Source organism: Corynebacterium sp. HMSC034B08, from assembly GCF_001835805.1.
Taxonomy (GTDB): domain Bacteria; phylum Actinomycetota; class Actinomycetes; order Mycobacteriales; family Mycobacteriaceae; genus Corynebacterium; species Corynebacterium coyleae.
Genome location: NZ_KV825969.1, coordinates 1 through 55,345 on the forward strand (window position 1 = coordinate 1; position 55,345 = coordinate 55,345).

Consider the following 55,345-nt stretch of genomic DNA (forward strand, 5'->3'; position numbering starts at 1 on the left):
GAGTAGGTTACCGCCGACCCAACAACTTCACACATGAGGCACCCGCTTCCACCACCGGTGGAGGCGGGTGCGTTCGTTTGTTCGCAGACCTCACCCGGTCGACGCGGTAACACAGCATGCCCCCGGGTGGTTGTTGTGGGTAGCGCACGATATGGCGCCCGGCCCAGTATCAGACCCTGATCCAGCGGACCTCCTCACCCTGGACGTCGTGGAGGACAGCTCCAGCTTTGACGGCTTTACCGTGATCGCGACGGCGGCAATCCCGCGTTAACGGGGATGGGATGTCGACGACACAGTGGCTGTGGCAGGGCCCTCGGGCGAGGCAGTTGAGGCCACCCTCGGCGGGCTATTGCAGAGTTCCAGCATCCTGCAGTCGTTCGTAGTGTCGGACGAGGCGGCTGCGGCCACAGGCTTTCGGGGCTAGGGCCGTGTCTTCATGATCGGGGTGAACAACGACGGCACAGTTGACTAAGCGCAGCTGCGGGCGAACCTCGAAGATGCGGTCCGCCTGGATATTGTCGTCCAATTCCGCTCGACCGAGGACATGACCAGGGAAGTTGCTGCCCTGATCGCTCAGATGCCGTTTATCCTCTACGCGCTGCTCTCCTTGGCAGTGGTCATCGCCGTCCCACACAGTCAGTGGAACCTGCTGGCGGTGGCCGCCCCTGCATTTTCCAGGGCCCACCATCAGCAAGCGTTACACCACACTAAGGGACGCAACCCGGATCTGTGCCCATTGTTCCAAAGAAATCACCCATCCAATCTTTTTCGGATGGGCTACTTTTCGAGGAGCGTTTTGGGCTACTTTTCAAAGAGCGCTGATAGGCAGGAACATCGTCGGAGGAAATTGAAGCGGCACTGAAGGGTGGCAGCATACCCACTTCACTTCCAACAATCCGAGAAGAAGAGACCCCCACGCCAAGTGACGCCACGACCGATAGTTACCCGGATCCCATTCAGGTAACACAGGGAACCGAGGTTCCGGAATAAGATCGAACGAAACGAATGTCGTGGACACCCCTAAAGGAACTTAGAGAGAAACATGATCTATGTGGTTTTTGGTGCAGTGGTCGCGCTATTCATCTCCTTATGCATCATGGCAATCGGGTACCTAGTCCACCTTTCAGCTAAGCGGAAGGTGCTTTCTCCATACCGTTTCTTAGTCGTAATGGTTTTACTAGCACCCGTTTTTCTGATTTACGACATACGTAGCGATGAGATGTGTAGCGGCCTTTTCAATTATGCGGTCAGCGGTTACTTAATTACCGCAGTCATCATTAGTTCTCTGTGGCGCAGTATTGCGGATGGCCTCAGCGAAGCGCGAGAGTAGGAGCGGTCGCTAGGAGAGGGTGTTTATCCAGAGTTTCCCGCGAGGTATTTATACAAGGTGGTCCGTCCGATCCTCAGTCGGCGGGGCACTTCAAAGTCCACCCCGGATGCTGTCATCGCCGAGTCGATACTGAATCGGCTTGTCGTTGGCGCTGAGATCATCACACTCGAAGGACCAAACATGCGCCTCGAAGCCAATACGCAGTAGCGGCTCATAGTCAACGCCCGGGTGTTACCCGATACTCACCCGAGCGTTACTGGATACTCACCACAGTGTTACTAAATCCATGGTCCCAACACAATGTGGAGCGGAGAAGCGCGCCACCAAATTACCGACCGCCCATTGGTTGGTGTCGACCAACTTGTCCGCAATGCAGAGCAACAATGGCTGCTACTAGGTCATCGGCAACGGAATCGTTGGTCTGTACCCACTAGTCCGCAATGCGGAGTCAGTAACCGAACGGGCTTCACTATGCCGCTGCATAGTTGGTGCTTACCCATTAGTCCGCAATGCGGAGTGAGAAAGTCCGCAACTTGGTTGACGACAGCAGATTCGTTGGGGTTCACCCACTAGTCCGCAATGTAGAGTCAAGACTCGAACCTGCCGTAGACCCCAGCCTCGCAGTTGGCGAACCGCCATCAATGCAAAATGACGCCTGATCGGCTGCAGGTTCTTACACTCCGCCCAGGTCGGCGAAAGGTGTGATGTGCGGTTTTACTCTCCCGGTTCGTTTAGAGACCTAGCCGCAGCGGTTGAGGAGCCACAAACGGTGAAGTTGCTTGCTGGTGTGGTGGTCGTCGTAGAGAAATTGCACGAAATCAGCGATGTGGGGCCGGGGCCGTATGGTCGGCAAAGGAATGAATTGCCGCAGGGAGGATCACGTGAGCGTCGCAGCAGCACGAGCAGTCAACTTGAGAAAGTCCTACGGGCAGGGCGACACGGAAGTTGTTGCGCTCGATGGGGCGGACGTTGAGTTCCGACAGGGGGAGTTCACCGCGATCATGGGCCCGTCTGGATCAGGCAAGTCGACGCTGATGCACGTGATGGCTGGGCTAGATTCGGCGACGTTGGGCGAGGTGTTTGTCGGCGGGACGGAGTTGTCGCAGTTAAACGATAAGGAACTGACGGCGCTGCGGCGTGACCGGTTGGGCTTCATTTTTCAGTCGTTTAACTTGGTGCCCACGCTGACAGCGGCCGAGAACATTCAACTGCCAACAAATATTGCTGGTCGATCGGTGGACCGGGAGTGGTTTGATGAGATCACCGAACGCCTTGGTTTATCGAAGCGACTGAGCCATAGGCCTGCGGAGTTGTCGGGTGGTCAGCAGCAGCGTGTGGCGTGTGCCCGTGCGTTGGTGTCGCGGCCGGAGATCATTTTTGGTGACGAGCCGACGGGCAACCTGGACTCTAACTCGTCGCGTGAGGTGCTGAGCATTTTGCGGACGGCGGTGGATCAGTATGACCAGACGGTGGTGATTGTGACGCATGACGCGAGGGCGGCGTCGTATGCGGATCGTGTGGTGTTTTTGCGGGACGGCAACATCGTTAATGAACTGCGCAACCCGGATATGGATGCCATTTTGGGTGTCATGGCGACGATGGAGGACTAGGGGCCAGTGAACTCCACGATGAATAAGGTGTCGCTGCGTAACCTTGCGGCGCACAAACTGCGGCTCGCGCTGACGGTGTTGGCAGTGGTGCTTGGTACGTCGTTCCTGTCTGGTGCGCTGATGTTCACCAACATGTTGTCGTCGACGTTCGACTCTGCCGTAGACACTGTGCTTGACGATGTCGATGCGGTGGTGCGCCCAGCCGAGGGCGAAGGCGCCTTGGATAAGGAGACTGTTGATGGCATTAAGGCGAGCTCGAGCGTTGACCGTGTGAATCTGATGGCGGATGAGCCGGTGGTGCTCGCAACTGATGATGAGGTTGCGGTGCAGACGCGTCTTGGTTCGTCGCGTTTGGGGGTGTTTTACGAGCCGCAGGACACGGTTGGCCGAACGGTCGAGGTGGTCGAAGGTCACGCACCGAAAGAGATCGGCGATGCGGTGATCAACGCCAATGGTGCTGAAGAATACGGCCTGCATGTTGGGCAGGAGATCATCGTGGTGGACCGCGATGGTCGGAATACGGTGCGCATTACTGGGCTTATCGACGACCCCCTGGTGCAGGCGACCTCGCTACGCCTCGGGGTAACGCCAGAGACTTTCTTGGACTTCTACTCCTATAACGACCGATATCCCGCGGTGACGGTAGGGGCTAAGGACGGCGTGGAAGATACCGAGGTTGTTGAGAATCTTCGCGGCGCGTTTCCGGACTTGAAAATTGAGACGGGGGCGAAGGTAGCGGAGGAGACGTCTGCGCAGATTCGGGATGCGTTGAGTTTTGTCACGTACTTCTTGGTGGCGTTCGGGTTGGTTGGTCTTTTGGTGGGCACGTTCTTGATTGCGAATACGTTCTCCATGATCGTTGCGCAGCGTACGAAGGAGTTTGCGCTGCTGCGGGCTCTGGGGGCGTCGCGCGGGCAGATCACGCGGTCTGTGGCGCTGGAAGCGGCTTTGGTCGGGTTGTTGGGCTCGGTGCTTGGCGTGGTGGCTGGTGCCGGGCTGGTGTTGGTGATTCGTGCGGGGATGAACACGTTCGGCATGCCCCTTCCGCAATCGGGGATTGGGTTGTCGGTTGATGCGGTGGTGGTGCCACTGGTCGTCGGCACGGTGGTGACGGTGCTTTCGGCGCTGGCGCCGGCGCGGAAGGCAGGCAAGGTCCGGCCGGTGGAGGCGATGCGGGCGAGCGAGGCTGCGACGCCGCAGCCATTGATGTGGCGCACCATAGCTGGCGCAGTATTAGTCGTTGTGGCGGTTGTTGCGGCGGGTTACGCAATGACGTGGGATGACGGTGCGACGCGCCACCGGGCGATCCTGGTTGGTGTGGCTGCGTTGAGCGTGATTAGTGGTCTGTTCCTTGCGGGACCTGCGTTGAGTCTGCCGGTTGCGCCTCCGTTGGGGCGTGTCATCGGGGCACCGTTCGGGGAGGTGGGCAGGCTCGCGTCGACGAATACGCGGCGTAATCCGCGCCGGACCGCAACAACTGCGTTCGCGCTGATGCTGGGGATTGCGCTGGTGACCATGATTGGCATGCTTGGCGCGTCGATGAAGCAGTCGGTGGATGACGTGGCCGCAAGCGAGGTCAATGCGGACTATGTGCTGATGGGCCCGGAGATGGGTTCTTTCCCGGTCCCGGGGGATCTGCCGGACAGGCTCGCTGAGGTGGACGGTGTGGGCAATATCGCGTCGTACACTCAGGCGCCGATCACGGTCGACGGAGAGTTTGGCCACCAGTTCGGGCCGGTCGGGATGACGGATGTGCTGCGCGGTGACCCGTCGGATCTTATCGACCTCAACGTGGTCGACGGCGACGTATCGCTGACTGGTGACTCGCTGATCGCACCGGAGCACATCGCCCAAGAGCGCGGCTGGAAGGTCGGTGATACAGTCCAAGTGGCCGCACCGAGTGCTCCGGGAAAGACCGTCGACGTGACGGTTGCCGGCCTGTTTAGTGGGTCGAATGTGTTGCAGATGTTTGTGGTGTCGGATTCGGCGGCGGCGAAGGTGTCGTCGATAAGCAATACGCGCCTGCTGATGGTGGGCGTTGACAGCGACGGCTCCACCGATCTGGAGACGCTGCGCGCGCGGCTGGAAGATGAGGTGCGCGGCGACATTGTGGTGCAGGTGCGCTCCGCGGAGGAGATGAGTGGCGAGGTCACTGCATTGATCGATCAGATGCTGTTCATCCTGTATGCGCTGTTGTCGCTGGCGGTGGTGGTGGCGGTGCTTGGCATTGTGAATACGCTGACGCTGTCGGTCATTGAGCGCAGGCAGGAGATTGGTATGTTGCGTGCGGTGGGCTCGCAACGCAGGCAGATCCGCACGATGATCCTGCTGGAGTCGGTGCAGATGACGGTTTACGGCGCGGCGCTCGGTGTGCTGCTGGGGCTTGGGCTTGGCTGGGCGTTCCTGACGGTGCTTGAGAGCCAAGGCTTGACGACGATTGCCGTACCCACCGGGCTCATCGCCACCGTCCTGGCTGCCTCGGTAGTAGTGGGGCTGCTCGCCGCAGTGTGGCCGGGCCAGCGCGCTGCGAAGACACCGCCACTGGATGCGATTGCGGAGTAGGGCTTAGCGGGTGGCGAACGACGCCACCTGCGCACCGATTCCGGCCGCGAGCACCGCGAACGCCGCGGTGCTTATCCCGTACTCGGCGGCGAGGCGGAACTTGCCGTCTTTAATCAACGCCCCGAGTTGGCGGGCCAACAGTGACAGTGTTGAAAGTGCGCCGGCAAACCCAACACCAACGGCGGTTTGCCACATGGAAGGCAGGAAGATTGCCACGCCGATGATGCCGGAGGCGGCGATGTTGGCAATGAAGGTTGCCATCAACAGGTTGTGCACGACGGCCATGATCGCCCAACGCACAAACCCGCCGAGCATGCCGCCGAAAAAGACGCCGAGTATGGCGCCGAGCATCCACGTTGCATCAGACATGGTGCTTCACCCGTGACGCATCTCCGGCCATCCACGCCAATGTGGCAGAGACAAGCCCGAGCGTGATGATGAACGCCGCCCACAGCACCGACGAGTGGGATGAGGCCAATGCCACTGCGGAAAGGGTGCTGAACCCGCCGAGGAAACCCACGCCCCAAAACGGCCCCGGCGCGAAGTAGCCCATGGCGTAGCAGGCGGTGAGGTTCACTGCGAAGGTGACGGCTAGGGCGAGCGCTTCCGGGGTGGCGGGGTTGACCCAAATGAGCAAAATGAAGCGTGCAAGCGCCCCGCAGCCAGCACCGAGGGCAACGATGAGGCCGGTTTTCAGGGATGTTATCTGCACGTCTGTCCAGTGTAACCGTTAAGCGCCAAAGGCTCGAAGGCCCCAGCGCAGACCGAACCAGGCAGCCAGGATGCCGATCACGGCGGTAGACAGGCCGTAGCGCAGGGCCTCGCCGTGCTTTTTCGCCTTGATGAGCTCGCCGAGTTCTTTGGCAAAGGTGGACCAGGTAGACAGCGCGCCAGCGAACCCGACGCCGAGGGCCAACTGCCAGGCCACTGGGGTGGTGGCGGCGAAGCCTGCGACGGTGGAACCGACGACGTTGGCGGCGAAGGTGGCGGCGTGGGCGTTGTGGATGATGCGGGTCAGTGCGTAGCGGGCGGCGCCGCCGAACAGTGCGCCGGCGAAGACGGCGGCGAGGGTGAGGGCGAGGCTAAGCGCGGCGATGTTAAGCATTGCGGCGGCTCCTGAGTGCGTCGCCGGCGAACCACGCGCCGATGGCGGTGGCGTAGCTCAGCGCAATGATGCCGAGGGCCTCGATGGCCTGCGATTGCATCGCGGCTACAGAGACGGCGGAGTAGGTGGTTAAGCCACCGAGGAAGCCCGTGCCCCACAGCGGGCCGGGCTTGAACAGGCCCATGGCGAAGCAGCCAGCGATGTTCACCGCGAAGGTCAGGGCCAGGGCAGCGGTGGAGCCGGGGGCGGCGCCGAGGATGACGAGGTGTCTGACCACTGCCCCCAACGCCGCGCCGAGGGCGACGGTGATGGTGGTGGAGAGGGTGTCGTCGATACGCATGGGCGCGAGCCTAGTGCCAATCCATCTTCTGGCGTTCAACGAACGCCGCGACCTCCTCCGGCGACTTCTTCAGGTGCGGATCCCACGCGAGGTACTCGCGGGTCTCGCGCACCACAATGCCGGACAGCAGGAGCAGGCCGATCAGGTTCGGGATGGCCATGAGCCCGTTGGATAGGTCAGAGAAGGTCCACGCCAACTCCAAGGAAGCAACCGCGCCGACGAAGGACAGCGCGGTGAAGAACATGCGGTAGGGGATCGACGCCCACTCGCCGAAGAGTGCCACGATGGCGCGCTCGCCGTAGTAGGACCAGCCCAGGATGGTGGAAAACGCGAAGAAGATCAGCGCCACGGAAACGATCAGGCTGCCCCACTCGCCGGGAAGTGCCTGGCCGAAGGCGGAGGCGGTCATGATGGCGGCTTCCTCGCGGCCCATGTCCCAGGTGCCGGCGGTGACGATGACGAGGCCGGTGATGGTGACGACGATGATGGTGTCGATAAACGTCTGCGTCATGGAAACGAGAGCCTGGCGCGCCGGGTGCTGCGTCTTGGCTGCCGCGGCGGCGATGGCGGCGGAACCCATGCCGGATTCGTTGGAGAAAATACCGCGGGCGACACCGAACTGGATGGCCAGCATGATGCCGGAGCCGACGAAGCCGCCGGTGGCAGCGGTGCCGGTGAATGCGTCGGTGAAGATGGTGGCAATCGCGGCCGGTACGCGGTCCGCCATAAGCACCAGTGCGGTGATGCCGCTGCCGACGTAAATGACAATCATCAGCGGTACGAACGCTGCGGTGATCTTGCCGATGCCCTCAATGCCGCCCAGGACGGCAGCGCCAACGGCGAAGAAGATGATCACGCCGGCCACGTTGGCGCTGATGCCAAACGCGTCGTGCATGCCGGCGGCGATGGAGTTGCCCTGCGCGAGGTTGCCAATGCCGAAGGACGCGAAGATGGTGAACAGGGTAAACGCGGTGGCGAGGAATTTGCCGAAGCCGCCGCCGACACCAGTCTTCAGGTACTCGTGCGGGCCGCCCTGCTGCTTGCCCTTCTTGTCGGTGGTGCGGAAGCGCACACCCAGGTAGGCCTCGGAGTACTTCGACGCCATGCCGACGATGCCGGTGAGCCAGATCCAAAACAGTGCACCAGGGCCACCGATGGAGATCGCGGTGGCCACACCGACGATGTTGCCGGTACCCACCGTCGCCGCCAGCGCGGTGGTCAGTGCCTGGTAGTTGGAGATGTCGCCCGCGCCCTCTTCAGCCTTATCGACGAACGCATGACGCGTCGCCCGACCCAGCGTGCGGAACTGGATACCGCGCAGCCGGACAGTGAGGAACAAACCAGTGCCCAGCAGCAGCGGAATGAGGACGAAAGGCCCCCAAACGATGGACGAGATAGTGCTCAAAATGTCGTTGAGGGTGGAAGCCATGCGGAAGAGTAAAGCATACGCATAGCCGAATAATATAAAACTGGCAGAGTTTAGATTCACGGACGATGATGGAGCTGTCCATACACCCCCTCAGCCCGCAACAAAAGGAGCCCCCATGGCACACGAGCGCGCCGGCCAACCCGCCCGCGACGAGGACCTCATCGACATTGCCGAGCTGGTCACCGCCTACTACACCCGCGATATCGACCCCGACAATGTGGACCAGCAAGTGGTGTTCGGCACCTCGGGTCACCGCGGGTCGTCGTTAGATAATGCATTCAACGAAGCGCATATCTTGGCGACGACGCAGGCGATCGTCGATTACCGCCGCGGCGAAGGCATCACCGGTCCGGTCTACATCGGCCGTGACCCCCACGCCCTGTCGGAGCCGGCGATGGTTTCCGCGCTCGAGGTGCTCATTGCCAACGAGGTACCAGTGCGTGTCGACGCCGCCGGGCGCTACACCCCAACCCCAGCCGTCTCTCACGCGATTTTGACCCACCCCGGCGGAAGCGCCGACGGCATCGTGGTTACCCCATCGCACAACCCACCGCGCGACGGCGGCTTTAAATACAACCCGCCAAGCGGCGGACCCGCACCGGCGGAAGCTACGGACTGGATTGCGCGCCGGGCCAACGAATACATTGCCGCAGGCCTGAGGGGCGTGAAGCGGGTATCGGTCAGTGGCGTGCTGGACGAGCGTGCGGAGAAGTTCGGCTACCTCGATCACTACGTCTCCGACCTAGACAGCGTGGTGGATATGGACGCCATCAAGGCATCTGGCCTGCACGTCGGCGCAGACCCGATGGGTGGGGCGAGCGTGGACTACTGGGGAGCGATCGGGGAGCGCTACGGGCTGAACCTCGTGGTGGTCAACCCACGCGTGGACGCCACCTGGCGGTTCATGACCCTGGACACCGACGGCAAGATCCGCATGGACTGCTCCAGTGCAGACTCCATGGCATCGCTCGTGCATAACCGCGACAAGTACGACCTGGCCACCGGCAACGACGCCGACGCGGACCGCCACGGCATTGTCACCCCGGACGCCGGGCTGATGAACCCGAATCACTACCTCGCCGTGGCCATCGAGTACCTGTTTAGTCACCGCGACGGCTGGGCGAAGGACACGGCGGTGGGCAAGACCTTGGTGTCCTCGTCGATGATCGACCGCGTTGTCGCATCGCTCGGGCGTGACCTCGTCGAGGTCCCGGTTGGATTCAAGTGGTTCGTGCCAGGACTCGTCAGCGGCACCATCGGCTTCGGTGGCGAAGAATCCGCCGGTGCGTCCTTCCTGCGCAAAAACGGCAAGGTCTGGTCCACCGACAAGGACGGCCTGATCATGGACCTGCTCGCCGCCGAAATCACTGCGGTAACAGGCAAAACTCCGTCGCAGCGCTACGCCGAGCTCGAAACGCAGTACGGCTCGCCTGCATATGCGCGTATCGACGCCCCCGCAAACCGCGAAGAAAAAGCCACCCTGAAGGCCCTTTCGCGCGACCAAGTGCAGGCGAGTGAACTGGCGGGTGAGGTTATCTCTGCAAAGCTAACGGAGGCCCCAGGAAACGGCGCGGCCATCGGCGGACTGAAGGTGACCACCGAAAACGCCTGGTTTGCCGCGCGCCCCTCCGGCACCGAAGACAAGTACAAGATCTACGCCGAATCGTTCCTCGGCGCGGAGCACGTGGCGCAGGTGCAGGAAGAAGCCAAAGCGCTCGTGTCACAGGTCTTGGGCAAATAGGGGAGTAGAATCAGCCGAGTGAGCACAACGACAGCCGCGCCTGCAGCGCGCGACACAAAAACACTGGTCCTGGACGTGTTGTCCGCGTTAGCGCGGTTCTACATGGCCTACATTTGGATCTCTGCTGGGTGGGCAAAAATTGGTGTCCACCTGGATACCGCCAAAACCATCGAGGCCTACGAAATCTTCACCCCAGCCTGGTCCGACTTGCTGGCCCATATCATCGGGCCGCTCGAGCTCGCAGGTGGTTTGTTGCTGCTGCTGGGCATCAACCTGCGCTGGTCGGGCAAGGTGTCCATCTACGTGCTCGTGCTGTTCATCATCGGCATGCTGTCCGCTTGGCAGCGGGGACTCGTTATCGACTGTGGCTGTTTCGACCCGTCCGCAGCCGGCGAAGGGGAGACGAATCTGCTCGCTACGGTGTTCCGCGATGTCATCTACATCGCCATCACAGGCTTCATGATGTGGCGCCCGTTTAAGAAGTTTGCAATTTACCCCTAAACTTGACCGTTGTACGCAGTACCCGTCCACCGCGCCGTGATCGCGGCGCCAACAACAGGAGACACGTGTGACCACACGCAAAGTGCAAAACCCGAACCAGAGCGGTAGCAAGGCCTTCATCTGGGCCGTCGTCGCTGTTATCGCGATTGCCCTGCTCGTCATCGGCATCATTGTCTACAACGGCAAGGCAAACCGCAGCGCTGCAAAGCAGGCGGAGATGATCGACGTCACCGGTATCAACGTCGAGTGGAACCAAGAAGAAGACATCATCCACATCACCGGCGAAAACAAGGATGCCAACAAGGCTGAACTTTTCGAAGACTTCTCCTGCTCCCACTGTGCAGACCTGCACGTTGCTACCGATGAGCAGATGCTGGAGAAGGTCCGCGCGGGTGAAATCAACGTGGACCTGCGCCCGATGACCGCACTCGATGGCGGCATGACGGGCCACTCCACCAAGGCACTGGCTGCCGAGCTGGCGCTGCTTGCCCACGGCGATTTCTCTTCCGCGTTCACCTTGCGCAACTTCCTGTTTGAGAACCAGCAGTCGGCGTACAACAAGTACGACGAGAACGGCTTCGCAGATCTGGCCGCAGACTACGGTGCAAGCGATGAGGCTGTGAAGGATATTCGCGACGGCAAGTTCATCGACACCGCGAAGCGTCTTGGCGACGACAACCGCAAGTACCAGGAAGACAAGACCGGTGAGGCATGGACCCCGCGCGTGCTTGTCGATGGCGAGGATGTGGAAAAGCTCGTCGATATTGAGGAACTCCGAGAGATCACGGGCAACCCGAACCTCGACGAGAAGGAGGACTCTCCGCGTGACTTCTGGCCGGAGGTCCTGGCCAGCCGCTAAACACAAAGACCAATATCGGCTTTTAGCCCCAAGCGGCCTGCATTTGCCCAGGTCGCATCCTGAAGCGGTGGCTAAAAGCCGATATCGCCTTTTGTGGGGGCTGGCGATTTGGCCGGGGGCGGGCTGGCCCGGTATATTGACCAAAGTTCCAAGGGGCTATGGCGCAGTTGGTAGCGCACCACACTGGCAGTGTGGGGGTCACGGGTTCGAATCCCGTTAGCTCCACTCCACAACTACATACCGTTTACACGCGGGGCTATGGCGCAGTTGGTAGCGCACCACACTGGCAGTGTGGGGGTCACGGGTTCGAATCCCGTTAGCTCCACCACGAAGGCTGTCCGACCGTTTGGTCGGGCAGCCTTTCTCGTATCGTGGGCCCATGGATACTTCAATCGGTCAGCTTGGGGTGGTGACCTCAGCAGGTGCCGTTTCGAGGGTGCTGTTGCCCGGGGGTGCAGGGCAGTCGCGTATCGACGACACCGTCACCGCTGCCCTCGCCACCCAACAGATCGCCGAGTATTTCGCCGGGGAGCGCAGGGCGTTCGACGTGCCACTGAACCTGGATGGCGTGACCGAGTTCCGGGCTGAGGTGCTGCGGGCGCTCATGGAGGTCCCGTACGGTGAGACGACGACGTATGGGGAGTTGGCTCGGGCGGTGGGCCGCCCCAAAGCAGTGCGCGCAGTGGGAAGCGCCTGTGCGACGAATCCGCTTCCGATCCTGATCCCGTGCCACCGCGTGCTGCGCAGCGATGGCGCGCTTGGGGGCTACCGTGGCGGGACAGAAGCAAAACGTTTCCTACTGGCATTGGAGAGCATTGATGTCTGACACGTTTGTGAAGCACGGCAGCGCGCCAGGAGCGGCGGCAGCCGAGGCCGCGTACCTGCGCTGGCTGCGTGAGGGCTCGGCTGCCGTCGTGGAGGTGTTGGACCTTGACGAGGAGGCGAACACGCTGACCATCGAGCGGGTCGACAGTGCCCGCCCCACCAAAGACGCAGCGAGACAGGCGGGACGCGAGTTGGCGGCCATCCACGCGATGGGTGCGGATGCGTTTGGTGCGCCGGCAGACGGCTGGGAGGGGCCGAACTTCATTGGCACCCGCGAGCAGGCCTGTCGGCCAGAGAAACGGTGGGCGGTGTTCTATACCGAGCAGCGCGTCCTGCCGTTCGCGGAAAATGCGGTGCGTGCGGGCAACCTGAACCGGGAAGGACTGGAGACGGTGCGGCGCGTCTGCGACGCACTGGTGCGGGAAGACGGGGAGGCTCCCTTGGCGCGCATTCATGGCGACCTGTGGACGGGCAACCTGCTGTTTTCGCCGGAAGGCCCGCGTTTTATCGACCCGGCCGCGCACGGCGGGCACCCGTTGACCGACTTCGCGATGCTGGAGCTGTTCGGAGCGCCGTACCTCGACGCGATCGTCGGCGGCTACATCGACGCCGGAGGCGAGCTCGGACAGGATTGGCAGCGGCGCATCGCGATCCACCAGATGCACCCGCTTGCGGTGCACGCCTGGACACACGGTCCGTCGTACGGATCGGCGCTGGTGCGGGCGGCAGAAGAGTCCTTGCGGGTTGTTGGGTAGCGCACTATCCTGCAATGTAAGACATGTAATACATCGGGAGGTGTCGCATGAACATCGAGGAACGCCTACAGGCGCTGTTAACGAGACAAGCCGACGGCACCACGGTGTCGATGCGCCAACTAAATCAGAAGACGCGTGCTGTGATCGACCGTGTTTCGAAGGAGGGGGTCACGTTGACCGTGACCGACAGGGGAGTGCCAATCGCGGAAATTCGTCCGGTGAGCCAGAAAACCGGACTAGATCGACTCGAGGAGCTTGGGCTGCTTGCGCAGAAGGGAAAAGTCTTCGAAGAAGGGTGGAGGCCCGCAGCGTCTGCAGTATCGCTTGAAGAGTGGTTGGAAGAAGAGCGCGGGGAAGATCGCTTAGAACGGGTGATGGCGGATCTGCAGGCTCTCGACTTGGCGCGTACCGAAAAGGGCGAAGGGTGATGACTGGGGTGGAGCCGCTTGTATATGTCGATGCATCTGTACTGATTGCCTCCTCTGGCAGGGAGGCGCATAGCGAGTGGGCTTTGTCTGTGCTCTGGGGAAAGGCTTTGGTGAGCTCGGCCATCGTGCGTGTGGAGTTAGCTCGTTTTGCGCATCGAATGGGCTACGGCGCCGAAGATTTGAGCGAATTGGAATCTAGAGTCTCGTTCCTCAGTATCGATGATCGCGTCATTGAGGCGGCAGTTGCAGTGAGTGGAGAAGCGAAAGCCTTGGACGCCCTGCATGTTGGGACTTGGGCAAGGATGCAATCACTAGGGCTGAACTGCCCATTCATTACGGCGGACCGGAAACAAGCAGCAGCTGCACTATCGGTAGGGGCGACGGTGGTTCACCCCTATGGTGGAGATCTGCTCTAGCTGCGCCACCAGGTGTCGGCAGGGCCCGGCGGCATGTGGCGCTTGTGCTGGCCGATGCGCCACAGGTGCTCGAGGCGCTTCTGGGCGTCGGCGGGGATGGTCTTGCCTTCGAGGTAGTCGTCGATGTGTGCGTAGGTGATGCCAAGCGCTTCCTCGTCGGGAAGGGCTGGGCGGTCCTCCTCCAGATCGGCGGTGGGCACCTTCTCCCACAGGCGCGGATCGGCGTCGAGGTGCTTGAGCATTGTCGCACCCTGGCGCTTGTTCAAGCCTGCCAGTGGGATGAGGTCGGCCGCGCCATCGCCGTGCTTGGTGAAAAACCCGGTGACGTTCTCCGCTGCGTGATCGGAGCCGATGACCAGCAGGCCACGCTCACCAGCGATGGCGTACTGGGCGATCATGCGCATACGTGCCTTGACGTTGCCTTTGTTGAAGTCGCCGAGTCCCTCCACACCGAGCGCGCCTGCGACGGCTCCGGACAGCGCGGTGGTGGCCGGCTCAATGTCCACGGTTACCGTCTCGTCCGGAGCAATGAACCGCAGCGCCAGTTGCGCGTCGTCCTCGTCGGCCTGCACGCCGTGGGGGAGACGGACAGCGACAAACTCGGCAGCCGAGCCAGCCTCGCGTCGCTTCACTACCGCGAGCTGGGCCAACTTGCCGGCGAGGGTGGAGTCCTGCCCGCCGGAAATGCCAAGCACGTAGCCTTTTGCGCCGGTGCGGTCGAGGTAATCGGCCAAGAATTGCACGCGGCGGTCGATCTCTGCGGCAGGGTCGATAACGGGGGACACGCCGAGTGCGGCGATGATCTCGGATTGCATAGCGCTCATCGTATATGGGAGGGGGATACGTGAGGGTTTTGATTCAGCGCGGGTGATGTGTAACATTTATCCCCGTGTTGCGACTCGGCAGTTCGCCGTGCGTCGCTAATTGCAGGTAATCCGAGCAGAAAGGAGCGCCCGATGAAGGTCCGCAAGTCGCTTCGGTCGCTGAAGAACAAGCCGGGCGCCCAGGTTGTGCGCCGCAACGGCAAGGTTTACGTGATCAACAAGAAGGATCCGCGCTTCAAGGCCCGTCAGGGTTAATTGTCGCGAGCAGGCGCCCCGTCACCGTGTGGTGGCGGGGTTTTTGCGTTCCCAAAAACAGGCGAAGTTCTAGGGCGGGATGAATCTATTTCGAGGAAATTACACCCGTGAAACAACAAAACTGTGTGTTGCGGATGAGCGTGCGGACTACATGTAGGTAATTCTGGGCACCTATCCTGGGAATATCACCCATGTAACTACTACATGTAGTAGCAGTTGCCCTTCTCAGCCCCAAGGTATAGTGTCTCTTGGTGTTGCCCCGCGGAGACGGGGACAGAAGAAAATCTCCCCAAAGAACCCGCAGAGAAGGGACCACAAGCGATGTCGATCACCGTTTACAGCAAGCCGGCGTGCATGCAGTGCAAGGCAACCGAGAAGGCGCTGAAGAAGGCCGGCCTTGAGTACACCACCGTCGACATTTCTGTGGACGAAGAGGCCCGCGATTACGTGATGGCCCTCGGCTATGTTCAGGCTCCGGTGGTTGAGGCTAACGGTGAGCACTGGTCCGGCTTCCGCCCGGAGCGCATCAAGGGTCTGCTCGCAGCGGCTTAAGCGTCGCGCGCATACCGACGCCATGAGGCGCACAACTGGCAGTAGCCTTCTGAAATCTGCACAAGAAAGGTAGTGGCCATGCTGGTCGTCTACTTCTCCTCCGCCACTGAGAACACGAAGCGGTTTGTGGAGAAGCTCGGCCTTCCTGCGAAGCGGATCCCCCTGCGCAGAACCGATCCGGAACTCGTCGTCGACGAGCCATACATCCTCATCTGTCCCACTTACGGAGGTGGGGTGAGCGTGAGTGGTGGTAATTCCAGGCCGGTGCCGGCGCAAGTGATCCGCTTCATGAACAATGAGGGCAATCGCACCTTGATGCGGGGTGTGATCGCCGCCGGAAACTCTAACTTTGGTGCGGATTACTGCCTTGCTGGGCCGGTGATCGCTGACAAGTGTAAGGTTCCGTACTTATACAGGTTTGAGCTCATGGGCTCGGCCGAAGATGTCGCGCATGTGCGCAACCAACTGATTGAAAACGCTGAACGATTGGGTTTGCGTGGGGGACCGGAGGTCGTCGATACGCAAGCGCATGTGCAGCAGGCTCCGGATGAGTCGGAGCGATTGGCAAGACTGCGCGAAAAATACGCCGGTAAATACAAAAGAACTACAAACTGAAAGGCCTCGAAGTGTCTACTCTGCCCCTCGGTAAGAATGTCCCGGAGCCGGCCAACGAAAAGGACCAGCTGGATTACCACGCGCTGAACGCGCTGCTGAATCTTTATGACGAGAACGGTCAGATTCAGTTTGATAAAGACCGTGAGGCTGCGAACCAGTTCTTCCTGCAGCACGTGAACCAGAACACGGTCTACTTCCACGATCTGGAAGAGAAGATCGATTACCTGGTCACCAACAAGTACTACGAGCCGGACACGATTGAGAAGTACGCGTGGGAGTTTATTAAGGACACGTTCAAGCGCGCCTACTCTTACAAGTTCCGCTTCAAGTCGTTCCTCGGTGCGTACAAGTACTACACGTCGTACACGCTGAAGACGTTCGATGGTCGTCGTTACCTGGAGCGTTTCGAGGATCGCGTGGCTATGACGGCGCTGTTCCTCGCCGATGGCAACCAGGATCTTGCATTCGCGCTTGTCGACGAAATCATGACCGGCCGTTTCCAGCCCGCCACCCCAACCTTCCTCAACGCAGGTAAGGCACAGCGCGGCGAACTCGTGTCCTGCTTCCTGCTGCGTATCGAGGACAACATGGAGTCCATCGGCCGCGCCATCAACTCCTCGCTGCAGCTGTCCAAGCGTGGCGGCGGTGTGGCGCTGCTGCTGTCGAACATTCGCGAGTCCGGTGCGCCGATTAAACACATTGAGAACCAGTCTTCCGGCGTCATCCCTGTGATGAAGCTTCTGGAGGACGCATTCTCCTACGCCAACCAGCTCGGTGCCCGCCAGGGTGCAGGTGCTGTGTATCTGAACGCGCACCACCCGGACATCATGCGGTTCTTGGACACCAAGCGTGAGAACGCCGACGAGAAGATCCGCATTAAGACGCTGTCGTTGGGCGTTGTCATTCCGGACATCACCTTCGAGCTGGCTAAGCGTAACGACGATATGTACCTGTTCTCCCCGTACGACGTCGAACGTGTCTACGGCGTGCCGTTCGCAGACATTTCTGTGACGGAGAAGTACGAAGAGATGGTCGAGGACCCACGCATCCGCAAGTCCAAGATCAACGCCCGTAACTTTTTCCAGACCCTGGCAGAGATCCAGTTCGAGTCCGGCTACCCGTACATCATGTACGAAGACACCGCGAACCGTGCGAACCCGGTGAAGACCGGCCGCATCAACATGTCCAACCTGTGCTCGGAGATCCTGCAGGTTAACTCTCCGTCGGTGCTGAACGAGGACCTGACTTACGCGGAAGTCGGCCACGACATCTCCTGCAACCTGGGCTCGCTGAATATCGCAATGGCGATGGATTCCGAGGACTTCGGCCGCACGGTCGAAACGGCAATCCGTGCGCTGACAGCCGTGGCAGACAAGACGTCGATCGAGTCCGTGCCGCCGGTGCGCGACGGCAACGAAGCTTCCCACGCTATTGGTCTGGGGCAGATGAACCTGCACGGATACCTCGGCCGCGAGCACATTGAGTACGGCTCCGAGGAAGGCCTGGACTTCACCAACGCCTACTTTGCCGCGGTGATGTACGAGTGCATCCGCGCATCCCACAAGATTGCAGTGGAGAAGGGCAGCGCATTCAAGGACTTTGACAAGTCCGAGTACGCAACCGGGGAGTTCTTCGACCGCTACGATCCGGCTGATTTCGCACCGAAGACTGACAGGGTCAGGGCACTGTTTGAAAAGTCCAACATTGCTGTGCCGACGGCGGAGCAGTGGGCGCAGCTCAAGGCCGACGTGGCGCGTGACGGCATCTACAACCGTTACCTGCAGGCTGTGCCGCCGACCGGTTCGATTTCCTACATCAACAACTCGACCTCGTCGATCCACCCGATCGCATCCAAGATCGAGATCCGTAAGGAAGGCAAGATCGGCCGCGTCTACTACCCGGCGCCGCACATGAACAACGAGAACATCGAATACTTCAAGGACGCGTACGAGATCGGCTACGAAAAGATCATCGACACGTATGCAGTTGCCACGAAGTATGTGGATCAGGGCCTGTCGCTCACCCTGTTCTTCAAGGACACGGGGACCACTCGCGACATCAACCGCGCACAGATCTACGCATGGCGCAAGGGCATTAAGACCCTGTACTACATCCGCCTGCGTCAGATGGCGTTGGAAGGCACCGAGGTCGACGGTTGCGTCTCCTGCATGCTCTAAGCACGTAGGGAGGGGCTCGGGGGTTGGGGTTCCCGCCTGTAGGAGGCGGGAACCCCGGGGGTTAAATTTCCATGAACTCGTTCACGCCGCGCAGGAGTCGTCGAGAAGCATCTTCTGCGCGGTCGGGCTCGTGGTTCGCGATGGCTTCCGCGAGCTCGATGTGAATCTTCATGGTGGTCATCTCCGGGTCGTCCGGCATGATGCCGTATTCGGAGCGCCCCTTCATCACATCCATGATGGGCTGGGTAAGTGCGACAAACATTTCGTTGCGTGACGCGGTCAGCAGCAAAGAGTGAAAACGCGCGTCGGCTTCTTGGAACTCGTCCGAGTTACCCGCGACCTGGTCAGCGAGCTCGACGATGCGCTCGGCGAGGGCAGAAAGTTCACGGGCTTCCGCAGGGGTGGCATGTGTCGCGGCGAGTCGTGCTGCGGACGGCTCGATGGCATCACGGAGTTCGCGCAGTGAGGTGATCTGGGCGTGCCGTTGCTCGTCGCTACGCAAGCGCCAGGAAATGATCTGGTGGTCAAACACGTTCCACTCGGACTGGGGGAGCACCTTCAAGCCCACGCGGCGTGACGACGACACCAAGCCCAACTGTTCAAGCGCACGCATCGCTTCGCGTGCCACGGTGCGGGAAATGTCGAACCGTTCGGACAGGTCGTGGAGCGTAAACGTATTGCCTTCCGGCTGGACACCCGAGACGATCTCTTCCCCTAACACATCCAGGATGGACGAGAGTAGGGGTTGCGTGGGTGAGCGCTTGTCGCTCGAAGTCACAGTGCCCTCCTTCAGGCAGCTAATTGTGTGTAATTCGTCAGTATCTTAGGTCATTGAGACGCTCATTCAATGCAATTTCAAGCCCGATTTCTTTTATGGGGGTCTCGGGTAGGATGGTCGCCATGACTGACGAATACGTGGGTTACCTTGAGTCTCACACCAAACCGGTGAAGGCGATTAATTGGAACAATGTGCCCGACGACAAGGATCTCGAGGTTTGGGATCGCTTGACGGGTAATTTCTGGCTGCCGGAGAAGATTCCGGTGTCCAATGACATTCCGAGCTGGAACACGCTGACTGAGGATGAAAAGGCCGCAACCATGCGTGTGTTCACCGGCCTGACGCTCCTGGACACGATCCAGGGCACAGTTGGTGCGGTGTCGTTGCTTCCGGACGCGATGTCGATGCACGAAGAGGCAGTGTTGACCAACATTGCCTTCATGGAGTCGGTGCACGCGAAGTCCTACTCCAACATTTTTATGACGCTTGCGGATACCCCTTCTATTAACGAGGCATTCCGTTGGTCGGAGGAAAACGAGTACCTGCAGCGCAAGGCGAAGATCATCCTGTCCTACTACGAGGGCGATGATCCGCTGAAGCGCAAGGTTGCTTCCGTGATGCTGGAATCGTTCCTGTTCTACTCGGGCTTCTACCTGCCGCTGAACTGGTCGGTGCACTCGAAGCTGACCAACACGGCCGACATTATCCGTCTGATCATTCGCGACGAAGCAGTGCACGGTTACTACATCGGCTACAAGTATCAGCTCGGTGTGCGCAACGAGTCCGAAGAGCGGAAGGAAGAGCTCAAGGATTACGCCTTCGATCTGCTGTACGACCTGTACGAGAATGAGAATCAGTACACCGAGGATATTTACGACCCGCTCGGTTGGACTGAGGACGTGAAGCGCTTCCTTCGCTACAACGCGAATAAGGCGCTGAACAACCTTGGTTATGAGGGCTTGTTCCCGGCAGATGAGACGAAGGTTTCGCCGGCAATTCTGGCGTCTCTGTCGCCGAATGCCGATGAGAACCACGACTTCTTCTCTGGTTCGGGTTCCTCCTACGTTATTGGTCGTGCGGAGGATACACAGGACGACGACTGGGACTTCTAAGCACGGTTTGCTTGTCGACGACGCCTCGCCACCCGGCGAGGCGTCTCCCATTTGCAGACAACGCAGCAGGGTTGCCTGCATGGGTTCACCCCGCAAGGGGGAACAGTATTCGGAGAGGCTGGAAAAACAGTGTGCAGAACGTTATGCTGATCCGGTATCACTCGTGGCAGCTGTGCGTGATTCGAGGCAATTCGGGTCAAGTGCAGTTGTCGAAATCAGGAGGATTCAATGACCGCTGTGGCACCTAGGCTGGACAATCACGTCCCGCCGACACGCCCCGAGCCGACGGGCCATGCCCGCAAGGGTTCGCAATTTTATAAGCAACTCATCACGACCGACCACAAAGACCTCGGCATCATGTACATCATCATGTCGTTCGTGTGGTTCTTCGTGGCTGGCCTGATGGCCCTGCTGATTCGTCTGGAGCTCTTCAGCCCAGGCCTGCAGTTCCTGTCCAACGAGCAGTTCAACCAGCTGTTCACCATGCACGGCACCGTGATGCTTCTGGCATTCGGTACCCCAATCGTTTGGGGTTTTGCTAACTACGTTCTGCCGCTGCAGATCGGCGCCCCTGATGTGGCCTTCCCGCGTCTGAACGCATTCGGCTTCTGGGTCACCACCGTTGGTGTTATCGCCATGCTGGCCGGCTTCGTTACCCCGGGTGGCGCTGCTGACTTCGGCTGGACGATGTACATGCCGCTGGCTGACGCAACGCACACGCCGTCCGTTTCCGCCAACCTCTGGATTGTCGGTGTAGGCGCTACCGGTGTGGGCACCATTGCTTCCGCCGTGAACATGCTCACCACTGTGCTGACCATGCGTGCGCCGGGTATGACCATGTTCCGTATGCCGGTGTTCACCTGGACGGTGTTTGTTACCTCGATCATCGCGCTGATGATCTTCCCGCTGCTGACCGCAGCTGCAATGGGTGTGCTCTTCGACCGTCTCATCGGCGGCCACATCTACGACACCGCTAACGGCGGCACGATCCTGTGGCAGCACCTGTTCTGGTTCTTCGGCCACCCTGAGGTGTACGTCCTCGCACTGCCGTTCTTCGGCCTGGTGTCCGAGATCGTCCCGGTGTTCTCCCGTAAGCCGATCTTCGGCTACATCGGCCTGGTCTTCGCAACCCTGGCTATTGCAGGTCTGTCCATGGCTGTGTGGGCACACCACATGTTCGCCACCGGCGCTGTCCTGCTTCCGTTCTTCTCGTTCATGACCTTCCTGATTTCGGTTCCGACCGGTGTGAAGTTCTTCAACTGGCTCGGCACCATGTGGAACGGTCACCTGACGTTCGAGACCCCGATGCTGTGGGCAACGGGCTTCCTGTTCACCTTCCTCTTCGGTGGTCTGACCGGCATTATGCTGGCTGCTCCGCCGTTGGACTTCCAGCTGCACGACTCCTACTTCGTGGTTGCGCACTTCCACTACACCCTGTTTGGTACCGTGGTGTTCGCTTCCACCGCTGGCGTGTACTTCTGGTTCCCGAAGATGACCGGCCGCATGCTGGACGAGAAGCTGGGCAAGATTCACTTCTGGCTCGTTGTTATCGGCTTCAACCTGACCTTCATGGTTCAGCACTGGCTGGGCAACATGGGTATGCCGCGTCGTTACGCTGACTACCTCGACACCGATGGCTTCACCCTCCTGAACCAGGTGTCCACTGTCGGCTCCTTCATTCTGGGTATCGGCTTCCTGCCGTTTATCTGGAACGTGTTCAAGTCCTGGCGCTACGGTGAGATTGTCACCGTCGACGATCCGTGGGGCTACGGCAACTCCCTCGAGTGGGCAACGTCCTGCCCGCCGCCGCGCCACAACTTCACCTCCCTGCCGCGTATCCGCTCCGAGCGTCCTGCGTTCGAGCTGCACTACCCGCACATGGTGGAGACCCTGCGTCGTGAGGCCCACACTGGCCACCGCGAGGCATAACACCCCAGCCAAGTAGCAACGGACTACTGGCCTCCTGAACTCAGCCCCCGCTTCGGCGGGGGCTTTGTTGTGCCCACTACCCTGAACCAGGATGAATGCCGAGACAACCGAAATCACAAGCGCATACGAGCTGCTGCGGGAACGCGTCGCAGATGACTACCGCCAACGCAGCGAGGATCCAAACGACCCATCGACAGTGCAGGCGATGCAACTCGCCATCAATCTGCCCAAGCAGGATCCGCCCAGCCGCAACGCGGTGCTTGTTTGCGCCGCCCGCGCCGTCGTCGCCGTATGCCTCGACTCTCGTGCGGGCATCGATGGTTTCTGGCGCGACGGGGTAGAGCAGTGGTATTCACACCGCATCCGTAAGGTTGCCCGGAGGGCACGGAACAAGGCTTGGGATGACGTGCAGGCGTTACCTGGGGTGACAGTGGGATCGGTACGCGCGTTTGTTCCGTCTGCTGTAGGGGATGTGCCACATGCGATAGCCAAGTTGCAGATCAAGGGCACAGAACTCGAGGAGGGCGAAGACCTGCCGCTCGTCGAGGGTGCTCCGTTGATCGCAGTGGACAGTTCGCTTGCGATGTCCGCGGGCAAGGCGGCCGCACAGGTAGGACACGCCTCAATGTTGCTTGCTGCGGCGCAGGACCTCGAGTGGGTGCTGGACTGGGCCGAGCAGGGGTTCCCGCTAAACGTGCGTGAAGTGTCTGCTGATCAGTTCCGTGAGTACTGCGATCGGCCAGGTGCGGTCGCGGTGCGAGACGCGGGCTACACGGAGGTCGCGCCCGGTTCCACCACCGTGGTGGCTATCCCTTAGCCACCAACCTCTTCAACGCGCCGCGAACGACCTCGGGGTCGGTGGTATCCCAGAAGGCGGGGAGGCTGCGGCGGATAAACGAGCCGTAGCGCTTCGTCACTAAGCGATTGTCCAGCACTGCCACGACCCCGCGGTCATTGACGGAGCGCAGCAAGCGGCCGGCACCTTGCGCCATGAGCAGCGCCGCGTGGGTGGCGGAGACCTCCATGAAGCCCGACCGGCCGGCGGCATCGGCGGCGTTCGCTCGGGCCTGCAACAGGGGATCGTCGGGGCGGGGGAAGGGGATGCGATCGATGATGACCAGCGAGCACGAGCTCCCTGGAACGTCGACGCCCTGCCACAACGTCAGTGTGCCGAACAGACATGAGTTCTCTGACTTGGCAAAACTATCAACCAGTACACCGGTGGAGTCCTCGCCCTGCAACAAGATGTCGAAGGGGAGGCGGGCCCGCATGGCTTCGGCGGCCTGTTCGGCGGCTCGTCGAGAAGAAAACAGTGCCAGGGTGCGGCCACCGGCGGCGGTGATAAGGTCCGCGATCTCATCGAGCGTTTCCTTCGCAAGCCCATCGCGGCCCGGGGTGGGCAGGTGCTTCGCGGTGTAGAGGATGCCCGACTTGGCGGGGTCGAACGGGGTGCCAGCGTCGAGCGAGTCCCAGGTGCCCTTCGGCAAGCCCCAGGCGCTGGCCATGGCGTTGAAGTTGCCGCCGACCGTCAACGTGGCAGAGGTAAGCACCACGGTGCGCTCCCCGAAAAGCCGTTCGTGGAGCAGCCCCGCGACCGACAGGGGCGCGACGGAGACGGAATCGCCGTGGCGGTCGGAGCGGGTGAGCCACACAACGTCGGTGTGCTTGGCCGGATCCGGCTCGTCGAACACACCGAGGATGCGCACGATCGCGTCGTGGAGATCCTCCAAGTGGTTGGTCAGGTTGCCACGCTCCGCAAACTTCTCCGGATCGTTCTGGGCCTCACCCTCGGGCGGTTCGCCGATGGACTGGCGGGTCTTCCACAACGCGTCGCGCAGAGCGACAAAACCACCACGTGCCGGGTCGGAAATGGTTTCCCACCGGCCGGGGGCTTCGAGGTCGATGGCGGCAGTGAAGTCGTCGATAACGTCCTCGAGTGTTTCGCGTTTCGCGCCAAGCTTGTCGGCACGGCGAGCTGCCATGGCGAGTGCGCGTGCGGAAATCTCCGCGGTAGCGACCGAGGTGATGCGTCCGTCGAGTTCGTGGGCCTCGTCGATAATCACAGCATCGTGCTGGGGGAGCACGTCCACATCGGCGAGGGCATCGATAGCCAGTAGTGCGTGGTTGGTGACCACGATGTCCACGTCCTTGGTGCGCTCCCGGGCGATCTCCGCGAAGCAGTCCTGGCCGTGCGGACAACGCGTCGCCCCCAAGCACTCACGGGAGGTCACCGAAACTTGGCGCCACGCCTGATCTGGCACACCAGGAACCAGATCGTCGCGGTCACCGGTCGGGGTGTCTTGCGCCCAATCGGCAACGCGTTTGACGTGTTTGCCCAGCCAGGTCAGATCCTCTTCCTCGATGAGGGTGTCGCTGGGGTCCTCCGCAAGCACCTTGTGCAAACAGACGTAGTTGTTACGGCCCTTTTGGATGGCAAAGGTTGGTCGCTGGGGCAGGAGAGGCTCAAGCGCGTCGGCAAGGCGCGGCAGGTCACGGTCGACCAGTTGGCGCTGCAGCGCGATCGTCGCAGTGGAGACCACAACGGTTGTGTCGTGCATCTGTGCATAACGGAGCGCAGGAACCAGGTACGCCAGGGACTTACCCGTACCAGTGCCTGCCTGAACGGCAAGGTGACGTTCGGAATCCAACGCACGAGTGACCGCGTCGGCCATCTTGACCTGGCCAGGCCGGCGCGAGCCGCCGAGCGACTCGACGGCAGCCGAAAGCAACTCACCTGTGCTGTGCGAAAGCGGTTCGTCTGCCACGGCCTACTCGGTGGGCTCCGGAAACCCGATAAAACGGGTCGGGATGGCAACCTCGCCGCGCGACAGAGCGAGGCCCTCCCAGGGCAGGGTGGTGCGTGCTTCGGCGTGCAGCTTTCGGCTGTCCTCGATGCTTGGCTGGTTGTCCAGGACCTCACCGTCGCGGATCATCGGCACGGTCAGCTCGCGGTAGTCCAGGTTCGGCTTGCGGGGGATTTCGGCGCCCATCGGGTGGATAATCTCGCCCACCGCAACGCCGGAGGAGCGGTACGCGCGAAGCGCAGACTTGCCGCCGCCGTAGGTGACCTTGCCGGAAGAACGCTTGGCCACGGGGTGGCCTTCGACCTCGACGAGCTTGTAGACCAGGCCAGCCGTAGGCGCGCCGGAGCCTGTCACCACAGAGGTGCCGACGCCGAAGCCATCGACTGGGTCGCCGCGCAGACCTGCGATGGCGAACTCATCCAAGTCGGAGGAGACGATGATCTTGGTGTTGAACGCACCTGCCTCGTCGAGTTGCTTGCGCACGCGGCGTGAGACGATGCCGAGATCACCAGAATCGATACGCACCGCGCCGAGTTCGGTGCCAGCAACCTCGAGCGCGTTGTCCACGCCCTTGGTGATGTCAAAGGTATCCACCAGCAGCGTGGTGTCCTTACCTAGGGACTTAATCTGGCCGGCAAAGGCGGCCTTTTCATCGGGCTGGCCGTTCTCGTCGACATGCAGCAGCGTCCACGAGTGGGCGGCAGTACCGGACGCCGGGATGCCGTGGCGTAGCGACGCCTCCATGTTGGAAGTTGCGTCAAAACCCGCGATGTAGGTCGCACGTGCAGCCGAAACGGCAGCCTCTTCGTGGGTACGGCGCGAACCCATCTCGATAATCGGCCGGCCGTCTGCCGCGGAGACCATACGCGACGCGGCGGAGGCAATCGCGGAGTCGGCATTCAGGATGGACAGGATGACAGTTTCCAAGATGACGCACTCGGCGAACGTGCCGCGCACCGTCATGATTGGGGAGTACGGGAAGTACAGATCGCCCTCCCGGTAGCCGTCCACCTGGCCGGAGAAGCGGAAGTTGCGGAGATATTCGCGTGCTGCATCGGAAAGGAAATCGGCGGTTGCGATCTGCTCTTCGGTGAAGCGGAAGCGGGTAATTGCGTCGAGGGCACGCGCGGTACCTGCGACGACGCCGTAGCGGCGCTCGTTGGGCATGCGGCGGCCAAAGACTTCGAAAACACACTCGCGTTCGGCTGTGCCATCTTGGATGGCGGCGTCGAGCATGGTGAGCTCGTACATGTCGGTTAAAAACGCGGTAGAGGGCAGCGGTTGGTTCATGGTGTGCAAGCGTACCCTCCCGTCCCCTCCCGTCCGACGGGGTAAGGTGGTTCACATGTTTGCTTCAGCTCGCAACGCTGCCGAACCGGCGCATATGAGTTCGCCGATGGCGACCCCGGAGCTCGACGAGGCCGTCGATGTCGAGGTGGCCACGAGCGAGAACCTGCCATGGTTGTGCATTGTGTGGGACGACCCGGTGAACCTGATGAGTTATGTCACCTATGTGTTCCAGACGGTGCTGGGCTACGACCGTAAGCGCGCCCAGGAGCTGATGATGCAGGTCCACACTGAGGGCAAGGCTGTGGTCTCTTCTGGCGAGAAGGACAAGGTAGAAACCGACGTGAAGAAACTGCATACCGCCGGTCTGTGGGCGACGATGCAGCAGGCAGGGTAGGGGAGACGAATGCAGCCTTGGCGTAAGAAGAAGGGGTTGATGCGTTCAACCCCGAAGTACACGACCACGTTTGATCCGATGGAGCGTGAGGTCATTGGGGATCTCACGGCGACGGTGTCGGAGGCGTTGATTGCACGTGCGCAGTCGGCTCCGAAGGATGAGTTCGCGGAGATGATGGGGGTTTCCACCGGGCACACGGAGGCGCCACAGGATCCGAAGTTGGCTCGTTTGTTGCCCGACTTTGAGCGTGAGGGCGACGAGGAGTTCGAGGGCGACAACGGTTTGTTGCGCAGCTTGCATGAAAACGACATCATTCGTGCGAAGTTGATCAATCTGCAGGTGGTCAACGAGGCGCTCGGCCCCACTGGTGGCGTTGAGGTCACCATCGAGGAAGAAGACGCGCACAAGTTCATCGCTGCGGTCAACGACATGCGCCTCTACATTGCCGCTGACACTTCGGGTGGCGAGGGCGCTCAGCAGGAGCGCGCGATGCTCGTGGAGTGGCTCGCGTACTGTCAGGATTCTTTGCTCGACGCATTGATGGGCTAGCTCGAGCGCATGCGTATCGACGACCCCTTGGCCCGCATCGGCCACATCTCACTCGCGGACACTGGCGTGACCGCGATCCTTGCACCGCACGAGGCAGGCATGGTCGCGGCAGTGGATGTGCGTGGCGGTGGCCCCGGTACACGTGAGACTGACCTGCTCGAACCCCACAACACCGTTGAGCGGGTCCACGCGATCATGCTCTGTGGCGGCTCCGCGTTTGGACTTGCGGCCGCCGATGGAGCGATGGCCGAGCTGGAACGCCGCGGTTGGGGCTTTCCGGTGTTCGGCGAAGACATGCCGGGCCCCCGGGTGCCGATCGTGCCTGCGGCGGTGATCTTCGACCTTGTCGTCGGCGACCCGGCACACCGCCCCACTGCGGCCGATGGTGCAGCCGCGATCACCGCCGCCTTCGACGGTGGTGCAGGAGCGACCGGCAGTGTCGGTGCTGGCTGTGGCGCAACCGCTGGCGTGCTGCGGGGTGGGTTTGGCCAGGCCACGGTGAGCACGATGAGCACGGACGGCTACACGGTTGAGGCGTATGTGGTTGCCAATCCGGTTGGGATGGTCGTCGATAAGCACACCGGGCTCCTCTACGGCGATGGTGCGAAACCCGCGGTGGACCTGGAGCGGTTTAACGCGCTTGAGCGTCCCACACCGAAACTGAACACCACGATCGGTGTGATTGCCACGAATGCGCCGCTCACAAAGCCACAACTCAAGCGCGTGGCAATGACCGGACACGACGGCATCGCACGAGCCATTCGCCCCGCGCACTCGCCACTCGACGGCGACACGTTGTTCGCGGTGTCCACCGCTCAACCTGGTGCGCAGCCGGTCAGCGATGTCGAAGCTTTCGGACGCATCGGAGAAGCCGGCGCCCAAGCAGTGCAGGCTGCAATCGTGGACGCTGTAGTAAACGCAACCGGTGACTTTGGTATCACCGCCTGGCGCGACATCGCACGTGCCTAGCGCAGGCAGCTAAGCTGCACCACGATGAACAATAACAACCACCACACCCCTGAAGGCTGGGGCTACGGACAAACCGGCCAACCCGGCTATGGCAAGCCGTTCCAGCGACCGTTCTCCCACCCGGAGAGCCAACCGCCCGCGTTCGGTGACATGCCCGCGCCGGGTGTGCCACACAACCCCTATGCCAACCAGCGTCAGCCGTACGGCCAGCCGGGCATGGGGTTGCAGGGACAGGGTTACCCGGCGAGCAGGTCGCTCAAACGCAAACAGCAGCGCAAATCCGGGCTGCGCTTTGCAGGTGGCTTCCTGGCCCTGATTTGGGCTGTGTTTATTCTGCAGCTCTTCTTCCCGTGGCTGCAGGGCTTTGGCATACACCCGCTGGACATCAACGGTCTGCCGATGATTTTCACCTCGCCGCTGCTGCACGCGAATCTGGAACACATCATTTCCAACTCGCTGCCGGGTGCGCTGTTTGCCTACCTCATCGGTTACTCCGGCAAGCGCGTGTTTTGGGAGGTGACAACGTTCGTTCTGCTCATCGGCGGACTCGGCACCTGGGTGTTCGGCGGTATTGGCACGAACCACATTGGCGCGTCCGGCCTGGTGTATGGCTGGTTGGCGTACCTGTTGGTGCGTGGCTTTTTCAACCGCTCGATTGGTCAGATTCTTACCGGCTTAATCCTCGGCTTCTTCTACTCCGGTTTGATTTGGGGTGTGCTGCCGGGCACTGAGGGTGTCAGTTGGCAGGCGCACCTCTTCGGCGCGATCGGTGGCATTGTCGCCGGCATGATCATCACGTCTGACGATCCGCCGGAGCTTGCCGCGAAAAAGCATGCGAAGAAGCAGGCGAAGGCTGCGGAAAAGCAGGCGCGCAGGTGAGTAACCAGGTAAGCAACCAGGTAAGTAACAACGCGCCGATTGGGTTGTTCGACTCCGGTGTCGGCGGGCTGACCGTGGCGCGTGCGGTGATGGATCAGTTGCCGGGCGAATCCTTGATTTATATCGGCGATACCGCCAATAGCCCGTACGGTCCGCAGCCGATCGCGGATGTGCGCGCTCATTCGCAGCGCATTGCCGACGATCTGGTGGAACGTGGCTGCAAGATGCTTGTCATTGCGTGTAACACCGCCACCGCCGCGTTTCTTCACGACGCCCGCGAGCGCTACAACATCCCTGTCCTCGAAGTGATCCAGCCTGCAGTACGCCGTGCGATGGCGACCACCCGAAACAACAAGATCGGCGTCATTGGCACCGAAGGCACCGTCACCTCTGGTGCCTACCAGGACTTCTTCGCGGTCAACCCGAATGTGGATGTCACCGCTGTTGCCTGCCCTGATTTCGTCCCCCTTGTGGAGCAGGGCGTGACCTCCGGCAAGCATGTGCTCGAGGTCGCCCGCGGCTATGTGGAGCCGCTGCGCGAAGCAGGCGTGGACACGCTTGTGCTCGGCTGTACGCACTATCCGCTGCTTTCCGGCGTGATCCAGCTTGCCGTTGGCGATGATGTCACGCTCGTGTCCTCTGCGGAGGAAACCTCGAAGGATGTGTTGCGCGTGCTCACGGAGAGCGATTTGCTTAGCGACGACACCACCGCCCCAATCCGCATCTTCGAATCCACCGGAGATCCTGGCACATTCGATGAGCTCGCCCGCCGATTCCTCGGCCCTCAGGTGCATGCGGTGGGCAACAGACTGTAAAACTCGCCGTGCGCTTCGGCGATCCAGTGTGAAATTAGGGCGCATTCATGGCACAGTGTTTCCATGAAGTTGACCATCCTTGGGTGCTCCGGAAGCCTTGCCGCGCCGGGGAACCCCGCCTCCTCCTACGTCATTTCGGTGCCGGGTGAAACCGATGTGGTGATGGACTTTGGTCCGGGAGCGCTCGCCGCGATGCAGGAACGGTTCGATCCTGCTGCGGCCCACGTGATCTTCAGCCACCTGCACGCTGATCATTGCTCGGATTTCCCGTCGCTGTTGGTGTGGCGCCGATACCATCCGGAGGCACCTGCGCAGCAGCGCCACCGCCTCATCGGGCCTTCGTATGCGGTTGAGCACTTTGGCCGCATGAGCGCCGATGGTCCGGATGATGTCGACGATTGCACCGACACATTCGAGTTCACCACCTGGCGTACCCGCGAGCCGGAGACGTTGAGCGGTCTGATGGTCACGCCGTTTGAAGTGGTCCACCCGGCCCAGGAGTCGCATGCGCTGCGCGTGGAGGACGCGCACGGCAAGGTGCTGACGTTCTCGGGCGACTCGAGCTACACGCCGTCGCTTATCGACGCCGCCCGTGGCGCCGACCTGTTCCTCTGCGAAGCAGCCTGGGGTGCGTCGTCGGAAGGCAAAGCCGAAGGCATGCACATGTCTGGCAAGGAGGCGGGACGCCTCGCCCGCGAAGCCGGGGTGAAGACGCTGGTGCTGGTGCACATTCAACCGTGGACTGACCCGCACAGTGTGCTTGAGGCAGCCCGTACTGAGTTTGATGGCGAGATTCTGCTGGGGCAGGCCGGCGCCGTCTACGAGGTGTAAGGGTCGGGCCTTACTGCGTTACCCCTTTTAAGGGGTGGAAGGTGACCTAGGGGGTCGGGTGCGCTAAATTAGCCACCACAACGACCGGTTCCGCTAGGCTACATCTTGAGTAGTCAGTCCAGGGCCGGTTTTCAAAATCTTGGGGGTAGGGGATCGTGGTATCCACGAAACCGTTTCAGAACTATGAAGACTTGCTCACGCTATTGGGCGAACGGGGGATGCGAATTGCAGATCTTGCGTCTGCGGAAGAGTCGCTGCGAAACATCGGATATTACCGTTTGAGCGGATACTGGTACCCGTTTAGAGAGCCATTCCCGAATCAACAAAAACTTCACGGATACGAACTCACACGCAAGAAAGAATTCCGTGAGGGAACGAATTTCGACGACATCATTCGACTCATGAGGTTCGATACCCGATTGCGTAAGGCAGCCTTGAGTGCGTTGGAGCCCGTGGAGATTTGGCTCCGTAACGCCATTGCACACGCGATTGGTAGCGTGCACCCGCTGCTTCATCTTCATCTTGACGACCCGTCAATGCTTGACCTGCAGATGCAGCCTCCCATTAAGGAACCGAACCAGGTAGAGCGGTATGCAAAGTGGTTGGACCGCTTTGACGCATCTATTGGTTACTCCAAAGAGGATTTCGTACACCACTACCGGGATCGCAACGAAGATCTTCCAATTTGGGCTGCAGTGCAGACCTTCGAATGGGGAACGCTGCACAATCTGTACGATCTGCTTCCAAAGTGGATGCGCGAGCAGATCGCTGCTGATACCGGGCTCACGTTCAAGGAGCTCGGGTCATGGCAGCGATCGCTGGCTTATTTGCGAAATACGTGTGCACATTACGCGAGGCTGTATAACCGTGTAGACGATGCACCGCTTGTGCCAAGAAAACCAAGTTCCACACTCAGCTGGATTCGGGCGTATCCGGAATCGTTGCGAGACCGGACATTCTTCAAATTGTCCATGTTGCAGTACCTGCACGGTGTGATCGAAGGAGAGCCACATTTCGGGCTCACCAAAGCTGCTCACGAATTCCTGATGGCCAATTTCTCGGGACACGATCTTTCGACGCACTCACACTCGTTGCCCATCCTCACCGCAATGGGGTGCCCTCCGAACGTGATTAATAAATCGCCTTGGGTCTAGTTGGCTTGCAGGGACGCGACGCCCGCCTGCGTTACGCTTGGGGCTATGACTGATTTTTCGCGTTTTGACGGTCGCGCCGTCGACGAGCTTCGCCCTGTCCGTATCACTCGCGGTTTTACTTCGAACCCTGCTGGCAGCGTGCTGGTGGAGTTCGGTAACACCCGCGTGATGTGCACCGCTTCGGTGGAGGAGGGCGTTCCCCGTTTTAAGAAGGATTCCGGCGAAGGCTGGCTGACCGCCGAGTACTCCATGCTTCCTTCCGCGACGCACGAGCGTATGCCGCGTGAATCGATGCGTGGCAAGGTAAAGGGCCGCACGCACGAGATTTCGCGCCTGGTGGGTCGTTCCCTGCGCGCTGCGGTGGATCTTTCTGAACTCGGTGAGAACACCATCCAGCTCGACTGCGACGTGCTCCAGGCCGACGGTGGTACCCGTACCGCGTCGATCACTGGCGCGTACGTCGCACTTGCGGACGCGATCGCTGTGCTCAAGGAGCGCGGCGTGGTGCCGGGTGAGCCGCTGCTGAAGCCGGTAGCGGCGATCTCTGCTGGCATCATCGACGGCCACGTCTGCCTCGACCTGCCGTACGAGGAGGACTCCCGAGCGGAGGTGGACCTCAACGTGGTGATGCAGGAGGGTGGCAACTTCGTCGAGATCCAGGGCACCGGCGAGCACGGCCTGTTCGGCCGCGAGCAGCTCGGCGAGATGCTCGACGTGGCAGCCAAGGGCTGTGAGGAGCTTTTCGCAGCCCAGAAGGCGGCGTTGGGATGGTAAAAGTCCTCGTCGCGTCCCGTAACCCGGGCAAGGTCCGCGAACTCGACCAGGTGCTGCGCGAGCTGGCCATCGAGGGAGTGGAGCTTGTGTCGCTTGATCAGGCCCCCGCGTACCCCGACCCTGTCGAGGACGGCCTGTCCTTTGAGGAAAACGCCGTACTGAAGGCCCAGGCTGGTGCTGCCGCGACTGGTCTTCCGTGCGTCGCTGACGACTCCGGCCTAAGCGTCGAAGCCCTCAACGGCATGCCGGGCATCCTGTCCGCTCGCTGGTCCGGTAACCACGGCGACGACGCTGGCAACAACGCCCTGCTGCTCAAGCAGATGGAAGACATCAACCAGCGTCGTGCCGCTTTCGTGTCCTGCTGCGCGCTTGCCACCCCAGAAGGCGATGTACACGTCGCAGAAGGGCGTTGGGAAGGCGAACTGCTTCGCGAGCCCCGCGGCGACAACGGTTTCGGCTACGACCCGCTCTTCGCACCCGATGACGCGCCGGGACGTTCCTCGGCGGAACTGACCTCGGAGGAGAAGAACGCACGGTCCCACAGGGGCAAGGCGTTGCGGGAGTTGGCAAAGCACATCGCGGCGCTGAAGTGACGAATTTCGTTACAGTGGCTGCATGAAGAAAACAATCGCATTCGCAGCAACTGTTCTCGCCTCCAGCGCTCTTTTGACCGCTTGTGGGCAGGACGGTGACTTCGACGGCACCTGGTCGGGCGACGTCACCGCAACCCAGGAGGGGACCGGCGGTGGTCAGGCCACTGTGACCATTGACGGTAAGGATTGCTCCTGGGAGCTGACCGAAACCGACGGTGAGACTAACGAAGCGAACTGCCTGCGCGACGATAAAGAGTTCAAGCTGGAAGATCCGCTGACGCACCAGGATCTGGAGTACGACGCTGAGCGTGCAGGCGACACGTTGACACTGTCGCCGCAAAACGATCAAGCGGAGAAGGTCGGCGTCATGGTGCTAACAAAAACCGACGACGAATAAGTTTCGCCGCCGGTTTCATCCCCCGAAGTTCCAGTTCGCCGACGTTAGGCGAGCTGGAACTTTTCTTTAACTTCCTTGCGGCGCTTCTCTTCGACGAAGAAGGACATAAACGGCACAACGCCGGAGATAGCGGTTGCCACCCAGGTGCCGCCGGACCAGCGAGCCTTTGAGCCGAGGTTCAGCGACGTCATCAAAAACGCGACAAACGCAAAGCCGTGCACGCGCGCAACCCAGGACAGGTAGTCGACGTTCATGTCGAAGCCGTACTGCATGATCATGCGGGCAATCAGCAGAAGCAGCAGGACGCCGGTGATCCACGCCGCGATGGAGAACCACAGCAATGCCTGCTTGACGCGGCGCTGGCGCTCCGGGTGGATGCGCTCTGGCTGTGCTGCTGGCTGAGTTTGCTCGGTCATGCGTGTTCACCTTTACCTTCCGGGTGGGTTTCGCGGCGCGGTGCCACAAGTTTGTTGTATTCGTCGACGTCGATCTCCGGACGTGCGGGCAGGAAGTCCTCGTCGATTTCCGTGACGGGCTTGTGCTTGCCGTAGCGGGCGAGATCGGCCTCGTACAGGTCATCCATGGTCAGTCCTGCGTTCTCGGCGTCAATCTTGTCGTTTTCCATGCGCATACCTACGCGGTAGGCGTAGATGAAGAACAGTGCGAAGCATGGCCACTGCAGGGCGTAGCCCAGGTTCTGGAGAGTGCCGGTGCCGGATTGGTAGCGTTCCCACTGCCACCGGGCGAGCAGCAGGCACGTCACTGCGGCTGCGATGAGGAGCAGGATGTGCCACCATCGCACGCGGAGACGCTCACGCTGCGGAATCGGGGTGGTCCCGTCCGCGTCCGTGTGTTCCAACTTTTCGCTCACGAGTGGTGATCTTACCCGGTAAAACCATGGTGCCAAACTAAAGTTTGATACCGCGGTTTCTGTGGATGGGGGCGCGGCGTGTAATATCCGTTCTCGACGCGCCCGTGGCGGAATTGGCAGACGCGCTGGATTTAGGTTCCAGTGCCTTATGGCGTGAGAGTTCAAGTCTCTCCGGGCGCACCAATTCTTTATGGGGGAGTGGGGACTTACAGGTTCCAGTCGCGCAGGATGCGGCCAACGTGGCCAGTTGCCCTGACGTTGTACTGGGCTTGCTCCACGGTGCCCTTACCGTCAGCGTCGACGGAGACAAGGAACGTTGAGCGGATAACGCCTTGGACGATCTTGCCGTAGTTCTTCTTTTCCCCGAAGGCACCGTATGCCTCGAGGGTTTCCTTGGATTCGTCGGAAAGCAGCTGCACGGTCAGGTTGTGGTCGTCGCGGAACTTTGCCAACTTCTCCACCGGGTCGGGGCTGATGCCGAGTACGGCGACGGAGGCGTCCTTGAACTGGTCCATATTGTCGCTAAAGTCGCAAGCTTCGGTGGTGCAGCCGGGCGTGTTGGCCTTCGGGTAGAAGTACACGATGACTCGCTGGCCAGCGAAATCGGCAAGCGAAACGGTTTCGCCCTTGTCGTTATTCAGGGAAAAAGCGGGGGCGGTGTCGCCTTGTTGCAGTCTGGAGGGTTCAGTCATGCCTCCCCGTTTTACACTACTGTTGGTACGAAAAGACGTCAGTCTAGAAAAGTCCCAAGTAAACGTAGGAGTTTGAAACCGTGGCACGAGATATTCACGACATTGAGCGTGACCTTGCACGCACCCGCAGCCAGCTGGCCAGCACGCTTGATGAGCTTGCAGACCGCACGAACCCGTCCACCTTGGCCGATACGGCTAGGGATCAGGCAAAGACCTGGCTCGAGGACGAGACTGTGCAGAAGATCATCGCTGGCGTTGGTATCGGTATCGCAGCGCTGATCGGTATCAAGGTCTACAACGGCCGTAAGCGCAAGAGCGAGCTCAAGGAGCTGCAGAAGCTGCTGTCGCGTAACTAAGCGCGAGCGTCTGTACGCCGGTACCTGCAATGTTGTAGGTGCCGGCGTTTTGTCGTCGATACGCTCGTGTCCTTGTTGAATTCAAGGTAATCTCTCTTTACGACCGAAAGGGAGCATCAATGGTTAATGATCAGGCCGACCACGAACTCGAGCGGATGCGGGGCAGCAAAAAGCCGCTGTTGATCGCACTAGCGGTCATTGCGGTGATTGTGCTTGTGCTCACTGTCGCGGGGCCGTCGATACGCGCAGCGTTCACCCCGGACAACAGCACTGCCAACACTGCAAACACTGCCGCAACGTCCTCTGACGCCGAGTACAACGGCACTGACGTCCACTTCCTGGGCATGATGGTGCCGCACCACCAGCAGGCGATCGACATGTCGGATGTGCTGCTGGACTCCGACGTCGACGATGCGCAGGTGCGCGATCTCGCCCAGCGCATCAAGGACGGTCAGGAGCGCGAAAACGAGCAGATGAACGCCTGGGCCGACGAGTGGGGCATCGATCAGGACATGGAGCTCCACTCGAAGCACATCGCCAATGGCATGTTCCCGCCCGAGCAGTTGGACGAGTTCGCGCAGTTGCGTGGCGACGACCTGCGCACCGCTTTCCTCGAAATGATGCACTTCCACCACGCCCACGTGATCAAGATGACGCAGGACGAGGTGGACGGCGGCGCCTACGAGCCGCTTCGCGAGTTGGCCCAAGGCATGATTGAGGTGCAAACCGCCGAAATGGGCGAGATGGAAGAACTTCTGGGCTACAACCCGACGAAGTAACTAGACAATCTCGGCGCCAGCCTCAAACATTTCCTGAAGCGCTGCGGCACCGCCCTTGTCATCGACAGGGGAGCACATCGCGCGCAGGACGCGCACCTTGAAACCAGCCTTCAGGGCGTCCAGGACGGTGGCTCGCACACAGAAGTCCGTTGCAATGCCACAGACGTCTAGCTGGGAAACCTCGCGCTCGCGCAACCAATCCTCAAGCGATGTGCCAGCCTCAGTTGCGCCCTCGAACCCGGAATAAGAGGCGGTGTACTTGCCCTTGCGGAAAAACTCCTCAATCAGCGAGGTATCCACCGGTCCGCGCATCTGCGCACCATAGGAATCAGCGACGCAGTGCGGCGGCCAGGTGTTGACAAAGTCCGGTGTCTCGCCTTCCTTGGCAAAGTGGTCACCTGGCTCGATGTGCCAATCCTGTGTTGCCACAATGTGGTCGTACTCCAAACACCTGTTATCAGGGGTGGAGATCAACTCCGCGATTTTTGACGCCACCTCATCGCCGCGGGCGGTGGCAAGGCTACCGCCGGGGCAGAAGTCATTTTGCACGTCAACAATTACCAAGGCTGTTTTCATGAAGATCAGCCTAGTCTCAGCTGCGAGAAAAAGTGACGGGTACACAAAAAGCGAGGCTGGCGGGTAAAATACCTGCCAGCCTCGCTGTGCTGTGCGCCATCAGGGAATCGAACCCCGAACCCACTGATTAAGAGTCAGTTGCTCTGCCAATTGAGCTAATGGCGCGTATTTTGTTTTGTTGGTGTTGCTCTCTGCAACGAGGTAATACATTAGCAGCGTGTGTTGAATGTGTGAAATCGGCAGGTAAGAGCATATTTTTCGGCGATGTTAAACGTTGTATAACGCTTTGTTTGTGGATGGTGGCTTTTTAGCCGTTAACGGTTAAAGTATTGGCGTTTGAGTTTTGGATTTGAGTTGTGAGGGGTCCATTGTGCTCCACCTTCGCGCGGTTCGCCGCTGCACCGCGGTCCTGACGGCGCTGGCTGCAGGAGCGATGATTTCGGCCTGCTCACCGGGGGATGGGTCGAGCCGTCTCGAGCAGGTTGCGGAGACAGACCAGGCTGCAGAGACGACGCCTGCGGCGAAGCCGCCGAAAGTCTCGGTGAGCAATAACGCCACTGACGTCGAGCCTGGCCAGCCGGTGAAGGTGCTTTCGGAGGTCGGATTGGCCTCGGTGAAGATGACCAACGAGGCCGGCAAGGAAGTCGAGGCGGAGTTCAACGACGACAAAACCGAATGGTCTACGGCGGAACCGCTTGGTTACGGACGCGAGTACACCATTGAGGCGCGTGATGTTGAGGGCCAGAAGGTGGTGTCGTCGTTTACTACGGTGTCGCCGGCTGTGACGGTTAATGCGTACGTTGGTCCGCTTGACGGCTCGACGGTTGGTGTCGCCCAGGCGGTAACCATCCGCTTTGATAGCCCGATCCAAGACACCAAGAAGATGGAGAAACTCATCTCGGTGGAAACCTCGAACGACACCGAGGGTGGATTCTTCTGGCTGGATCCTTACGAAGTGCGCTGGCGCCCGAAGGAGTACTGGGAGCCCGGTACTGAGGTCACTGTGAAAGTGGATCTGTATGGGCGCAAACTTGCCGAAGGCGTCTACGGTTCCGACGACACCGAAATCAGCTTCACCATCGGTGACAAGGTGGAGACTGTCGTGGATAACTACGACAAGATGCTGCGCGTCTACGCTAACGACGAGTTGGTGAAGGAGTTCCCGATCTCACTGGGAACCGACGGTAGCTACGACACCCCGAATGGCACCTACGTGGTGGGGGATGAGCACCCCAGCCTTGTCATGGACTCGCGTACCTACGGCTTGGCGTTGGATGCGGGCGGGTACGTCACGCCGGTGGATTACGCCACCCAGCTGTCGTACTCGGGCATCTACGTCCACTCCGCGCCGTGGGCGCTGTGGGCGTTGGGGTCCCAGAACCAGTCGCACGGCTGCATCAACGCTTCCTATGAGAACGCCAAGTGGTTCCAGGAGTACGTCAAACGGGGTGACCCGGTAGTGGTGAAAAACACTGGCGGATCGACCCTGACCCCGTACGACGGCTTGGGCTACTGGAACCTTGATTGGGAGCAGCGCTCCGGCGGCAGCGGCGAGCAGCTCTACTCCTAGTGCCCCTAGGTGCAGTTAGGCTTTCGCGCGTTCCTCCTCGGCTTCAATCTCGGCGTTGAAATCGCGCTTGGAGGCCTGCCACTGATCCTCTGTCATGCCGATGCGCCAGTATCCAGAGATGGACACGTCTTGCTTGGGGACCTCGGATTCGACGAAGAGGAAGCGCCGCATTTCCTTGATCATCTCGGCAACGCCGTGGATGAACCAGCTGGTGTTCTTTCCGTCCGGCACGCCGGCCTGGCGCACGACGCGGGATAGCTCCGTGCCATGGGTCGCGCCGTTGCGGATAACCCAATGGATGTCCACGCCATCGCGGGCTGGGAGCTCAAACTTGCGGTCTTCGGCTTCGATCTCGATGTACGCGGTCGCAGTTGCGCCCTCGGGGAGGCGCTTTAGGCCCGCGCCGATGGCCGGTGCTGCGGACTCATCGCCGGCGAAGATGAAGTGCTCGTAGTCGACCGAAGGGCCCCACGCGCCACCTGGGCCGAAGAAGCCGATCTTCTCTCCAACCTCGGCTACGCGAGCCCACGGACCGGCCAGGCCTGCATCGCCGTGGGTGACAAAGTCAACATCGAAATCCCCGGTCGATGAGTCGAGGTTGATCAACGTGTAGGTCCGGGTCACCGGTTGCTTGTCGCGCGGCTGTTGTTCACGGACCTGTTCGACGTTAAATGGCCAGGAGTAGTCGGCGCCCTCCGGCACGAACAACAGCTTGAGGTAGTGGTCCGTAAACTCCAGATCTTTACCAACAAAAGCGGGGGCGTTCAGGCTTAAGCGAACCAGATCGGGGGAGAGCTGGCGGCGACCGGTCACGGTTGCCTCATTGGCCTTCCGGGGTTTACGCCTCGCGGCCGCTTTGTTGGCTTGTTCGGTCATCGTTGTCCCTGTCCTTCAACAACTCGTGGCTGCTTCGGGCGGCGGAAGTTCGCACGCCAAATAGTTAGGTAAGGCTAACATATTCAAGGAGGGGGTGGAATAGCAATGTGCCCCGTAACCTGTTGTGCAGGTTACGGGGCACGCTTTGGGGTGGCTGACGGGGCTCGAACCCGCGACACCCAGGATCACAACCTGGTGCTCTACCAGCTGAACTACAGCCACCATTGCTGTTTTGCAGCGGATTACACCTTAGCCGTTCATCTGAAGTTTACAAAAACCGCTGGTAGAACTCGGTTGCAGCGGCAGAAGCCTTCGTTGCGGTGTCGGTGTCCGGGCCGGGGGAGTCCACAAATACGGCGCGACGGTAGTAGTCCAACTCGCGGATGGATTCCACGATGTCCGCCAAGGCGCGGTGAGCCATGCCCTTTTCGGGCTGGTTGTAGTACGCCTTAGGGAACCAGCGGCGCGACAGTTCCTTCACGGTGGACACGTCGATCATGCGGTAGTGCAGGGCGTCGTCGAGACGCGGCATCTGCGCACGGATAAACGCACGGTCGGTAGCAATCGAGTTGCCCGCAAGCGGGGCAGGATGAGCAGGATCGCAATGCTTTGCGACGAGCTCCAGCACCGCATCCTCCGCATCCCGGATACTGGTCGTGGAGGCCTTAATGTCATCGAGCAGCCCGTTGGAGGAGTGCATCTCGGTGACAAAGTCATCCATCTCCGCCAGTTCGGCGTCGGTGGCGTGGACGACGAGGTCGACTCCGTCGTCGATAATGTTGAGCTCCGCATCCGTGACAAGCGCCGCAACCTCCACGATGACGTGGCGTGACGGGTCAAGACCGGTCATCTCCAGGTCGACCCACACGATGCGATTGTCCTTGTCTGCGATCTCCATTTATTCCTCTCCCATCTTGGCGTAAAACTTGCCCATAATCGGCGGCAGAATCCCGCGCGGGGCGTAGGTAGACACGACATCCATCGCCTTCGATAGCGGCCCCGGAACGACGCGTCGGCGGTTGCGGCGCATCGCCTTCAGGGTGTCGGCAGAGCAGGACTCGTAGGTCGTCCACAGGAAATCGGGCACGACCTTATCCACGATCGACTGCTCCTCCTCCGGAATGTGCGCCTCACGCACCGGACCCGGCGCGAGCAGGGTGACGTGCACGCCAGAATCCTTCAGCTCGTAGTGCAGGGCCTCGGTGAACATGTTCACGCCCGCCTTGGTGAACACGTAGGTGGCGTTGTTCGGGATCGGCAGGTTGCCCGCGGCGGAGCCGACGTTGCACAGCGCGCCCTCGCCGCGTGGCACCATCTGATCCAGCACCGCCTTGGTGATGCGAAACACTGCCGTCGCGTTCAGGTTGAACTGGTTCGTCTCGTACTCCCAGTCCTGCTTCATAAACGGGCCGAACGACGCGATGCCGGCAGAATTGACGCAAATGTGAATCTTGCGGTTCGCAATGTGGTTAAGCAGTGCGGTGACGTCGCGTTCCTTAGACAGATCCGCGGCGAAGACTTCGACGGTGACGCCGTGAGCGGCCGCGAGTTCGTCGCCAAGCTTCTGCAATACCTCCTCGCGCCGGGCAACAAGGATGAGGTTGTGGCCACCTTTGGCCAGGTCGCGCGCGATCGCCTCGCCGATGCCTTGGCTCGCGCCAGTAATCAACGCGAACGAGTTGATGGATGGTCCTGGAAAACTCATGCGTCCGAATCTACCCGCCCGCGATCTCTCGCAACGCTGCCGTGTGTCGCTCGAAGGCCTGCGCGCCCGTCGCTGTCAGTGTGACCCACACTGTGTCCTTCGCCCTACTCGACCCATACTCGCGAAAACGGGTGACGTAGCCGTGCTCCTCCAGCGTGGCCAACTGCTTGGACAGTGCGGAGTCTGACAAGTCTGCCTCGTCCTTTAGGGCGCTAAAGCGCATCTCAAAGCGGGACGATTGCTTTTCGACGGCACCCCCATGAAACAGCGCCGCACAAATCTTCAACCTGGCTAACGGGTGAATAACGGGGTCGATGGCTGGCTCACTCATCGGTTTTTCTCCCAGTAGTAACCGGTGACGATAATGACAGCTGCGGAGAGGACGCCCGCGATAGTCGCGCCAGCGACGCTACCTTCGGGGACGAGCCAGATGATTGGCATGAAGATCAGTGGCATCAGGACGGATCCCCAATTCGTCTCGGGGTCTTCCTGGATCGGCTGCTTCATGCTTGGGCGCACGTTGCGGTTGTGATCTCGCACGGTGATGGCGATGCAGGCGATGATAATGACCGTAAACAATGCCCACCAGTACGTCCACCGCAGGATCAGGCCAGCAGCAGTGACTCCGAACAGGGTGCCGAGAATGACATAAGCCCACAGGGGTGTGGGCTTATGTTGCGCGTCGCGCTCGAGCATGTCGATCTGCTCGAGGGTGGCGCGAGCTTCTTCTTGAGAGATCTTGTTGCTTTCCACGTTGGCAAGTATGTCACTTGCCTGAATGGAAAGCAAGCGTTAAATCTCGTGCATCTCCTGGTGCTTAGTCTCTGGGGAGGAAAGGATTGCCCACAGGGAAATCGCGGTAACGATAACCAGGTAGATACCCACGGCCTGCGGGCCATACTTCGCGTTCAGTGCCGTCGCAATGAAGGGGGCGATAGCCGCACCCAGGATGGAGGACACGTTGTACGCGATACCCGAGCCGGTGTAGCGCACATTCGATGGGAACAACTCCGGCAAGATCGCAGACATCGGGCCGAAGATGAAGCCCATCAACACCATGCCGATGAACAAGAAGATGCCCAGGGAAACCATGGTGAACGTCTCCGGATTCAGCAGCCACTTGAAGCTCAGGCCGTAGACGATGATCGCAACCGATGTCAGACCCAACACCGGGCGACGGCCGTAGACATCCGACCAATGCGCCGCAATCGGGATGCCAGCGATGAACCCGAAGATGCACACCAGCTGCAGCTTCAGGAACATCGGGTACGCAATACCCAGGCCAACGCCCTCTTCCGCCGAACCAATCCCGTAGGAGAGGAACCAAGTGGTCACGATGTAGAACAGCGTGTAGCAACCGACCATGACAAACGTGCCCTGGATCAGCGGCTTCCAAGCGGTCTTGAATACCTCCGCCAGTGGGGAAGCGGCCTTCTGGTTGTTCTGCTCCACCTGCTGGAACACCGGAGTCTCCTCAACCTGCAGGCGAACCCACAGGCCGATGATGACCATCACGATGGACAGCAGGAACGGAATGCGCCAGCCCCAGCGCATGAACGCGCCCTCGAAGTCGCCAGTGGTGTGGCCCAGCACGGTGACCAGGATGAGGAACAGGCCGTTTGCCAGCAGTAAGCCGAACGGTGCGCCGAGTTGGGGCCACATGCCCGCCCAGGCGCGGCGTCCCTTAGCTGCTGTTTCTGTGGACAGCAGGGCCGCGCCGGACCACTCGCCGCCCAGGCCAAGGCCCTGGCAGAAGCGCATCAGTGCCAGCAACGCCGGTGCCCAGATGCCGGCCTGTGCGTAGGTGGGCAGCAGGCCGATAACAAAGGTGGCGATACCCATGGTCAGCAGCGCACCGACCAAGGTGGCCTTGCGGCCGACCTTATCGCCGAATTGGCCGAACAACACTGAACCTAGCGGGCGAGCGATAAACGCCAGGCCAAACGTGGCGAACGACGACAGCAGCGCCACCGTGCTCGACTCCGACTTGGGGAAGAAGAGGAACGGAAATACCGCGACGGCTGCGGTGGCGTAGGCGTAGAAGTCGTAAAACTCAATCGTCGTGCCAATTGTCGACGCAAGGCGGACCCGGTTTCGCTCCTGCGGGGTGGTCTCTCGGATGGCAGCAGGGGCCGCTTGTGGGGCAGGGGGTTGATGCTCGACGCTGGTGGTCATTGCCCGTCCTTTCATTCCATTGTGTGAAACTGCTGTGTCGCAGAATGGAAGAAACTGTATCACGCTATGGGACGCGTATCCCAAAAATGGGTGAAGTGTGGTCTGCTGAGGCCAAACGACACATCCAACACGGCATATATCGCTGAAAATCAGCGGAGTATGCCGTGTTCCATGTGTCGTTTAGCTTTGCGGCACGCCTCTTTCCCCGCACATGGTGAGAACGCATTGGTGAAGACGGCCAAAAATCGGCATCTTCACCAATGCGTTCTCACCAAGTACGCGGCGCGCCCCTCATCCCAACCCCCAGAAACACAAAGCGCCCCCAGCAGGATTCGAACCCGCGACCAGCCGGGTAGAAACCGGATGCTCTAATCCACTGAGCTATGGGGGCAGTGCGCTTGATTGTAGTTATGGCCGTATCGCGGGCGAAAGTAGGGTATGCAGCATGACTGAGACTGCCCGAAAGCCTGCTGTTGTTTCCGCTTGGCCGCTCTATCTTGCCGCGCTCGCTGCGGCGGCGGTAGTCGCGGGTGCGGTGGCGCAGTCGTTCTCTGGTGGGTCGCTGGCGGCGCTCGGTATTCCAGACCCTGGCGTGACCACCACGTTCGGTTTGCCGGCGCTGCGCGGTGTGGCGTGGATTCTTATGGCGTTGGCGGTGGGGTCGTTCATGCTGTCGTCATTCTTCATCCCGCCGCGCATGCAGGGGGAGGATCTCAACGGTGCGCAGTTGACGGTGGACGGGCATATCGCGTCGCGTACTGGTGCGCACGCGAGTGCGGGCATCGTGCTGATCGGTTTGCTGATGATCCCGCTGGTGCTCTCGGACGTCTCTGGCCAGCCGATGAAGACTGTCATGTTTGAGGCGGCCGCCTGGTCGCAGGCTTTGGAGCAGGTCGAAGAGGCGCGTGTGTGGCTGATCGTCGCTGCGTTCGCGGCGGTGGTGGCCGTCGGTGGCTACGTTGCGACGAGTTGGTGGTCGCAGGTTGCGCTGTTCATCGGCGCGATTGTGGTGGTCATGCCGATCGGTCTGACTGGCCACTCGGCGACGGGCGGCTCCCACGACTTTGGCACTAACTCGCTCATTTGGCACCTTGTGGCCATGTTGTTGTGGGTTGGTGGGTTGATGGCGCTGGTAGCGCATGCTTTACGACGAGGCCCTCACCTCACCGAAGCCTCCCGCCGCTACTCCATGGTTGCCCTGTTTTCCATTCTGGCTATGGCGCTTTCCGGTGTGATTAACGCGCTGGTGCGCGTGCGTATTAGTGAGTTGACGGAGTACAGCTACGGCATCGTGCTGATCGTGAAGACGGTGGCGATTATGCTGCTCGGCATCATTGGTTACGCCCACCGCGAGCGCACCATCCCGCTGTTGGACAGCCAGCCGAAGGCGTTTGCCCGCCTCGGAGCGGTGGAAGTCCTGATCATGGCTGCGGTCTCCGGCCTTGCGGTCACCCTTGGCCGCACGCCGCCCCCGCCGCCGCTCGACCCGAACCTCACCCGCATGCAGGTGAAGATGGGGTACAACCTTTCTGAACAGATCTCCTGGACCAACTGGATCACTCTGTGGCGCCCCGAGCTGCTGTTTAGCGTCATTGCGATTCTTCTGGCCGTCTACTACCTGCGCCTGGTGCGCCGCGTGGACGGGTGGAAGACGTCACGGACGGTGTGGTGGTTGCTTGGGTGTGTGACGGTCGTCGTCACGCTGAGCTCTGGGTTGGGCATGCACATGCCGGCGTCGTATTCGGTGCACATGACCGTCCACATGATCCTGTCGATGGGCGTGCCAGTGTTTATGGTGCTCGGCGCCCCGCTGACCCTGATCAGCAAGGCGTATCCGGCAGGCGAGTTCAACCCGCGGATGTGGGCGGAGAGTTTCCAGCGCTCGAAGTTCCTGCGCATCGTGACGTTCCCGCCGGTGTCCACCATCCAGTTCCTGGTGTTTTTCTACGCCATGTATGTGTTCATCCCGTTCTACGAGCTGATGATTTCTGAGCACGCCGGCCACGTCATCATGAACGCCGTCTTCATGGTGTCTGGCTACTTCTACTTCTGGGAACTGATTGGCCCCGACCACATCGAGGGCCGCGCCACCGCGAAAACACGCCTGGCTTGGCTGTGGGTATCCATGCCGTTCCACCTGTTCATGGGCGTGTACCTCATGCAGCTTGGCGTGGTCATGGGCGAGGACTTTTACAACAACCTCGAACTGCCGTGGAACCCTGACCTGGCGCAGATTCAGAAGGAGGGCGGCGGCATCGCCTGGGCGTCCGGTTCCTTCCCGCTGCTGATCGTCTTCGGTGAGTTGTTCATGCAGTGGCTGCGCGAAGACCGAGCCGAAACGGAAGAGGCCGATCGCCGCGCGAAAGAGACCGATGACGAAGAATGGCGCCGCTACAACGAGATGCTCGCCCAGTACGGAAATCGCTCCTAGCAGCGGATTGTGGAATCTGGTTTCAAAGTTATCCACAGAAACGGCTTCCCCCTTTACCGGCTTTAAAAATCGTGCGAACCTCGAAGTGTGCAGGGCGTTGCTTGACGACGACACCCCGCACACCATCATCCGCACTATGGAAAGGGGGGCTCTTCCATGAGCCAAAACACCATCCGCCTTATTGGCAACCTGACCGATGATCCGAAACTTGTGTTGTTCGCGAGTGGAGCGACGGTCACCAAGATGAGGCTGGCGTCGTCGAAACGCAAGCGTGTCACCGACGACAACGGTAAAGAGACCTGGGAAGACGTCGACCCGCTGTTCATCGACGTTGAGTGCTGGGGGCAACTCGCCGTGAACTGCGGCGCGTCGCTGAAGAAGGGATTCCCCGTCATCGTCGACGGCTCGCTGGTCACCGACTTCTGGCAAGAAGGCGAAGGCAACAACGCCGTCACCCGCTCGAAAATCATGCTCAAGGCCCGCAACGTGGCCTTTGACATGAACCACTACCAGCTCAACTCGGCGCGCACCTCCAACTCCGGACACAGCCTCGACGGACACGACGCGGTACCTGTTATGGATGCCGAGGCCGTGTTCGAGCGGCTCACCGGCCAACCACCCAGCTTTGCCGACCCGGTCGACCCGGCCGAGCCGGTGGCCGCCGAAGCCGATGGGGGAGACAATGCTCTCGACGGAGCCCCCGACGGCACCGACGAGGCCCGCTACAGCGCCGAAGACCTCAGCGCCGCCAAGGCACCGTTCTAGGAGGGCGTCGTACTCAGCCACGTGATGTACCCTGATTGCGGTATTTAACGTCCGCATTCACCAACAAAAGGGGAAACGTAGTGGCTGAGTTCATCTACACGATGAAAAACGTCCGCAGGGCCATTGGCGAAAAAGTCATCCTGGACAACGTCACCATGGCCTTCTACCCAGGCGCCAAGATCGGCGTTGTGGGTCCGAACGGCGCCGGTAAATCGTCGCTGCTGAAGATCATGGCGGGCATCGACCAGCCAAACAACGGCGAAGCCTTCCTGCAGCCAGGAGCCACCGTTGGCATCTTGCTGCAGGAGCCGCCGCTCAACGAAGAAAAGACCGTCCGCGGCAACGTCGAAGAAGGCCTCGGCGAGCTGTTTGAAAAGAAGCAGCGCTTCGAGGAAATCGCCGAAGAAATGGCGACCAACTACTCCGACGAGCTCATGGAAGAAATGGGCAAGCTGCAGGAAGAGCTCGACGCAGCTGACGCGTGGGAGATCGACTCCAAGATCGAGCAGGCCATGGAGGCTCTGCGCTGCCCGCCGTCTGATGCGCCGGTGACCAACCTGTCGGGTGGTGAGCGTCGTCGAGTAGCACTGGCGAAACTGCTGCTGAGCGAGCCGGACCTCCTGCTTCTCGACGAGCCCACCAACCACCTCGACGCCGAATCCGTCCTCTGGTTGGAGCGCCACCTGCAGACCTACCCGGGTGCCGTGCTCGCAATTACCCACGACCGCTACTTCCTGGACAACGTCGCAGAATGGATCTGTGAGGTCGACCGCGGCCAGCTCTACCCGTACGAAGGCAACTACTCCACCTACCTGGAGAAGAAGGCTGAGCGTCTCGAAGTTGCCGGCAAGAAGGACCAGAAGCTGCAGAAGCGCCTGAAGAAGGAACTCGAGTGGGTCCGTTCCTCGCCGAAGGCACGCCAAGCCAAGAACAAGGCACGTCTGGAGCGCTACGAAGAGATGGCAGCCGAGGCGGAGAAGTACCGCAAGCTCGACTTCGAAGAAATCCAGATCCCGACCCCGCCGCGCCTCGGCAGCAAGGTCGTCGAAGTGGAAAACCTGAACAAGGGCTTCGACGGACGCGTCCTGATCAAGGACCTGTCGTTCACCCTGCCGCGCAACGGCATCGTCGGCGTCATCGGCCCCAACGGTGTGGGTAAGTCCACCCTGTTCAAGACCATCGTTGGTCTGGAAGAGCCGGACTCCGGCAACGTGACCGTCGGCGAGACCGTCCAGATCTCCTACGTGGACCAGAACCGCGAAAACATCGACCCCGAAGAAACCGTGTGGGAAGTTGTCTCCGACGGCCTGGACTACATCCACGTCGGCCAGAACGAAATGCCGTCGCGCGCCTACCTGTCCGCCTTCGGCTTCAAGGGTGCTGACCAGCAGAAGCCATCCAAGGTCCTCTCCGGCGGTGAGCGCAACCGCCTCAACCTGGCGCTGACGCTCAAGCAGGGCGGCAACCTGATCCTGCTCGATGAGCCCACCAACGACCTTGACGTGGAAACCCTCGGCTCCCTCGAAAACGCACTGCAGGCCTTCCCGGGCTGCGCCGTGGTCATCTCGCACGACCGTTGGTTCCTCGACCGCACCTGTACCCACATCCTCGCGTGGGAAGGCAACGTCGAAGAAGGCAAGTGGTTCTGGTTCGAAGGTAACTTCGGCGACTACGAGAAGAACAAGGTCGAACGCCTCGGTGAGGAAGCCGCCAAACCGTCGCGCGTCACCCACCGCAAGCTCACCCGTTAGGAGCAAACCCCATGGCAGAAATCCACGTGCACACCATTCCGGTGCGTTGGAGCGACTTTGACCGCTACGGTCACGTGACCAACTCGGCCTATGTCGAGCTGGCGCAGGAGGCGCGCCTGGCGTTCGCGGAGAAGTTCTTCTACTCCGAAGGCCACGAGTTCGTGGTGTTCGTGCGCCGGCTCGAGGTGGACTACGTCCGTCCGATCCTGCCCAACACCACCGCAGTGACCGTGGAGACGCAAGTGGTCAACCTGGGCAACACCTCATTTACCACCCGTCAGGAGATCAAGGACGCGCAGGGCAAAACTTGCGCGGTAGTGGAGTGCGTGCAGGTCACGGTTGATACCACGACCACCTCGCCGCGCGAGATCACGAAGAAGGAGATCGGCATCCTGTCCAAGGCGGCCGACAACTAGGTGATCTCCCTCGACATCGATACCGGCGCGCGCGGACTGACCACCCTGGTCGGCCGCGCCGTTGGCCTTGACCCGCAGGCCTCCGCCCGCATACAAGAGGTCGGAGATGGTGCGCTCGACGTGTTCGTGACCACGCCCTTCGACGCAATTGCTTCTCGACGAATCACCGGCACCACCTCCCACAACACCGCCACCGTCAGCGCCCGCGACCTCCTCGCCGCGCTGCAGTCCGGTTCTGTTGAGGTCGGGCCGGCGCGCGATGCCGTCTGGCCCGGGGCGCTGCCACCCGCCACCGGATTCGTTGCGCGTGAGCAGGTGCCGGTTGGCGTGGCGCGTCGCCTTGCCGACGAAGGCCGCAACCTCGCCCGCCAATTCTCCGGACCAGCCGGCCCACCGAAATCCTTGCTGGACGGGATCGTGCTCACCGCAGACGCCGACAGCGACAACCCAGTGGAGATCCCCATGCGGATGATCTTCGCCTGCACCGCACTCGGGCTCATCCCCGGCTTCGAAGCACCCGCGGAGATCCCGCGCCACCTGCGCGTATCCACCTGCGGGCGCTGGACCCGCTTGGACGCCCCCTTCGGATCCGTCTACCGCAACGCCGGACTCGGCCTGCTGTTCTAGCGGGCCGCGCTTCGCTGGCGGCCCGGGCTGGGACTAATAGGCCCGCGGGCCCTGGTTGATCATCATGTACGCCACACGCTGCATGTGATTCCACATCTGGGCGCGGTACGGTTCGGGCAGCTCGTCGTCGTCAAACTGCTCCATCGACTTGCCCATCAACTCGAGCCAACGATCCGCCTCCGGCTCACCGATCGCGAAAGGGAAGTGGCGCTTGCGCAACATCGGGTTGCCGCGCTGCGCCTGATACTCGCGCGGGCCACCCCAATACTGGACGAGGAACCAACGCAGGCGGTTCTCCGCGCCCTCCCAATCCTGATCCGGGTACATCGGGCCAATGAGGTCATCCTCCTTGACCTGGTCGTAAAACCCGCGGACAAGGCGGATGAAGAACGGTTCGCCACCGACGGCGTCGAAAAGCGTCTGCTCCTGCTTCGGGCTAATCTCCAACGTTTTCCTCCTGCTGTTTCACCAACACAGACTCCCGCGGCGTCAACACCACACCCTCACGGTGCAACGCCGCCAAAATCCGCTGATTCAAATAACGCGCAACCGTCCACTGCATGCCAGGCATCGTCTGCACCTCCACGCGGAACGACATGTAATCCGGCGTCACCTCGCTCGGACCCAACATCCGCGGAGTGCCCATCACCAGCTCGGCGACTTCCTTGTCCTGGCAGCCCGCAACAGCGGTCTCTTCGATCAAACGCGACACCTCATCCGGATTCACCATCAACGACACCGGCACCTGCACACGCGCGGTAGAGAAGCGGGCCGAGTGATTGCCAACCCGATCAATGTCGCCGTTGCGGATGTACCACAGCGCGCCGTCGATATCGCGAAGCGTGGTGATGCGAAGCGTCATCTCCTCAACATCACCCACAACATCGCCGACCTCAATCGTGTCACCCACCCCGAACTGGTTCTCAATCAAAATCGCCACACCGGAAAAGAAATCCTTCACCAACGACTGCGCACCAAAACCAATCGCCACACCGACAACACCAGCCGACGCAATCAACGGCGCAACATTGACCCCCAACTGATCCAGCACCGCAAGCACCGCCCACGCCCAAATCACAATCGCAGCCACCGACCGGCCCACATTGGCCAGCGTCTTCATCCGCTGCTGACGACGCTTCTCCTGCGCACGAATCTGCTGCGCATCACGCCCCTCATACTTCAACACATTCGAGCGTTTAATTCCCTGGCGCGTCGCACGCCGAATAATGCCATTCGCCAGCCAATTCAGCACAATTGCAACCAGCAAAATGAGCACGATCTTCACCGGGCGCTCAATGAACAATTCATGCGTTTGCGGATTGTTCCACCACGACGCCACGCCCTCGACAGCTTGGTCAACCTTTTCAGAAGCATCTTGAGTATCCATCACCGCACGAGTGTACGCGCGATGCATAAAAATGACCGAGGGGTGTACCGCTTGGTCTAGTGTCTGTGCACATGACTGTCTACGGATTCACCACCAACGCCATCCACGCAGGCTACGAGCCCGACAGCCTCTACGGGCCAATCAACACCCCCATCTACGCCTCCACCACCTTCGCCCAAGACGGCCTCGCCGAACTCCGCGGCGGCTACGAATACACACGCGTGGGAAACCCCACCGTCACCGCCCTGGAAAAAGCTGTTGCGGCGCTTGAAAACGCCGATTTCGCCGTCGCCTACTCCTCCGGCATGGCAGCTATCGATGTCGTCCTCCGCGTCCTGCTCAAACCCGGCGACCACGTCGTCGTATCCAACGACGCCTACGGCGGCACCTACCGCCTCATCCAACAAGTCTTCACCCTCTGGGGTGTGGAAAACACCGTCGTCGACATGACCAACCCCACAGAGGTCGCCGCCGCCGTCCAAGACAACACCAAGGTCATCTGGGTGGAAACGCCGACAAACCCAATGCTGGACGTCGTCGACATCGAAGCAATCGCGGCAGTGAAGAAGCAGGCAGCGCTGGTCGTCGACAACACCTTCGCATCCCCCTACCTGCAAAAACCATTCGAACTCGGCGCCGACGTCGTCCTCCACTCAACGACGAAATACATCGGCGGCCACTCCGACGTCGTCGGCGGCATCGTCTGCGGCCGCAACGACCGCGTCGACGGCTTCCACGAACAACTCCGCTTCTTCTTCGGCTGGGTCGGCGCCAACCCATCCCCGTTCGACACCTACCTCACCGGCCGCGGCCTGAAAACCCTCGCCGTGCGCATGGACCGCCACTGCGACAACGCCGAAGCCGTGGCCAAATACCTCGACGCCCAACCGCAAGTTTCCCGCGTGTGTTACCCGGGACTCGAAACACACCCGGGCCACGAGGTGGCGAAAAAGCAGATGACCCGCTTCGGCGGCATGGTCTCCGTACTGTTCCAAACCACCGAGCAGGCCAAGACGTTCTGCAAGTCGACGAAACTGTTCTGCCTCGCCGAATCCCTCGGCGGCGTGGAAAGCCTGCTCGAGCACCCCGCCACCATGACGCATGTGTCCGTGGCCGGCTCGGCGCTCGAGGTGCCGGGGGAGTTGGTCCGAATTTCAGTGGGCATTGAGGACGAGGCCGACCTGATCGCCGACCTCGAACAAGCCCTCAAGCAGCTTTAATTTGCTGCTGCGTCGGCCGCGCGGTTGCGCACAGCGCGTGCGGAGCGGTCCTGGCCTTCGGCGATAACACGCTTCAGGCCATTGGGGACGTCGTTGTTCAGCAGGGCGTTTGCCTTCTCAACAGCCTCTTGCGTGACGTCCCAACGCGGGTACATGCCCTCCAGGGTGCGCTGCGCCATCTCGTTGGTCAAACGGTCCCACAGGGCCGGCGCGGCGCGGAAGTACTCGTCGGTCAACCCCTCGAGCCCAGCGTCGGTGAAGGTGAGCCCGTCCATGAGGTAGCGGGCCTCCAGGTTGGTCAGGTCGTCGTTAATGAGCTTGTCCCAAGCCCAACGCTTATCGACGACCGCCCTCGCCCTCAACCGCGAAATCGCACCCTCCGACGTCTCGTCCTTCTCCTCGTCAACGGCCTCCAACGGCAAGGCGCCAGCAGCGAGAAGGTTCGTGATCGCCAACCAACGAACCTCCTGATTCTCGGAGGTCTTCAGCAAATCCTTGAAGTACTCAACCGTCTCCTCAGTCGGCTCCAGACGGGCAAGCGCACGGTCGAACACCGCCTTCGGCTCCTGACCACGGAACGCCTCGTTCAACAGATCGAAGCCGGTGCGGCGCCACGCCGGATCAACGTAGCGCTTCACAGCCTCAGTAGCCTGAGCGGCGATCCGCTCCTGCATATCCGGGCCAACCTCACGCGCCACCAACTCCACATACTGACGAGCAGGCAGACGACCATCGCGCACAGACTCCCACAGGGAAGACCACACCAACGTCTTCGCCAGCGAATCCTCAATCTGGCCCAAGTGCTCCACGGCAAACTGCTGCTGCTGCGCATCGAGGCCCATCAGGCAGTACGTGAGGTCGTCGTCGTTCACCAGGGCGAGATCGTGTTTCACGCCTGAAAATTCAGGAATCTCAGTGCGCTCGCCGGTGATATCGAGTTCGACTTGGTGGGTGCGCTGCACGGTGCCGTCGATAAGCGAATAAAGCCCCACGCGAACACGGTGGTCGCGCAACACCGGCGACTCCTGCACCACGGTAAACGTGTCCGAAATCTCCGGGTAAAGACGCGACACACCGGTAGTACGCAGCCACTGCTCAGCCCAGTTAGACAAGTCGCGACCCGAAGCCTCTTCGAGCGCGCCAAGCAGATCATCGAACGTGGCATTGGAGTAAGCATGGTTATCGAAGTGCTTACGCACACCCGCGAAAAACTCCTCATAACCCACATACGCCTGCAACTGCTTCAGCACAGACGCACCCTTGGCGTAAGTAATGCCATCGAAATTCTGCTCCGCCGTCTCAATATCCGGCGCATCCGCAGCAATCGGGTGCGTCGACGGCAACTGATCCTGCGAATACGCCCACGCCTTCTCCACCGTGGCAAACGTCGTCCACGCCTCCGGATACTCACCGATACCCACCTGCGCCGTCGCCGCCGACCACGTAGCAAACGACTCATTGAGCCACAGATCGTCCCACCACTCCATCGTGACAAGATCGCCGAACCACATATGCGCCATCTCATGCAGAATCGTATCGTTGCGACGCTCCAGACGATACGGCGTCGGCTCAGACGTGAAAATGTACTCATCGCGGTACGTCACACAACCAACGTGCTCCATCGCGCCCATGTTGTACTCCGGGCAAAACACCTGATCGTACTTGTCGCCAAACGGGTACTTGCGGCCGAAATTCGCGTGATAGAAATCGAAGCCGTCCTTCGTCTGACGGAACAGACGCTCCGAATCCATATGCGGAATCAAACTGGCACGCGCGTACAGACCAAGCTCAATCGTGCGGCCATCACCCGCGTCGTACGTGTCGGTGACCTTCTCAAACTCACCCGCGCAAATCGCAACCAGGTATGTCGACAGCGGGTAATCAATCGTCGTGGTCCAAGTCGCGGTGCCGTCACCGTTTTCCTCGCGTGAAACCGCCTCATTCAGAATCACCGTGTAACGCTCCGGCGCCTTCACACCCACCTTGTACGTCGCCTTCAAATCCGGCTGATCAAACGAGGCAAACACCTTCATCGCCATCGCCGGCTCAAACTGCGTGTACAGGTAGTCCTTGCCATCCACCGGATCCGTGAACTTATGCAGGCCCTCACCCGTGCGGTTGTACGGCTCCGTCGACGTCACCCGCAGCTCATGGGAACCCGCCGACAACGTGATCTCCTGGCCAGTCGGCTCCCCATCAAGCGTCGCCTCGAATGATTCCGCCACCAGGTCAAAGTGCGTCGTTCCCGCCTCGGAATCGAACTGGATTGTCGACACCGTCGTGAACGTGTCCTCGCCAGTGATATCCACCAGGATGTCGTAACGGACGTTTGAAATGAGCTTCGCGCGCAACTGCGCGTCTTCACGCGTGAGATTAGTCTTCATGTGACTCAGGCTACACGCGCTATTGTGGGCGGCATGAAAGAGCAAGTGACTTTTGGTTTGATGTTTCCTGCCCGTTTTGCTGGTTGACTTCGCGTTGGATGAAGGAAGTGGAGAAAGTCCGCGATGTTGAGGTCGAGTGGGTGCCGATGTCGCTCTCCGTGCTCAACGACGGCCGTGACATCCCTGCCGACTATGCCGAGTTGATGAAGGCGAACTGGGGTCCCGCGCGTGTGTTCGCGAAAGTGAAGCAGGATGCCCCGGACAAGATCGACGCGCTGTACACGGCGATGGGCACGATCATCCACACTGGCGGCCAGGATCACAAGAAAGGTTTCGGCGCCTACGACAGTGTTATTGCGGAGGCGCTTGCCGAGGTCGGTTTGCCCGCGGAGTACGCGGATGTGGCGAATACCGACGAGGTTGATGAGGCCTTGCGCGGTTTTCACGCGTCGGCAATGGCTGAGGTTGGCGACGACGTCGGCACCCCCGTGGTCAAGCTCGGCGACAGTGCGTTTTTCGGCCCGGTGATCACGCGTGTGCCGGAGGGCGAGGATGCTGGGAAGTTGTTCGACCATGCGGTTGGTGTGGCAAGTTTCCCGTATTTCTTTGAGCTCAAGCGCAGCCGTACGGAAGCCCCGCAGGTACGCTAAGCCTTATGCGTATTTACCTTGGAGCAGATCACGCCGGTTTCGAGCGGAAGAATCAGATTAAGGCCCATCTTGAGGCGCAGGGTCATGAGGTGACCGATTGCGGTGCTCATGAGTATGACGCTGCGGATGACTACCCGGCGTTTTGCATCGCTGCAGCTGAGGCTGTTGTTGCGGATCCGGGTTCGTTGGGCATTGTGCTTGGTGGTTCGGGCAATGGTGAGCAGATTGCGGCGAATAAGGTCAAGGGTGCTCGTTGTGCGTTGGCGTGGTCGATTGAGACCGCGAAGTTGGCGCGTGAGCACAATAATGCTCAGTTGATTGGCATTGGTGGCCGTATGCATACGGAGGAGGAGGCGCTCGCGATTGTTGATGCGTTTGTTTCCCAGCCGTGGAGTGAGGAGGAGCGTCATCAGCGTCGTATCGATATTCTCGCGGAGTATGAGCGCACTGGTGTCGCGCCGGAGGTTCCGTCTGCGAAGTAGTGTGTAGGCACGACGATTGGCCCGCTTTTTTGGCGGGCTT

General features: G+C 60.7%; 59 protein-coding genes, 6 tRNA genes and 1 pseudogene. 41 read left to right on the forward strand and 25 right to left on the reverse strand.

Annotated elements, in window-relative coordinates; translation table 11 throughout:
* Positions 1–1,387: 1,387 nt before the first annotated feature.
* The 3 genes from HMPREF2656_RS12855 (at position 1,388) to HMPREF2656_RS09245 (ending at position 5,502) form a co-directional block, all read left to right on the forward strand.
* The gene (locus HMPREF2656_RS12855; protein ID WP_224213554.1) at positions 1,388–1,537 is read left to right on the forward strand and encodes an ATP-binding protein; all 150 of its coding nucleotides are present in this window, start codon (positions 1,388–1,390) and stop codon (positions 1,535–1,537) included.
* A gap of 635 nt (positions 1,538–2,172) precedes the next feature.
* On the forward strand, positions 2,173–2,940 hold the full coding sequence (locus HMPREF2656_RS09240) for an ABC transporter ATP-binding protein (protein ID WP_246825152.1): 768 nt from the start codon (positions 2,173–2,175) through the stop codon (positions 2,938–2,940).
* Positions 2,941–2,946: 6 nt separating this feature from the next.
* Positions 2,947–5,502, forward strand: a complete 2,556-nt coding sequence (locus HMPREF2656_RS09245) for an ABC transporter permease (protein WP_083319498.1) — start codon at positions 2,947–2,949, stop codon at positions 5,500–5,502.
* Positions 5,503–5,505: 3 nt separating this feature from the next.
* On the opposite strand, the gene HMPREF2656_RS09250 is transcribed toward HMPREF2656_RS09245, so the two are convergent.
* Genes HMPREF2656_RS09250 through HMPREF2656_RS09270 form a run of 5 tightly spaced genes read right to left on the reverse strand, consistent with a single transcriptional unit; the run spans position 5,506 to position 8,376 of the window.
* A complete protein-coding gene (locus tag HMPREF2656_RS09250) occupies positions 5,506–5,871 on the reverse strand; it encodes a FluC/FEX family fluoride channel (RefSeq protein WP_070816466.1) in 366 nt (121 codons plus the stop codon).
* The gene (locus HMPREF2656_RS09255) at positions 5,864–6,214 is read right to left on the reverse strand and encodes a CrcB family protein (RefSeq protein WP_083284794.1); all 351 of its coding nucleotides are present in this window, start codon (positions 6,212–6,214) and stop codon (positions 5,864–5,866) included. Before HMPREF2656_RS09255 ends, HMPREF2656_RS09250 begins: the two co-directional genes overlap by 8 nt.
* Positions 6,215–6,232: 18 nt before the next feature.
* The gene (locus HMPREF2656_RS09260; protein WP_070816468.1) at positions 6,233–6,607 is read right to left on the reverse strand and encodes a fluoride efflux transporter FluC; all 375 of its coding nucleotides are present in this window, start codon (positions 6,605–6,607) and stop codon (positions 6,233–6,235) included.
* Positions 6,600–6,947: a CrcB family protein gene (locus HMPREF2656_RS09265; RefSeq protein ID WP_070483508.1), complete on the reverse strand. Its 348-nt coding sequence runs from the start codon at positions 6,945–6,947 to the stop codon at positions 6,600–6,602. The genes HMPREF2656_RS09260 and HMPREF2656_RS09265 overlap by 8 nt, the downstream gene beginning before the upstream one ends.
* Positions 6,948–6,957: 10 nt before the next feature.
* Entirely contained in the window at positions 6,958–8,376 is a 1,419-nt protein-coding gene (locus tag HMPREF2656_RS09270; protein ID WP_070816470.1) for an alanine/glycine:cation symporter family protein, read from the reverse strand.
* A 115-nt stretch (positions 8,377–8,491) separates the two neighbouring features.
* Here HMPREF2656_RS09270 and pgm point away from each other — a divergent pair, with 115 nt between their 5' ends.
* From pgm to HMPREF2656_RS09315, 9 genes are all read left to right on the forward strand, one after another.
* The gene (gene pgm, locus HMPREF2656_RS09275) at positions 8,492–10,117 is read left to right on the forward strand and encodes a phosphoglucomutase (alpha-D-glucose-1,6-bisphosphate-dependent) (protein ID WP_070816472.1); all 1,626 of its coding nucleotides are present in this window, start codon (positions 8,492–8,494) and stop codon (positions 10,115–10,117) included.
* A gap of 18 nt (positions 10,118–10,135) precedes the next feature.
* Positions 10,136–10,618: a MauE/DoxX family redox-associated membrane protein gene (locus HMPREF2656_RS09280; protein WP_256381255.1), complete on the forward strand. Its 483-nt coding sequence runs from the start codon at positions 10,136–10,138 to the stop codon at positions 10,616–10,618.
* 67 nt (positions 10,619–10,685) lie between these two features.
* Positions 10,686–11,477, forward strand: coding sequence for a DsbA family protein (locus HMPREF2656_RS09285; RefSeq protein WP_070422604.1), 792 nt, complete (start codon positions 10,686–10,688; stop codon positions 11,475–11,477).
* A gap of 152 nt (positions 11,478–11,629) precedes the next feature.
* Positions 11,630–11,702: transfer RNA gene (locus HMPREF2656_RS09290), tRNA-Ala, on the forward strand.
* A gap of 27 nt (positions 11,703–11,729) precedes the next feature.
* A tRNA-Ala gene (locus HMPREF2656_RS09295) sits at positions 11,730–11,805 on the forward strand.
* A gap of 51 nt (positions 11,806–11,856) precedes the next feature.
* A complete protein-coding gene (locus HMPREF2656_RS09300) occupies positions 11,857–12,303 on the forward strand; it encodes a methylated-DNA--[protein]-cysteine S-methyltransferase (RefSeq protein ID WP_070816476.1) in 447 nt (148 codons plus the stop codon).
* Positions 12,296–13,057 carry a fructosamine kinase family protein gene (locus HMPREF2656_RS09305; protein WP_070451238.1) on the forward strand — a complete coding sequence of 254 codons (762 nt, stop codon included), beginning with the start codon at positions 12,296–12,298 and terminating at the stop codon, positions 13,055–13,057. The genes HMPREF2656_RS09300 and HMPREF2656_RS09305 overlap by 8 nt, the downstream gene beginning before the upstream one ends.
* A 47-nt stretch (positions 13,058–13,104) precedes the next feature.
* Positions 13,105–13,485 carry a type II toxin-antitoxin system prevent-host-death family antitoxin gene (locus HMPREF2656_RS09310; RefSeq protein ID WP_070483516.1) on the forward strand — a complete coding sequence of 127 codons (381 nt, stop codon included), beginning with the start codon at positions 13,105–13,107 and terminating at the stop codon, positions 13,483–13,485.
* Positions 13,485–13,901: a type II toxin-antitoxin system VapC family toxin gene (locus tag HMPREF2656_RS09315; RefSeq protein WP_070816477.1), complete on the forward strand. Its 417-nt coding sequence runs from the start codon at positions 13,485–13,487 to the stop codon at positions 13,899–13,901. The genes HMPREF2656_RS09310 and HMPREF2656_RS09315 overlap by 1 nt, the downstream gene beginning before the upstream one ends.
* Here the strand turns inward: HMPREF2656_RS09315 and nadE are convergent.
* Complete coding sequence (gene nadE, locus HMPREF2656_RS09320; RefSeq protein WP_070422599.1) at positions 13,898–14,725, reverse strand: ammonia-dependent NAD(+) synthetase; 828 nt, start codon at positions 14,723–14,725, stop codon at positions 13,898–13,900. The genes HMPREF2656_RS09315 and nadE overlap by 4 nt on opposite strands.
* Positions 14,726–14,857: 132 nt before the next feature.
* Here nadE and ykgO point away from each other — a divergent pair, with 132 nt between their 5' ends.
* The 4 genes from ykgO (at position 14,858) to nrdE (ending at position 18,324) form a co-directional block, all read left to right on the forward strand.
* Positions 14,858–14,980, forward strand: coding sequence for a type B 50S ribosomal protein L36 (gene ykgO, locus HMPREF2656_RS09325; protein ID WP_038612879.1), 123 nt, complete (start codon positions 14,858–14,860; stop codon positions 14,978–14,980).
* A 321-nt stretch (positions 14,981–15,301) separates the two neighbouring features.
* Complete coding sequence (gene nrdH, locus HMPREF2656_RS09330) at positions 15,302–15,532, forward strand: glutaredoxin-like protein NrdH (protein WP_070422598.1); 231 nt, start codon at positions 15,302–15,304, stop codon at positions 15,530–15,532.
* 78 nt (positions 15,533–15,610) lie between these two features.
* Complete coding sequence (gene nrdI / locus HMPREF2656_RS09335; protein WP_083291977.1) at positions 15,611–16,147, forward strand: class Ib ribonucleoside-diphosphate reductase assembly flavoprotein NrdI; 537 nt, start codon at positions 15,611–15,613, stop codon at positions 16,145–16,147.
* A gap of 11 nt (positions 16,148–16,158) precedes the next feature.
* Entirely contained in the window at positions 16,159–18,324 is a 2,166-nt protein-coding gene (gene nrdE, locus HMPREF2656_RS09340) for a class 1b ribonucleoside-diphosphate reductase subunit alpha (RefSeq protein ID WP_083319499.1), read from the forward strand.
* Positions 18,325–18,385: 61 nt separating this feature from the next.
* Here the strand turns inward: nrdE and HMPREF2656_RS09345 are convergent, their stop codons facing one another.
* Positions 18,386–19,102, reverse strand: coding sequence for a FadR/GntR family transcriptional regulator (locus HMPREF2656_RS09345; RefSeq protein ID WP_070816479.1), 717 nt, complete (start codon positions 19,100–19,102; stop codon positions 18,386–18,388).
* 122 nt (positions 19,103–19,224) lie between these two features.
* On the opposite strand from HMPREF2656_RS09345, the gene nrdF reads away from it, so the two are divergent.
* From nrdF to HMPREF2656_RS09360, 3 genes are all read left to right on the forward strand, one after another.
* Positions 19,225–20,214 (forward strand): class 1b ribonucleoside-diphosphate reductase subunit beta, encoded by a 990-nt coding sequence (gene nrdF, locus HMPREF2656_RS09350; protein ID WP_168167557.1) that lies wholly within the window; start codon positions 19,225–19,227, stop codon positions 20,212–20,214.
* A gap of 228 nt (positions 20,215–20,442) precedes the next feature.
* Positions 20,443–22,143 (forward strand): aa3-type cytochrome oxidase subunit I, encoded by a 1,701-nt coding sequence (ctaD, locus tag HMPREF2656_RS09355; RefSeq protein WP_070422595.1) that lies wholly within the window; start codon positions 20,443–20,445, stop codon positions 22,141–22,143.
* A 91-nt stretch (positions 22,144–22,234) separates the two neighbouring features.
* Positions 22,235–22,960 carry a peptidyl-tRNA hydrolase gene (locus HMPREF2656_RS09360; RefSeq protein WP_070422594.1) on the forward strand — a complete coding sequence of 242 codons (726 nt, stop codon included), beginning with the start codon at positions 22,235–22,237 and terminating at the stop codon, positions 22,958–22,960.
* Here HMPREF2656_RS09360 and HMPREF2656_RS09365 read toward each other — a convergent pair.
* Positions 22,950–24,908: an ATP-dependent DNA helicase gene (locus HMPREF2656_RS09365; protein WP_070422593.1), complete on the reverse strand. Its 1,959-nt coding sequence runs from the start codon at positions 24,906–24,908 to the stop codon at positions 22,950–22,952. The genes HMPREF2656_RS09360 and HMPREF2656_RS09365 overlap by 11 nt on opposite strands.
* Before the next feature lie 3 nt (positions 24,909–24,911).
* A complete protein-coding gene (locus tag HMPREF2656_RS09370; RefSeq protein ID WP_070422592.1) occupies positions 24,912–26,237 on the reverse strand; it encodes a nicotinate phosphoribosyltransferase in 1,326 nt (441 codons plus the stop codon).
* Positions 26,238–26,331: 94 nt separating this feature from the next.
* Between HMPREF2656_RS09370 and clpS the strand changes: the two genes are divergently transcribed.
* The 10 genes from clpS (at position 26,332) to HMPREF2656_RS09420 (ending at position 33,592) form a co-directional block, all read left to right on the forward strand.
* On the forward strand, positions 26,332–26,631 hold the full coding sequence (clpS, locus tag HMPREF2656_RS09375; protein WP_070422616.1) for an ATP-dependent Clp protease adapter ClpS: 300 nt from the start codon (positions 26,332–26,334) through the stop codon (positions 26,629–26,631).
* Positions 26,632–26,640: 9 nt separating this feature from the next.
* Positions 26,641–27,180: a DUF2017 domain-containing protein gene (locus tag HMPREF2656_RS09380; RefSeq protein WP_070816483.1), complete on the forward strand. Its 540-nt coding sequence runs from the start codon at positions 26,641–26,643 to the stop codon at positions 27,178–27,180.
* Between the two features lie 9 nt (positions 27,181–27,189).
* Positions 27,190–28,149: a P1 family peptidase gene (locus tag HMPREF2656_RS09385; protein ID WP_070422590.1), complete on the forward strand. Its 960-nt coding sequence runs from the start codon at positions 27,190–27,192 to the stop codon at positions 28,147–28,149.
* 216 nt (positions 28,150–28,365) lie between these two features.
* Positions 28,366–29,028: a rhomboid family intramembrane serine protease gene (locus tag HMPREF2656_RS09390; RefSeq protein WP_070816624.1), complete on the forward strand. Its 663-nt coding sequence runs from the start codon at positions 28,366–28,368 to the stop codon at positions 29,026–29,028.
* Positions 29,025–29,843: a glutamate racemase gene (gene murI / locus HMPREF2656_RS09395; RefSeq protein WP_070451231.1), complete on the forward strand. Its 819-nt coding sequence runs from the start codon at positions 29,025–29,027 to the stop codon at positions 29,841–29,843. Before HMPREF2656_RS09390 ends, murI begins: the two co-directional genes overlap by 4 nt.
* Positions 29,844–29,906: 63 nt before the next feature.
* Entirely contained in the window at positions 29,907–30,674 is a 768-nt protein-coding gene (locus tag HMPREF2656_RS09400) for an MBL fold metallo-hydrolase (protein WP_070772005.1), read from the forward strand.
* Between the two features lie 155 nt (positions 30,675–30,829).
* Positions 30,830–31,828, forward strand: a complete 999-nt coding sequence (locus HMPREF2656_RS09405) for an Abi family protein (RefSeq protein ID WP_070816485.1) — start codon at positions 30,830–30,832, stop codon at positions 31,826–31,828.
* Positions 31,829–31,873: 45 nt separating this feature from the next.
* Positions 31,874–32,602: a ribonuclease PH gene (gene rph, locus HMPREF2656_RS09410; protein ID WP_070422586.1), complete on the forward strand. Its 729-nt coding sequence runs from the start codon at positions 31,874–31,876 to the stop codon at positions 32,600–32,602.
* Complete coding sequence (rdgB, locus tag HMPREF2656_RS09415; RefSeq protein WP_070816486.1) at positions 32,596–33,195, forward strand: RdgB/HAM1 family non-canonical purine NTP pyrophosphatase; 600 nt, start codon at positions 32,596–32,598, stop codon at positions 33,193–33,195. The genes rph and rdgB overlap by 7 nt, the downstream gene beginning before the upstream one ends.
* A gap of 22 nt (positions 33,196–33,217) precedes the next feature.
* Positions 33,218–33,592, forward strand: coding sequence for a hypothetical protein (locus HMPREF2656_RS09420; protein WP_070772002.1), 375 nt, complete (start codon positions 33,218–33,220; stop codon positions 33,590–33,592).
* A 44-nt stretch (positions 33,593–33,636) separates the two neighbouring features.
* On the opposite strand, the gene HMPREF2656_RS09425 is transcribed toward HMPREF2656_RS09420, so the two are convergent.
* Entirely contained in the window at positions 33,637–34,008 is a 372-nt protein-coding gene (locus HMPREF2656_RS09425; RefSeq protein ID WP_070422583.1) for a DUF3817 domain-containing protein, read from the reverse strand.
* Positions 34,005–34,463: a hypothetical protein gene (locus HMPREF2656_RS09430; protein ID WP_224213568.1), complete on the reverse strand. Its 459-nt coding sequence runs from the start codon at positions 34,461–34,463 to the stop codon at positions 34,005–34,007. Before HMPREF2656_RS09430 ends, HMPREF2656_RS09425 begins: the two co-directional genes overlap by 4 nt.
* Positions 34,464–34,561: 98 nt before the next feature.
* Here HMPREF2656_RS09430 and HMPREF2656_RS09435 point away from each other — a divergent pair.
* A tRNA-Leu gene (locus tag HMPREF2656_RS09435) sits at positions 34,562–34,646 on the forward strand.
* A 23-nt stretch (positions 34,647–34,669) separates the two neighbouring features.
* Here the strand turns inward: HMPREF2656_RS09435 and bcp are convergent.
* Positions 34,670–35,155: a thioredoxin-dependent thiol peroxidase gene (gene bcp, locus HMPREF2656_RS09440; RefSeq protein WP_070816487.1), complete on the reverse strand. Its 486-nt coding sequence runs from the start codon at positions 35,153–35,155 to the stop codon at positions 34,670–34,672.
* A gap of 80 nt (positions 35,156–35,235) precedes the next feature.
* Here bcp and HMPREF2656_RS09445 point away from each other — a divergent pair, with 80 nt between their 5' ends.
* Positions 35,236–35,511, forward strand: a complete 276-nt coding sequence (locus HMPREF2656_RS09445) for a DUF3618 domain-containing protein (protein ID WP_070483535.1) — start codon at positions 35,236–35,238, stop codon at positions 35,509–35,511.
* Between the two features lie 119 nt (positions 35,512–35,630).
* A complete protein-coding gene (locus HMPREF2656_RS09450) occupies positions 35,631–36,290 on the forward strand; it encodes a DUF305 domain-containing protein (RefSeq protein ID WP_246825153.1) in 660 nt (219 codons plus the stop codon).
* On the opposite strand, the gene HMPREF2656_RS09455 is transcribed toward HMPREF2656_RS09450, so the two are convergent.
* Both HMPREF2656_RS09455 and HMPREF2656_RS09460 read right to left on the reverse strand, forming a co-directional pair.
* The gene (locus HMPREF2656_RS09455) at positions 36,291–36,866 is read right to left on the reverse strand and encodes a nicotinamidase (protein WP_070816488.1); all 576 of its coding nucleotides are present in this window, start codon (positions 36,864–36,866) and stop codon (positions 36,291–36,293) included.
* A gap of 92 nt (positions 36,867–36,958) precedes the next feature.
* Positions 36,959–37,031: transfer RNA gene (locus tag HMPREF2656_RS09460), tRNA-Lys, on the reverse strand.
* 205 nt (positions 37,032–37,236) lie between these two features.
* Between HMPREF2656_RS09460 and HMPREF2656_RS09465 the strand changes: the two genes are divergently transcribed.
* Complete coding sequence (locus HMPREF2656_RS09465) at positions 37,237–38,436, forward strand: L,D-transpeptidase (protein ID WP_070422579.1); 1,200 nt, start codon at positions 37,237–37,239, stop codon at positions 38,434–38,436.
* Between the two features lie 15 nt (positions 38,437–38,451).
* On the opposite strand, the gene HMPREF2656_RS09470 is transcribed toward HMPREF2656_RS09465, so the two are convergent.
* The 8 genes from HMPREF2656_RS09470 to HMPREF2656_RS09505 form a co-directional block, all read right to left on the reverse strand.
* The gene (locus tag HMPREF2656_RS09470) at positions 38,452–39,312 is read right to left on the reverse strand and encodes a siderophore-interacting protein (protein WP_070451154.1); all 861 of its coding nucleotides are present in this window, start codon (positions 39,310–39,312) and stop codon (positions 38,452–38,454) included.
* Between the two features lie 146 nt (positions 39,313–39,458).
* Positions 39,459–39,534 (reverse strand) — tRNA-His (locus HMPREF2656_RS09475).
* A 46-nt stretch (positions 39,535–39,580) separates the two neighbouring features.
* Entirely contained in the window at positions 39,581–40,210 is a 630-nt protein-coding gene (gene orn, locus HMPREF2656_RS09480) for an oligoribonuclease (RefSeq protein WP_070483541.1), read from the reverse strand.
* Positions 40,211–41,017, reverse strand: coding sequence for a mycolate reductase (cmrA, locus tag HMPREF2656_RS09485; protein ID WP_070422576.1), 807 nt, complete (start codon positions 41,015–41,017; stop codon positions 40,211–40,213).
* A 10-nt stretch (positions 41,018–41,027) separates the two neighbouring features.
* Positions 41,028–41,348, reverse strand: a complete 321-nt coding sequence (locus HMPREF2656_RS09490; protein ID WP_070816490.1) for a transcriptional regulator — start codon at positions 41,346–41,348, stop codon at positions 41,028–41,030.
* Complete coding sequence (locus HMPREF2656_RS09495; protein ID WP_141761060.1) at positions 41,345–41,770, reverse strand: hypothetical protein; 426 nt, start codon at positions 41,768–41,770, stop codon at positions 41,345–41,347. Before HMPREF2656_RS09495 ends, HMPREF2656_RS09490 begins: the two co-directional genes overlap by 4 nt.
* A gap of 39 nt (positions 41,771–41,809) precedes the next feature.
* A complete protein-coding gene (locus tag HMPREF2656_RS09500; RefSeq protein ID WP_083319500.1) occupies positions 41,810–43,192 on the reverse strand; it encodes an MFS transporter in 1,383 nt (460 codons plus the stop codon).
* Positions 43,193–43,509: 317 nt separating this feature from the next.
* Positions 43,510–43,583 (reverse strand) — tRNA-Arg (locus tag HMPREF2656_RS09505).
* A gap of 54 nt (positions 43,584–43,637) precedes the next feature.
* Here HMPREF2656_RS09505 and HMPREF2656_RS09510 point away from each other — a divergent pair.
* The 5 genes from HMPREF2656_RS09510 (at position 43,638) to HMPREF2656_RS09530 (ending at position 49,182) form a co-directional block, all read left to right on the forward strand.
* A complete protein-coding gene (locus tag HMPREF2656_RS09510; RefSeq protein ID WP_070816494.1) occupies positions 43,638–45,623 on the forward strand; it encodes a bifunctional copper resistance protein CopD/cytochrome c oxidase assembly protein in 1,986 nt (661 codons plus the stop codon).
* Positions 45,624–45,779: 156 nt separating this feature from the next.
* The gene (locus tag HMPREF2656_RS09515) at positions 45,780–46,388 is read left to right on the forward strand and encodes a single-stranded DNA-binding protein (protein ID WP_070816496.1); all 609 of its coding nucleotides are present in this window, start codon (positions 45,780–45,782) and stop codon (positions 46,386–46,388) included.
* A gap of 80 nt (positions 46,389–46,468) precedes the next feature.
* Positions 46,469–48,139 carry an energy-dependent translational throttle protein EttA gene (gene ettA, locus HMPREF2656_RS09520; protein ID WP_070422571.1) on the forward strand — a complete coding sequence of 557 codons (1,671 nt, stop codon included), beginning with the start codon at positions 46,469–46,471 and terminating at the stop codon, positions 48,137–48,139.
* Positions 48,140–48,150: 11 nt separating this feature from the next.
* A complete protein-coding gene (locus HMPREF2656_RS09525; RefSeq protein ID WP_070569526.1) occupies positions 48,151–48,555 on the forward strand; it encodes an acyl-CoA thioesterase in 405 nt (134 codons plus the stop codon).
* Positions 48,556–49,182 (forward strand): DUF8185 domain-containing protein, encoded by a 627-nt coding sequence (locus tag HMPREF2656_RS09530; protein WP_070816498.1) that lies wholly within the window; start codon positions 48,556–48,558, stop codon positions 49,180–49,182.
* A gap of 33 nt (positions 49,183–49,215) precedes the next feature.
* Here the strand turns inward: HMPREF2656_RS09530 and HMPREF2656_RS09535 are convergent, their stop codons facing one another.
* Positions 49,216–49,629, reverse strand: a complete 414-nt coding sequence (locus HMPREF2656_RS09535) for a globin (RefSeq protein WP_083308079.1) — start codon at positions 49,627–49,629, stop codon at positions 49,216–49,218.
* Positions 49,619–50,569 (reverse strand): mechanosensitive ion channel family protein, encoded by a 951-nt coding sequence (locus HMPREF2656_RS09540; protein ID WP_070614493.1) that lies wholly within the window; start codon positions 50,567–50,569, stop codon positions 49,619–49,621. The genes HMPREF2656_RS09535 and HMPREF2656_RS09540 overlap by 11 nt, the downstream gene beginning before the upstream one ends.
* Positions 50,570–50,640: 71 nt before the next feature.
* On the opposite strand from HMPREF2656_RS09540, the gene HMPREF2656_RS09545 reads away from it, so the two are divergent.
* A complete protein-coding gene (locus HMPREF2656_RS09545) occupies positions 50,641–51,789 on the forward strand; it encodes a cystathionine gamma-synthase (RefSeq protein ID WP_070816500.1) in 1,149 nt (382 codons plus the stop codon).
* On the opposite strand, the gene pepN is transcribed toward HMPREF2656_RS09545, so the two are convergent.
* Entirely contained in the window at positions 51,786–54,173 is a 2,388-nt protein-coding gene (pepN, locus tag HMPREF2656_RS09550) for an aminopeptidase N (protein ID WP_070816502.1), read from the reverse strand. The genes HMPREF2656_RS09545 and pepN overlap by 4 nt on opposite strands.
* A 50-nt stretch (positions 54,174–54,223) precedes the next feature.
* On the opposite strand from pepN, the pseudogene HMPREF2656_RS09555 reads away from it, so the two are divergent.
* Positions 54,224–54,823 (forward strand): annotated as a pseudogene (locus HMPREF2656_RS09555) (DsbA family protein); the annotation flags it as partial.
* Positions 54,824–54,828: 5 nt separating this feature from the next.
* The gene (locus tag HMPREF2656_RS09560; RefSeq protein ID WP_070816506.1) at positions 54,829–55,305 is read left to right on the forward strand and encodes a ribose-5-phosphate isomerase; all 477 of its coding nucleotides are present in this window, start codon (positions 54,829–54,831) and stop codon (positions 55,303–55,305) included.
* The last annotated feature ends 40 nt before the right edge of the window (positions 55,306–55,345 follow it).

What these genes read in the sequence shown, in the direction of transcription:
- HMPREF2656_RS09240 (WP_246825152.1), top strand. Translation starts at nt 2,173, where the DNA reads ATGGTCGGCAAAGGAATGAATTGCCGCAGGGAGGATCACGTGAGCGTC.
- HMPREF2656_RS09250 (WP_070816466.1), bottom strand. Translation starts at nt 5,871, where the DNA reads ATGTCTGATGCAACGTGGATGCTCGGCGCCATACTCGGCGTCTTTTTC.
- HMPREF2656_RS09260 (WP_070816468.1), bottom strand. Translation starts at nt 6,607, where the DNA reads ATGCTTAACATCGCCGCGCTTAGCCTCGCCCTCACCCTCGCCGCCGTC.
- HMPREF2656_RS09265 (WP_070483508.1), bottom strand. Translation starts at nt 6,947, where the DNA reads ATGCGTATCGACGACACCCTCTCCACCACCATCACCGTCGCCCTCGGC.
- HMPREF2656_RS09270 (WP_070816470.1), bottom strand. Translation starts at nt 8,376, where the DNA reads ATGGCTTCCACCCTCAACGACATTTTGAGCACTATCTCGTCCATCGTT.
- pgm (WP_070816472.1), top strand. Translation starts at nt 8,492, where the DNA reads ATGGCACACGAGCGCGCCGGCCAACCCGCCCGCGACGAGGACCTCATC.
- HMPREF2656_RS09300 (WP_070816476.1), top strand. Translation starts at nt 11,857, where the DNA reads ATGGATACTTCAATCGGTCAGCTTGGGGTGGTGACCTCAGCAGGTGCC.
- HMPREF2656_RS09305 (WP_070451238.1), top strand. Translation starts at nt 12,296, where the DNA reads ATGTCTGACACGTTTGTGAAGCACGGCAGCGCGCCAGGAGCGGCGGCA.
- HMPREF2656_RS09310 (WP_070483516.1), top strand. Translation starts at nt 13,105, where the DNA reads ATGAACATCGAGGAACGCCTACAGGCGCTGTTAACGAGACAAGCCGAC.
- HMPREF2656_RS09315 (WP_070816477.1), top strand. Translation starts at nt 13,485, where the DNA reads ATGACTGGGGTGGAGCCGCTTGTATATGTCGATGCATCTGTACTGATT.
- nadE (WP_070422599.1), bottom strand. Translation starts at nt 14,725, where the DNA reads ATGAGCGCTATGCAATCCGAGATCATCGCCGCACTCGGCGTGTCCCCC.
- ykgO (WP_038612879.1), top strand. Translation starts at nt 14,858, where the DNA reads ATGAAGGTCCGCAAGTCGCTTCGGTCGCTGAAGAACAAGCCGGGCGCC.
- nrdH (WP_070422598.1), top strand. Translation starts at nt 15,302, where the DNA reads ATGTCGATCACCGTTTACAGCAAGCCGGCGTGCATGCAGTGCAAGGCA.
- nrdI (WP_083291977.1), top strand. Translation starts at nt 15,611, where the DNA reads ATGCTGGTCGTCTACTTCTCCTCCGCCACTGAGAACACGAAGCGGTTT.
- nrdF (WP_168167557.1), top strand. Translation starts at nt 19,225, where the DNA reads ATGACTGACGAATACGTGGGTTACCTTGAGTCTCACACCAAACCGGTG.
- ctaD (WP_070422595.1), top strand. Translation starts at nt 20,443, where the DNA reads ATGACCGCTGTGGCACCTAGGCTGGACAATCACGTCCCGCCGACACGC.
- HMPREF2656_RS09360 (WP_070422594.1), top strand. Translation starts at nt 22,235, where the DNA reads ATGAATGCCGAGACAACCGAAATCACAAGCGCATACGAGCTGCTGCGG.
- HMPREF2656_RS09370 (WP_070422592.1), bottom strand. Translation starts at nt 26,237, where the DNA reads ATGAACCAACCGCTGCCCTCTACCGCGTTTTTAACCGACATGTACGAG.
- clpS (WP_070422616.1), top strand. Translation starts at nt 26,332, where the DNA reads ATGAGTTCGCCGATGGCGACCCCGGAGCTCGACGAGGCCGTCGATGTC.
- HMPREF2656_RS09380 (WP_070816483.1), top strand. Translation starts at nt 26,641, where the DNA reads ATGCAGCCTTGGCGTAAGAAGAAGGGGTTGATGCGTTCAACCCCGAAG.
- HMPREF2656_RS09385 (WP_070422590.1), top strand. Translation starts at nt 27,190, where the DNA reads ATGCGTATCGACGACCCCTTGGCCCGCATCGGCCACATCTCACTCGCG.
- HMPREF2656_RS09390 (WP_070816624.1), top strand. Translation starts at nt 28,366, where the DNA reads ATGGGGTTGCAGGGACAGGGTTACCCGGCGAGCAGGTCGCTCAAACGC.
- HMPREF2656_RS09400 (WP_070772005.1), top strand. Translation starts at nt 29,907, where the DNA reads ATGAAGTTGACCATCCTTGGGTGCTCCGGAAGCCTTGCCGCGCCGGGG.
- rph (WP_070422586.1), top strand. Translation starts at nt 31,874, where the DNA reads ATGACTGATTTTTCGCGTTTTGACGGTCGCGCCGTCGACGAGCTTCGC.
- rdgB (WP_070816486.1), top strand. Translation starts at nt 32,596, where the DNA reads ATGGTAAAAGTCCTCGTCGCGTCCCGTAACCCGGGCAAGGTCCGCGAA.
- HMPREF2656_RS09420 (WP_070772002.1), top strand. Translation starts at nt 33,218, where the DNA reads ATGAAGAAAACAATCGCATTCGCAGCAACTGTTCTCGCCTCCAGCGCT.
- HMPREF2656_RS09425 (WP_070422583.1), bottom strand. Translation starts at nt 34,008, where the DNA reads ATGACCGAGCAAACTCAGCCAGCAGCACAGCCAGAGCGCATCCACCCG.
- bcp (WP_070816487.1), bottom strand. Translation starts at nt 35,155, where the DNA reads ATGACTGAACCCTCCAGACTGCAACAAGGCGACACCGCCCCCGCTTTT.
- HMPREF2656_RS09450 (WP_246825153.1), top strand. Translation starts at nt 35,631, where the DNA reads ATGGTTAATGATCAGGCCGACCACGAACTCGAGCGGATGCGGGGCAGC.
- HMPREF2656_RS09455 (WP_070816488.1), bottom strand. Translation starts at nt 36,866, where the DNA reads ATGAAAACAGCCTTGGTAATTGTTGACGTGCAAAATGACTTCTGCCCC.
- HMPREF2656_RS09470 (WP_070451154.1), bottom strand. Translation starts at nt 39,312, where the DNA reads ATGACCGAACAAGCCAACAAAGCGGCCGCGAGGCGTAAACCCCGGAAG.
- orn (WP_070483541.1), bottom strand. Translation starts at nt 40,210, where the DNA reads ATGGAGATCGCAGACAAGGACAATCGCATCGTGTGGGTCGACCTGGAG.
- cmrA (WP_070422576.1), bottom strand. Translation starts at nt 41,017, where the DNA reads ATGAGTTTTCCAGGACCATCCATCAACTCGTTCGCGTTGATTACTGGC.
- HMPREF2656_RS09490 (WP_070816490.1), bottom strand. Translation starts at nt 41,348, where the DNA reads ATGAGTGAGCCAGCCATCGACCCCGTTATTCACCCGTTAGCCAGGTTG.
- HMPREF2656_RS09500 (WP_083319500.1), bottom strand. Translation starts at nt 43,192, where the DNA reads ATGACCACCAGCGTCGAGCATCAACCCCCTGCCCCACAAGCGGCCCCT.
- HMPREF2656_RS09510 (WP_070816494.1), top strand. Translation starts at nt 43,638, where the DNA reads ATGACTGAGACTGCCCGAAAGCCTGCTGTTGTTTCCGCTTGGCCGCTC.
- HMPREF2656_RS09515 (WP_070816496.1), top strand. Translation starts at nt 45,780, where the DNA reads ATGAGCCAAAACACCATCCGCCTTATTGGCAACCTGACCGATGATCCG.
- HMPREF2656_RS09525 (WP_070569526.1), top strand. Translation starts at nt 48,151, where the DNA reads ATGGCAGAAATCCACGTGCACACCATTCCGGTGCGTTGGAGCGACTTT.
- HMPREF2656_RS09540 (WP_070614493.1), bottom strand. Translation starts at nt 50,569, where the DNA reads ATGGATACTCAAGATGCTTCTGAAAAGGTTGACCAAGCTGTCGAGGGC.
- HMPREF2656_RS09545 (WP_070816500.1), top strand. Translation starts at nt 50,641, where the DNA reads ATGACTGTCTACGGATTCACCACCAACGCCATCCACGCAGGCTACGAG.
- pepN (WP_070816502.1), bottom strand. Translation starts at nt 54,173, where the DNA reads ATGAAGACTAATCTCACGCGTGAAGACGCGCAGTTGCGCGCGAAGCTC.
- HMPREF2656_RS09560 (WP_070816506.1), top strand. Translation starts at nt 54,829, where the DNA reads ATGCGTATTTACCTTGGAGCAGATCACGCCGGTTTCGAGCGGAAGAAT.